The sequence below is a fragment of the Ruania rhizosphaerae genome (assembly GCF_009805705.1).
In the GTDB taxonomy this organism is placed as follows: domain Bacteria; phylum Actinomycetota; class Actinomycetes; order Actinomycetales; family Beutenbergiaceae; genus Ruania; species Ruania rhizosphaerae.
Genome location: NZ_VSMB01000021.1, coordinates 1 through 56,691, shown reverse-complemented (window position 1 = coordinate 56,691; position 56,691 = coordinate 1). Strand labels below are relative to the sequence as shown.

Annotated in this window: 54 protein-coding genes and 1 riboswitch (1 of these 55 only partly in view); of the genes, 18 read left to right on the top strand and 36 right to left on the bottom strand. The window is 69.7% G+C overall.

Annotated elements, in window-relative coordinates:
* A protein-coding gene (locus FV560_RS19485; protein WP_159623585.1) for an acetyltransferase crosses the window boundary here: on the top strand, positions 1-31 show its final stretch. It extends 428 nt beyond the left edge of the window; 31 of the gene's 459 nt are visible here — the last part of the coding sequence; its start codon lies off the left edge, out of view; it ends in the stop codon at positions 29-31.
* 8 nt (positions 32-39) lie between these two features.
* Here the strand turns inward: FV560_RS19485 and FV560_RS19480 are convergent, their stop codons facing one another.
* Together FV560_RS19480 and cimA are read right to left on the bottom strand one after the other, a co-directional pair.
* The gene (locus tag FV560_RS19480) at positions 40-1,089 is read right to left on the bottom strand and encodes a lipoate-protein ligase LplAB (protein ID WP_159623583.1); all 1,050 of its coding nucleotides are present in this window, start codon (positions 1,087-1,089) and stop codon (positions 40-42) included.
* A 4-nt stretch (positions 1,090-1,093) separates the two neighbouring features.
* Positions 1,094-2,731: a citramalate synthase gene (cimA, locus tag FV560_RS19475; protein WP_159623581.1), complete on the bottom strand. Its 1,638-nt coding sequence runs from the start codon at positions 2,729-2,731 to the stop codon at positions 1,094-1,096.
* A gap of 175 nt (positions 2,732-2,906) precedes the next feature.
* Between cimA and FV560_RS19470 the strand changes: the two genes are divergently transcribed.
* Positions 2,907-4,583 carry a bifunctional 3'-5' exonuclease/DNA polymerase gene (locus FV560_RS19470; RefSeq protein WP_235020247.1) on the top strand — a complete coding sequence of 559 codons (1,677 nt, stop codon included), beginning with the start codon at positions 2,907-2,909 and terminating at the stop codon, positions 4,581-4,583.
* 1 nt (position 4,584) lies between these two features.
* On the opposite strand, the gene FV560_RS19465 is transcribed toward FV560_RS19470, so the two are convergent.
* From FV560_RS19465 to FV560_RS19430, 8 genes are all read right to left on the bottom strand, one after another.
* Positions 4,585-5,697: a branched-chain amino acid aminotransferase gene (locus FV560_RS19465; RefSeq protein ID WP_159623577.1), complete on the bottom strand. Its 1,113-nt coding sequence runs from the start codon at positions 5,695-5,697 to the stop codon at positions 4,585-4,587.
* Positions 5,698-5,795: 98 nt separating this feature from the next.
* Positions 5,796-6,899 carry a branched-chain amino acid aminotransferase gene (locus FV560_RS19460; protein WP_159623575.1) on the bottom strand — a complete coding sequence of 368 codons (1,104 nt, stop codon included), beginning with the start codon at positions 6,897-6,899 and terminating at the stop codon, positions 5,796-5,798.
* A gap of 95 nt (positions 6,900-6,994) precedes the next feature.
* A complete protein-coding gene (locus FV560_RS19455) occupies positions 6,995-8,035 on the bottom strand; it encodes a 3-isopropylmalate dehydrogenase (protein WP_159623573.1) in 1,041 nt (346 codons plus the stop codon).
* Between the two features lie 44 nt (positions 8,036-8,079).
* Positions 8,080-8,568: an ASCH domain-containing protein gene (locus tag FV560_RS19450; RefSeq protein ID WP_159623571.1), complete on the bottom strand. Its 489-nt coding sequence runs from the start codon at positions 8,566-8,568 to the stop codon at positions 8,080-8,082.
* Positions 8,569-8,592: 24 nt separating this feature from the next.
* Complete coding sequence (locus tag FV560_RS19445; protein ID WP_159623569.1) at positions 8,593-9,255, bottom strand: hypothetical protein; 663 nt, start codon at positions 9,253-9,255, stop codon at positions 8,593-8,595.
* 99 nt (positions 9,256-9,354) lie between these two features.
* Positions 9,355-10,383 carry a ketol-acid reductoisomerase gene (gene ilvC, locus FV560_RS19440; protein WP_159623567.1) on the bottom strand — a complete coding sequence of 343 codons (1,029 nt, stop codon included), beginning with the start codon at positions 10,381-10,383 and terminating at the stop codon, positions 9,355-9,357.
* A gap of 42 nt (positions 10,384-10,425) precedes the next feature.
* Positions 10,426-10,950: an acetolactate synthase small subunit gene (gene ilvN, locus FV560_RS19435; RefSeq protein WP_159623565.1), complete on the bottom strand. Its 525-nt coding sequence runs from the start codon at positions 10,948-10,950 to the stop codon at positions 10,426-10,428.
* A 10-nt stretch (positions 10,951-10,960) separates the two neighbouring features.
* Positions 10,961-12,796, bottom strand: coding sequence for an acetolactate synthase large subunit (locus FV560_RS19430; protein WP_159623552.1), 1,836 nt, complete (start codon positions 12,794-12,796; stop codon positions 10,961-10,963).
* Positions 12,797-13,075: 279 nt separating this feature from the next.
* Between FV560_RS19430 and FV560_RS19425 the strand changes: the two genes are divergently transcribed.
* Positions 13,076-14,095, top strand: a complete 1,020-nt coding sequence (locus FV560_RS19425; protein WP_159623550.1) for an NAD(P)H-dependent flavin oxidoreductase — start codon at positions 13,076-13,078, stop codon at positions 14,093-14,095.
* A 1-nt stretch (position 14,096) separates the two neighbouring features.
* On the opposite strand, the gene FV560_RS19420 is transcribed toward FV560_RS19425, so the two are convergent.
* The 4 genes from FV560_RS19420 to ilvD (FV560_RS19405) all read right to left on the bottom strand — a co-directional run bounded on the left by FV560_RS19420 (position 14,097) and on the right by ilvD (FV560_RS19405) (position 18,846).
* On the bottom strand, positions 14,097-14,777 hold the full coding sequence (locus FV560_RS19420) for a 4a-hydroxytetrahydrobiopterin dehydratase (RefSeq protein ID WP_159623548.1): 681 nt from the start codon (positions 14,775-14,777) through the stop codon (positions 14,097-14,099).
* Between the two features lie 67 nt (positions 14,778-14,844).
* Positions 14,845-15,243, bottom strand: coding sequence for an SdpI family protein (locus FV560_RS19415; RefSeq protein ID WP_159623546.1), 399 nt, complete (start codon positions 15,241-15,243; stop codon positions 14,845-14,847).
* Positions 15,240-16,955 (bottom strand): dihydroxy-acid dehydratase, encoded by a 1,716-nt coding sequence (ilvD, locus tag FV560_RS19410; RefSeq protein WP_159623544.1) that lies wholly within the window; start codon positions 16,953-16,955, stop codon positions 15,240-15,242. The genes FV560_RS19415 and ilvD (FV560_RS19410) overlap by 4 nt, the downstream gene beginning before the upstream one ends.
* Before the next feature lie 28 nt (positions 16,956-16,983).
* Entirely contained in the window at positions 16,984-18,846 is a 1,863-nt protein-coding gene (gene ilvD, locus FV560_RS19405) for a dihydroxy-acid dehydratase (RefSeq protein WP_159623542.1), read from the bottom strand.
* A 184-nt stretch (positions 18,847-19,030) separates the two neighbouring features.
* On the opposite strand from ilvD (FV560_RS19405), the gene FV560_RS19400 reads away from it, so the two are divergent.
* The gene (locus tag FV560_RS19400) at positions 19,031-19,528 is read left to right on the top strand and encodes an aromatic ring-opening dioxygenase LigA (RefSeq protein WP_159623540.1); all 498 of its coding nucleotides are present in this window, start codon (positions 19,031-19,033) and stop codon (positions 19,526-19,528) included.
* A 27-nt stretch (positions 19,529-19,555) separates the two neighbouring features.
* Positions 19,556-20,200, top strand: coding sequence for an alpha/beta hydrolase family protein (locus FV560_RS19395; protein ID WP_159623538.1), 645 nt, complete (start codon positions 19,556-19,558; stop codon positions 20,198-20,200).
* On the opposite strand, the gene FV560_RS19390 is transcribed toward FV560_RS19395, so the two are convergent.
* The 8 genes from FV560_RS19390 to gatC form a co-directional block, all read right to left on the bottom strand.
* Complete coding sequence (locus FV560_RS19390) at positions 20,181-21,011, bottom strand: DUF4097 family beta strand repeat-containing protein (protein ID WP_159623536.1); 831 nt, start codon at positions 21,009-21,011, stop codon at positions 20,181-20,183. The genes FV560_RS19395 and FV560_RS19390 overlap by 20 nt on opposite strands.
* The gene (locus FV560_RS19385) at positions 21,011-21,163 is read right to left on the bottom strand and encodes a hypothetical protein (protein ID WP_159623534.1); all 153 of its coding nucleotides are present in this window, start codon (positions 21,161-21,163) and stop codon (positions 21,011-21,013) included. Before FV560_RS19385 ends, FV560_RS19390 begins: the two co-directional genes overlap by 1 nt.
* Before the next feature lie 11 nt (positions 21,164-21,174).
* Positions 21,175-21,687, bottom strand: a complete 513-nt coding sequence (locus FV560_RS19380) for a hypothetical protein (protein WP_159623532.1) — start codon at positions 21,685-21,687, stop codon at positions 21,175-21,177.
* A gap of 79 nt (positions 21,688-21,766) precedes the next feature.
* Positions 21,767-22,882 carry a glycerate kinase gene (locus tag FV560_RS19375; RefSeq protein ID WP_200837824.1) on the bottom strand — a complete coding sequence of 372 codons (1,116 nt, stop codon included), beginning with the start codon at positions 22,880-22,882 and terminating at the stop codon, positions 21,767-21,769.
* Complete coding sequence (locus FV560_RS19370) at positions 22,879-23,448, bottom strand: GNAT family N-acetyltransferase (RefSeq protein ID WP_159623529.1); 570 nt, start codon at positions 23,446-23,448, stop codon at positions 22,879-22,881. Before FV560_RS19370 ends, FV560_RS19375 begins: the two co-directional genes overlap by 4 nt.
* 25 nt (positions 23,449-23,473) lie before the next feature.
* The gene (gene gatB, locus FV560_RS19365; RefSeq protein WP_159623527.1) at positions 23,474-24,964 is read right to left on the bottom strand and encodes an Asp-tRNA(Asn)/Glu-tRNA(Gln) amidotransferase subunit GatB; all 1,491 of its coding nucleotides are present in this window, start codon (positions 24,962-24,964) and stop codon (positions 23,474-23,476) included.
* Positions 24,961-26,499 (bottom strand): Asp-tRNA(Asn)/Glu-tRNA(Gln) amidotransferase subunit GatA, encoded by a 1,539-nt coding sequence (gene gatA, locus FV560_RS19360; RefSeq protein WP_159623525.1) that lies wholly within the window; start codon positions 26,497-26,499, stop codon positions 24,961-24,963. The genes gatB and gatA overlap by 4 nt, the downstream gene beginning before the upstream one ends.
* Complete coding sequence (gene gatC / locus FV560_RS19355; protein ID WP_159623523.1) at positions 26,496-26,795, bottom strand: Asp-tRNA(Asn)/Glu-tRNA(Gln) amidotransferase subunit GatC; 300 nt, start codon at positions 26,793-26,795, stop codon at positions 26,496-26,498. The genes gatA and gatC overlap by 4 nt, the downstream gene beginning before the upstream one ends.
* A gap of 38 nt (positions 26,796-26,833) precedes the next feature.
* Between gatC and FV560_RS20200 the strand changes: the two genes are divergently transcribed.
* Positions 26,834-27,691, top strand: coding sequence for a DinB family protein (locus FV560_RS20200; RefSeq protein WP_200837822.1), 858 nt, complete (start codon positions 26,834-26,836; stop codon positions 27,689-27,691).
* 4 nt (positions 27,692-27,695) lie between these two features.
* Here the strand turns inward: FV560_RS20200 and FV560_RS19345 are convergent, their stop codons facing one another.
* Positions 27,696-28,580, bottom strand: coding sequence for an AraC family transcriptional regulator (locus FV560_RS19345; RefSeq protein WP_235020246.1), 885 nt, complete (start codon positions 28,578-28,580; stop codon positions 27,696-27,698).
* Positions 28,581-28,674: 94 nt separating this feature from the next.
* Between FV560_RS19345 and FV560_RS19340 the strand changes: the two genes are divergently transcribed.
* From FV560_RS19340 to FV560_RS19315, 6 genes are read left to right on the top strand one after another with little or no spacing between them, the layout of a single operon-like run.
* On the top strand, positions 28,675-32,064 hold the full coding sequence (locus FV560_RS19340) for a DUF5107 domain-containing protein (RefSeq protein WP_159623521.1): 3,390 nt from the start codon (positions 28,675-28,677) through the stop codon (positions 32,062-32,064).
* A complete protein-coding gene (locus FV560_RS19335; protein WP_159623519.1) occupies positions 32,061-33,335 on the top strand; it encodes a cellulase-like family protein in 1,275 nt (424 codons plus the stop codon). The genes FV560_RS19340 and FV560_RS19335 overlap by 4 nt, the downstream gene beginning before the upstream one ends.
* A 57-nt stretch (positions 33,336-33,392) precedes the next feature.
* Complete coding sequence (locus tag FV560_RS19330; RefSeq protein WP_159623517.1) at positions 33,393-34,721, top strand: ABC transporter substrate-binding protein; 1,329 nt, start codon at positions 33,393-33,395, stop codon at positions 34,719-34,721.
* The gene (locus FV560_RS19325) at positions 34,718-35,638 is read left to right on the top strand and encodes a carbohydrate ABC transporter permease (protein ID WP_200837820.1); all 921 of its coding nucleotides are present in this window, start codon (positions 34,718-34,720) and stop codon (positions 35,636-35,638) included. Before FV560_RS19330 ends, FV560_RS19325 begins: the two co-directional genes overlap by 4 nt.
* Positions 35,635-36,453 (top strand): carbohydrate ABC transporter permease, encoded by an 819-nt coding sequence (locus tag FV560_RS19320; RefSeq protein ID WP_159623515.1) that lies wholly within the window; start codon positions 35,635-35,637, stop codon positions 36,451-36,453. Before FV560_RS19325 ends, FV560_RS19320 begins: the two co-directional genes overlap by 4 nt.
* A complete protein-coding gene (locus FV560_RS19315; protein WP_159623513.1) occupies positions 36,450-38,501 on the top strand; it encodes an alpha-galactosidase in 2,052 nt (683 codons plus the stop codon). The genes FV560_RS19320 and FV560_RS19315 overlap by 4 nt, the downstream gene beginning before the upstream one ends.
* On the opposite strand, the gene FV560_RS19310 is transcribed toward FV560_RS19315, so the two are convergent.
* From FV560_RS19310 to FV560_RS19275, 8 genes are read right to left on the bottom strand one after another with little or no spacing between them, the layout of a single operon-like run.
* The gene (locus tag FV560_RS19310) at positions 38,476-39,324 is read right to left on the bottom strand and encodes a 5-oxoprolinase subunit C family protein (protein WP_159623511.1); all 849 of its coding nucleotides are present in this window, start codon (positions 39,322-39,324) and stop codon (positions 38,476-38,478) included. The genes FV560_RS19315 and FV560_RS19310 overlap by 26 nt on opposite strands.
* Positions 39,324-39,926, bottom strand: a complete 603-nt coding sequence (pxpB, locus tag FV560_RS19305) for a 5-oxoprolinase subunit PxpB (protein ID WP_159623509.1) — start codon at positions 39,924-39,926, stop codon at positions 39,324-39,326. Before pxpB ends, FV560_RS19310 begins: the two co-directional genes overlap by 1 nt.
* The gene (locus FV560_RS19300; protein WP_159623496.1) at positions 39,923-40,666 is read right to left on the bottom strand and encodes a LamB/YcsF family protein; all 744 of its coding nucleotides are present in this window, start codon (positions 40,664-40,666) and stop codon (positions 39,923-39,925) included. The genes pxpB and FV560_RS19300 overlap by 4 nt, the downstream gene beginning before the upstream one ends.
* On the bottom strand, positions 40,663-41,580 hold the full coding sequence (locus FV560_RS19295) for a hypothetical protein (protein WP_159623494.1): 918 nt from the start codon (positions 41,578-41,580) through the stop codon (positions 40,663-40,665). The genes FV560_RS19300 and FV560_RS19295 overlap by 4 nt, the downstream gene beginning before the upstream one ends.
* A 28-nt stretch (positions 41,581-41,608) precedes the next feature.
* A complete protein-coding gene (locus FV560_RS19290; protein ID WP_235020245.1) occupies positions 41,609-42,418 on the bottom strand; it encodes an ECF transporter S component in 810 nt (269 codons plus the stop codon).
* Positions 42,415-43,971, bottom strand: a complete 1,557-nt coding sequence (locus FV560_RS19285; RefSeq protein ID WP_159623492.1) for an ABC transporter ATP-binding protein — start codon at positions 43,969-43,971, stop codon at positions 42,415-42,417. The genes FV560_RS19290 and FV560_RS19285 overlap by 4 nt, the downstream gene beginning before the upstream one ends.
* The gene (locus tag FV560_RS19280) at positions 43,968-44,987 is read right to left on the bottom strand and encodes an energy-coupling factor transporter transmembrane component T (RefSeq protein WP_159623490.1); all 1,020 of its coding nucleotides are present in this window, start codon (positions 44,985-44,987) and stop codon (positions 43,968-43,970) included. The genes FV560_RS19285 and FV560_RS19280 overlap by 4 nt, the downstream gene beginning before the upstream one ends.
* A gap of 22 nt (positions 44,988-45,009) precedes the next feature.
* Positions 45,010-45,657: a hypothetical protein gene (locus FV560_RS19275; RefSeq protein WP_159623488.1), complete on the bottom strand. Its 648-nt coding sequence runs from the start codon at positions 45,655-45,657 to the stop codon at positions 45,010-45,012.
* A gap of 87 nt (positions 45,658-45,744) precedes the next feature.
* A riboswitch (adenosylcobalamin-variant (AdoCbl-variant) riboswitch) is annotated at positions 45,745-45,818 on the bottom strand.
* Between the two features lie 147 nt (positions 45,819-45,965).
* Here FV560_RS19275 and FV560_RS19270 point away from each other — a divergent pair.
* Positions 45,966-46,526, top strand: coding sequence for a cob(I)yrinic acid a,c-diamide adenosyltransferase (locus FV560_RS19270; RefSeq protein WP_159623486.1), 561 nt, complete (start codon positions 45,966-45,968; stop codon positions 46,524-46,526).
* A 152-nt stretch (positions 46,527-46,678) separates the two neighbouring features.
* On the opposite strand, the gene FV560_RS19265 is transcribed toward FV560_RS19270, so the two are convergent.
* Both FV560_RS19265 and FV560_RS19260 read right to left on the bottom strand, forming a co-directional pair.
* Positions 46,679-47,686 (bottom strand): sugar phosphate isomerase/epimerase family protein, encoded by a 1,008-nt coding sequence (locus FV560_RS19265; RefSeq protein ID WP_159623484.1) that lies wholly within the window; start codon positions 47,684-47,686, stop codon positions 46,679-46,681.
* A 16-nt stretch (positions 47,687-47,702) separates the two neighbouring features.
* Positions 47,703-48,878, bottom strand: a complete 1,176-nt coding sequence (locus FV560_RS19260; protein ID WP_159623482.1) for a Gfo/Idh/MocA family protein — start codon at positions 48,876-48,878, stop codon at positions 47,703-47,705.
* Positions 48,879-48,986: 108 nt separating this feature from the next.
* On the opposite strand from FV560_RS19260, the gene FV560_RS19255 reads away from it, so the two are divergent.
* The gene (locus FV560_RS19255) at positions 48,987-50,171 is read left to right on the top strand and encodes an ROK family transcriptional regulator (protein WP_235020244.1); all 1,185 of its coding nucleotides are present in this window, start codon (positions 48,987-48,989) and stop codon (positions 50,169-50,171) included.
* A gap of 531 nt (positions 50,172-50,702) precedes the next feature.
* Here the strand turns inward: FV560_RS19255 and FV560_RS19250 are convergent.
* A complete protein-coding gene (locus FV560_RS19250) occupies positions 50,703-51,113 on the bottom strand; it encodes a hypothetical protein (protein ID WP_159623480.1) in 411 nt (136 codons plus the stop codon).
* Positions 51,114-51,130: 17 nt separating this feature from the next.
* Positions 51,131-53,518 (bottom strand): NAD-dependent DNA ligase LigA, encoded by a 2,388-nt coding sequence (ligA, locus tag FV560_RS19245; RefSeq protein WP_476748646.1) that lies wholly within the window; start codon positions 53,516-53,518, stop codon positions 51,131-51,133.
* A gap of 257 nt (positions 53,519-53,775) precedes the next feature.
* Between ligA and FV560_RS19240 the strand changes: the two genes are divergently transcribed.
* From FV560_RS19240 to FV560_RS19230, 3 genes are read left to right on the top strand one after another with little or no spacing between them, the layout of a single operon-like run.
* On the top strand, positions 53,776-54,075 hold the full coding sequence (locus FV560_RS19240; RefSeq protein ID WP_159623478.1) for a hypothetical protein: 300 nt from the start codon (positions 53,776-53,778) through the stop codon (positions 54,073-54,075).
* Complete coding sequence (locus FV560_RS19235; protein WP_159623476.1) at positions 54,072-54,455, top strand: hypothetical protein; 384 nt, start codon at positions 54,072-54,074, stop codon at positions 54,453-54,455. The genes FV560_RS19240 and FV560_RS19235 overlap by 4 nt, the downstream gene beginning before the upstream one ends.
* Before the next feature lie 4 nt (positions 54,456-54,459).
* Positions 54,460-55,725: a multidrug effflux MFS transporter gene (locus FV560_RS19230; RefSeq protein ID WP_159623474.1), complete on the top strand. Its 1,266-nt coding sequence runs from the start codon at positions 54,460-54,462 to the stop codon at positions 55,723-55,725.
* Here FV560_RS19230 and FV560_RS20455 read toward each other — a convergent pair.
* On the bottom strand, positions 55,697-55,948 hold the full coding sequence (locus FV560_RS20455) for a luciferase domain-containing protein (protein WP_476748645.1): 252 nt from the start codon (positions 55,946-55,948) through the stop codon (positions 55,697-55,699). The genes FV560_RS19230 and FV560_RS20455 overlap by 29 nt on opposite strands.
* 555 nt (positions 55,949-56,503) lie before the next feature.
* Between FV560_RS20455 and FV560_RS19220 the strand changes: the two genes are divergently transcribed.
* Positions 56,504-56,691: hypothetical protein (locus FV560_RS19220; protein ID WP_159623472.1), on the top strand; the 188-nt coding region annotated here is incomplete at its 3' end.

The window sequence follows — 56,691 nt, the reverse complement described above, 5'->3', positions numbered from 1 at the left end:
CCCGATCCTCCACCTGGAGCTGACTGGCTAGTCGCCAGATCAGGGAACGCGAGCGATCCAGGCCGGGTCGGAGAACTTGCCCACTGCGAGCTCGCCGGCGCGAGCGATCTCCTCCGAGCGCAAGTCCCCCTCGGTGGTGCGGTACCGGGCCCGGAAGTGGTCCTTCATGGACTCGATGATGGCTTCGCGGGTCATCCCGGTCTGACGACGCATCGGGTCCACCCGCTTGTTCGCGCTGGCGGTCCCTTTGTCGGAGAGCTTCTCCCGCCCGATGCGCAGCACCTGCAGCATCTTGGCTGCGTCGATGTCGTAGGACATCGTCACATGGTGCAGCACCGTGCCGTTCGCGAGTCGCTTCTGGGCGGCTCCCCCAATCTTTCCCTCCGGGGAGGAGATGTCGTTGAGCGGCACGTAGGAGGCATCGATCCCCAGCTCGCGCAGCGCGCCGATCACCCAGTCATCGAGGAAGGCGTAGGACTGCTCGAAGCTCAGGCCCTCCACCAGAGATCCAGGGACGTACAGCGAGTACGTGATCGCATTCCCCGGCTCGACGAACATCGCCCCGCCACCGGAGATCCGGCGGACCACCTGCACGCCCAGTTCCTCAGCGGCAACACTCTCGATCTCGTTGCGCAAGGACTGGAACGAGCCGAGGATCACGCATCGCCCCGACCACTCCCAGATCCGCAGCGTGGGGCCGCGCCGGCCGGCCCCGACCTCCTCCAGCAGCACCTGGTCCAGCGCCAGGTTCATCGTCGGCTCCGACGGACCGGGATGCACGATCTCGAAGGTGTGGTCATGCCAGCCGGTGGCCCGACCGAGGGCACGCCGGACGGCGATCGCCACCGCTTGCGGGGTGAAACCGACCAGATGAGCATCCGCCGTCGCCCGCTCGACCAGTGTGGCCATCCGCTCGACGGTGACGTCCTTGGGCAGGTCTGTCAGCGCCGCGTCGATCTTCTCCAGTGCGTCGTCCGGCTCGAGGAAGAAGTCGCCACTGATGTGCACGCTCGCCAGGCGCTCGTCCACGACCTCCACCTCGGCCGCGACCAGCTTTCCCCCGGGGACCTTGTATTCGCCTCTGCTCACATCTTCACCCTAGTGGCGCCACGTCGGCATGAAGGAGGCCGTAGACCAGACCGTCCACGAGCGCCTCCCACGAGGCCTCGAGCAGGTTCGCCCCGACACCGACGGTGCTCCAGGAGTGCCGGCCGTCGGTGAGTTCGATCAGCACCCGGGTAATCGCGTCGGTGCCGTGTGCGGAGTCCAGCAGGCGCACCTTGTAGTCGATCAGCTCGATGTCCTCGATCTGCGGGTACGCCCTCGCGAGCGCCTGGCGCAGGGCGTGGTCGAGGGCGTTCACCGGACCGTTCCCCTCGCCGGTGGAGACCACCCGCTGGTTCCCGGCGTGGAGCTTCACCGTCGCTTCGGCCACGTCCCGCATCACACCGTCGGGCCCGGCGGAGTGATCCACGATGGCTCGCCAGGATTCGGTGCGGAAGTACACCGGGCGCTCACCGGTGATCTCCTCGCGCAGCAGCAGCTCGAAGGAGGCATCGGCAGCGTCGTAGGTGTACCCGTTCGCCTCGGCATCCTTGACGCGGGTGGTGACCCGCCCGAGCAGGTCCGACTGCCCCGTGAGGTCGAACCCGAGCTCGCGGCCCTTGAGCTCGATGCTGGCACGGCCGGCCATGTCCGAGACCAGCATCCGCATGTCATTGCCGACCTTGCGCGGGTCGATGTGCTGGTAGAGGTCCGGGTCGATGCGGATGGCGCTCGCGTGCAGCCCGGCCTTGTGGGCGAAGGCGCTGGCGCCGATATAAGGCTGGCGCGCAAACGGGGCGATGTTGGTGACCTCGCTGATCGCGTGCGCGATCCGGGTCACCTCCTCCAGCCCGCCGTCGGCCAGGGTGCGCAGGCCGAGCTTGAGGTCGAGGTTGGCGACGACGGCCAGCAAGTCCGCGTTGCCGGTGCGCTCCCCGTAGCCGTTCACCGTTCCCTGCACGTGCCGGGCACCGGCGCTGACGGCGGCCATCGAGTTGGCCACGGCGCAGCCGGAGTCATTGTGGGCGTGCATCCCCAGGATGTGGCGCGAGGGGTCGGTCCCAGCGCGCACCTCGGTGACGATCTCGTGCACCCATTCGGGCAGCATGCCGCCATTGGTGTCGCACAGCGCCACCACCTCGGCCCCGGCCTCGAACGCCACGGTGACGGCCTGCATCGCGTAACCGGGGTCGAAGCGGTAGCCGTCGAAGAAGTGCTCGGCGTCGAGCACCACCCGGCGGCCCTCCCCCACCAGATAGGAGACGGTGTCGGCGATCATGGCGAGGTTCTCCTCGCCGGTGGTGCGCAGCGCGCGCTCGACGTGCCGGATATCGCTCTTGGCCACGAGCGTGATCGTGGGGGCCTCGGAGTCGAGCAGTGCCCGCACCTGGGTATCGCGGTGCGCCGTCGTGCCCGGCTTGCGAGTCGAGCCGAACGCGGCGAGCTCGGCGTTCGTCAGATCCAGGTCCTTGGTCGCGCGCGCGAAGAACTCGGTGTCCTTCGGGATCGCTCCCGGCCAGCCGCCCTCGATGAACGTCACCCCGAGCTCGTCCAGCATCGGTGCGATGGCGAGCTTGTCAGCAACGGTGAGGTTCATCCCCTCCTGCTGAGCGCCGTCGCGCAGCGTGGTGTCGTAGACGTGCACGGCGTCGCCGTGGTCGCCGGTGGGCGTGGTTGGGGTACTCATGGTCATGACTTCCTGCGGGTGGGTCCAGCAACAAAAAGACCCCCCGGGTACGGGAGGTCTGCGCGTTCACCGGGTGTGGCGAACGCGCTAGTCGATAATCAGGGCGCTGGTGGGCGTCATGTGCTCATCATCGCACATCGCACCGGTGTCAGCGCCTCGCCGTAGGCTCGCACCTGTGGAGATCCTGGTGCACCCCGTGGGCGATGGCGCCACCGTGCATCTGGTCGAGCTGGGCACCGAGGCACGCCCGACGGCGCAGCGCACCTGTGCACGCGAAGAGCTGGCGCAGGTGGTGGGTCACCAAGAGCGGCAGGACTCACCTCGGTGGGTCTGGGCCGACACCGCGGCGCTTGCACCGGGACTGATCGCTGCTGGTATCCGCGTGAGCCGCTGCCTGGATCTTCGGCTGTGCCGGGTGGTCCTGCAGCACGCCCTCCCGGACCGGGACTGGCCGGAGCTGGGGTGGCGATCGACGCACCCGGCTGCCCCAGGCGAGGCATCTCCACCCACCCTCTGGGACGACGCGCTCACCGAGGCCCTGGGCCTGGAGGAACTGCTCGCCGAACGCGCTCGCCAACACGACGCGATCACGGACTGCCCGCAGCCGGAGCGGATGCGGCTGCTCTTGGCCGCCGAATCCGCCGGAGCGCTCATCGCAGCCGAGATCGCCGCCGACGGTCTCCCCTGGGACCGGACTGCCCATGAGCAGATCCTCACCCGGATGCTCGGTCCCCGGCCCGCCACCGGGGCCCGCCCGGCCCGGTTGGAGGCGCTCGCCGGCCAGGTACGAACACAACTCGCCGCCCCGGCGCTGAACCCCGACTCCCAACCGGATCTGCTGCGGGCGCTGCGGCGTGCCGGACTCGATGTGTCCACGACTTCCAAGTGGGAGGTCGGCCGGCTCGACCACCCGGTGGTCGAACCACTGCTGGAGTACAAGAAGCTTGCCCGGCTGCTCAGCGCGAACGGCTGGGTGTGGCTCGACCAGTGGATCCGCCCGGGACCGAGCGAGCATCGGCAGCACCGCTTCCGGCCGGACTACGTCCCCGGCGGTGTGGTCACCGGACGCTGGGCCACCAGCGGCGGCGGCGCGCTGCAGCTCCCCAAGTCGCTGCGGCGGGCTGTCCGGGCTGATGCTGGCTGGCGCCTGGTGGTCGCCGACGCCGCGCAGATCGAGCCCCGCGTCCTGGCGGCGATGTCCGGCGACGATGCCCTCGCTGCCGCGGGCCGGGCCGGCGACCTCTACCAAGGCCTGGTCGACCGCGGCACCATGCCCACCCGCGCCGACGCCAAGATCGCCATGCTCGGCGCCCTCTACGGGGCCACCACCGGGGAGGCCGGGCTGCTGATGCCGCGGCTCATGCGCGCCTACCCACGTGCCACCGGAGTCGTCGAGCAGGCGGCACGCACCGGCGAGGCAGGCGGGATCGTGCACACCTGGCTCGGCCGCACCTCTCCCCCGCCCCCGGCGGCCTGGCACGAACGCCAAGCCGCCGCCAGCCAGCCGGACGCAACGGACGCCGTCGAGCGACGTGCGCGCCAGAGCGCGCGGGACTGGGGACGATTCACCCGCAACTTCGTGGTCCAGGGCACGGCTGCGGAGTGGGCGTTGTGCTGGATGGCCGAGATCCGCCGTCGACTGGCTGCCCTGGCGCCCCTCCCCGACCGGGCGCACCTGGTGTTCTTCCTGCACGACGAGGTGATCGTGCATGCACCTGCCGAGGAGGCCGAGGCGGTCGCTGATCAGATCAGGGCGAGCGCCACCGAGGCCGGCCGATTGCTGTTCGGCCGCGCCCCGGTGGCGTTCCCGCTCGATGTGGCGATCGTGGAGAACTACGGCGACGCCGAGTAGCTCAGGCCAGGCGCCGCATCCATCCGTACGGGTCCTCGATGCGCCCGTACTGCAGATCGGTGAGGTGCTGGTACAGCCACTGGGTGACCGGGCCCGCTTCACCGCCGGCCACCGTCAGATCGAAGCCGGTGCTCTTGAGTTCCCCGATCGGAGTCACCACGGCAGCAGTGCCGCAGGCGAAGATCTCGGTGATGCGGCCCGAGGCGATCTGCTCGGTGATCTCGGCCAGGCTGATCTGGCGCTCGTGCACCTGGCGGCCGTCATCGGCCAGCAGCTGCAGGATCGACCGGCGCGTCACGCCTTCCAGGATCGTCCCAGTCAGTGCCGGGGTGTGCACCTCACCGTCGTCGGTGACGATGAAGACGTTCATCCCCCCGAGCTCTTCGAGATAGGTGTTGGTGGCGGCGTCGAGGAAGCAGACCTGAGCGCATCCGTTCTCGATCGCCTGCTGCTGCGGAAGCAGGCTGGCGGCGTAGTTGCCGCCGCACTTGGCCGCACCCGTCCCCCCGGGCCCCGCCCGGTGGTAGCCCTCGGCCACCCAGATCGAGACCGGCTGGAATCCGGAGGTGAAGTACGGACCGGACGGTGAGGCGATCAGGAGATAGTCGACCTGCTGAGAGGGACGCACCCCGAGGAACGGCTCGGACGCGAACATGAACGGCCGCAGATACAGACTCGACCCCACCGAGCCAGGCACCCACTCCAGATCGGTGGACACGAGCGCCTCGATGGACCCGAGGAACTGCGCTGCCGGCAGCTCCGGGAGGGCCAGCCGGTGGGCACTGGCCGCGAACCGGGCCGCATTCGCCTCAGGCCGAAAAGCCCAGACCGAGCCGTCGGCGTGGCGGTAGGCCTTGAGACCCTCGAAGATCTCCTGCGCGTAGTGCAGCACCGCGGCGGCCGGGTCCAGGCTGATCGGCGCGTAGGCCTCCACCCGCTGGTCGTGCCAGCCGGCGTCCGGGGTCCAGACGGCGTGGGCCATGTGGTCGGAGAACACGGCGCCGAACGCGAGGTGCTCCAGCGCCGCGGTGCGCTCAGCCAAGGTGCGCGGATGCGAGGACGGGTGCACCTCGAACATCGACATCGCCGAGTCACTGGTGGTTTCGCTGCTCATGGTGTGGGTTCCTTCGCGTGCCTCACCCTGCTCGGCAGGGTCTGTGTCGTGTAGACGGTACCGCTCACTGGCTGGCGGCGCCGCGTGCTGGCGCAACCTCACGCCAGCCGGTGCAGCCACCGGTCAGTATCGTCGCACCTGCCGTACTGAATGCCGGTGAGCCGCTCGTGCAGGTGTGTGGCGACCGGACCCGGCACGCCGCCTGCGACGGTCACATCGAAACCCTCGCCGGCGAGCCGGCCGATGGGTGTGATCACAGCCGCCGTCCCGCAGGCGAGCACTTCGGTCACCGTCCCGCGGCGCAGTCCGTCGAGCACCTCGGCGAGGCTGATCGTGCGCTCGACGACCTCGCGTCCCTCGTCGGCGAGCAGGTCGAGCACCGAGCGCCGTGTGACCCCGGCGAGGATCGTGCCGGTGAGCGCGGGTGTGTGCACGCTGCCATCGCCCATCACCAGCAGCACGTTCATACTGCCGATCTCCTCCAGGGTGGTGCTGGTGGCGGCATCCAGGAAGCACACCTGGTCGCACCCGTGCTCGCGGGCCCGCTGCTGCGGCTCCAGGCTCGCGGCATAGTTGCCGCCGGTCTTGGCGGCACCGGTGCCACCCGGGCCGGCGCGGTGCTGGTCGCGGGCCACCCAGATCGAGACCGGCGCGAACCCAGCGGTGAAGTAACCACCAGCTGGGGAAGCGATGACCAGATAGTCGACACCGGCGGCCGGTCTCACCCCGAGGAAGGCTTCAGAGGCGAACATGAACGGCCGCAGGTACAGACTCGCACCCGCGGCTGCGGGCACCCAGGCCCGATCCGTGCGCACGAGCGCTTCGAGTGAGGCGAGGAAGTCGGCTTCCGGCAGCTCCGGCAGGGCCAGTCTGCGGGCGCTGGCCGCGAACCGGGCGGCGTTGAGCTCGGGGCGGAAGGCCCAGACCGAGCCGTCGGCGTGGCGGTAGGCCTTGAGGCCCTCGAAGATCTCCTGGCCGTAGTGGAGCACCGCGGCAGCGGGGTCCATCGTCAGCGGGGCGTAGGGCTCCACGCGATGGCCGCTCCACCCGGTCTGCGTCGACCAGTGGGCGCGAGCCATGTGGTCGGTGAAGCGGGTGCCGAAACGCGGTGCAAGGAGTGCCTGCCGGCGTTCCTCGGCCGGGAACGGGGAGAGGTTCGGCTGCACCGGGAAGTGCGGTGCGCCGTCGGGAATCGTACTCATGTGGCCCTTCCACCTGGTCTGGATGTCGGCGGCCCCGGTCGGGGCAGGTGGGAGCGGGCGCTAGGGCTGGCGGAAGTCGCTGGCCGGGCGCTCGCTCAGCCGGCTACTCGTGCGGCGAGTGCGTCGCCGATCTCGCTGGTCGAGCGCGCGCCGCTGCGCTCGGCGATGTCGGCGCTGACGGCCTCCTCGATACGCCGGGCCTGCTCGGTGAGGCCGAGGTGGTCCAGCAGGAGCGCGACCGAGAGGATTGCCGCGGTCGGGTCGGCCTTCTGCTGGCCGGCGATGTCGGGAGCGGAGCCGTGCACCGGCTCGAACATCGAGGGGAAGGTCTTGTCCGGGTTGACGTTGCCGGAGGCGGCCAGGCCGATCCCGCCGGTGATCGCGGCGGCGAGGTCGGTGATGATGTCGCCGAAGAGGTTGTCGGTGACGATCACGTCGAACCGCGAGGGGTCGGTGGTCATGAAGATGGTGGCCGCGTCCACGTGCAAGTAGTCGACCGAGACGTCCGGGAATTCCGGTGCCACCGCGTCGACGGTCCGGCGCCACAGGTGACCGGCGTGAACGAGCACGTTGTGCTTATGCACGAGCGTGAGCTTCTTGCGTGGGCGGGCCTGGGCGCGGGCAAAGGCATCACGCACCACGCGCTCCACACCGTGCGCGGTGTTGACGCTGACCTCGGTGGCGATCTCGTGCGGGGTTCCCACACGCAGCGCGCCGCCGTTGCCCACGTAGGGGCCCTCGGTCCCTTCACGCACGACGACGAAGTCCACCTCGCCAGGGTCCGCCAGCGGGGAGGAGACACCCGGGAAGAGCGTGGAGGGGCGCAGGTTGACGTAGTGGTCCAAGGCGAAGCGCAACTTCAGCAGCAGGCCACGCTCGAGCACACCGGAGGGCACGGTCGGGTCGCCGACAGCGCCGAGCAGGATTGCGTCGTGGGTGCTGATCGCGGCGAGGTCATCCTCGGTGAGGGTCTCACCGGTCGCGTGCCAGCGGGCGGCACCGAGCTCGAAGTCGGTGCGTTCGATGCTCACGTCGGTCCCGGCGAGGACGGCGTCGAGCACCTTGAGGCCCTCGGCGGTCACCTCCGGACCGATTCCGTCGCCACCGACAACTGCGAGCTTGATCGTGCGTGCCATGCTCCGCATGCTAGTCCGACGTATCAAGGACCGGACAATCTGTCTCAGATAGTGGCCGCCACCGTGGCACTCTCCTGAGCGGGAAAGACCAGGACGATCCGTTCCAGCACCACGTCGTCGACGTCCGTGGCGCCCATCAACTGGCGCTGGTGCTCACGCCAGGATGCGGCGTCCGGCTCGCACTCACCACGCGCATGCCGATCGTCCACGTCGCCGAAGGCCACCACACGCACCTCGACCGAGCGGATCAGCGCGACCGGCTGCTCGTGCCCGTCCAGCACGATGGCGAGATCCCCCACCTCAGGCACGGGGACGTCGTCGGGGAAATCCGACCGGAGCGTGCTGACGGCGGTGCGTTCACCCGCGAGCACCTCCTCGGCCATCCGCTGGGCCAAGTAGGGCTCCGGTGCGAACGCGAACGCCGGTGGCGGCAGCGTGCCCAGTCGATGCTGACCCACGAACGGCTCCAGCCACGCCACCCGACCACGCAGCCGGGCACGCTTCCAGAATTGCTCGATCTCGTCGGAGTCCACACCGACATCCTCACATGGCCGCGATCAGAAGCCGCCGGTGAGCCGTAACCCCAGCAGGACCAGGAAGAGACCCCAGGAGACGATCGCCGTCCAGAACAGGGCCGTCGCGCGCAGCACCGTGGTACCGATCATCGGCGGGACGAACCAACGCGCACGGCCGAGCTCCTCGATGCGGCCCGTCAGATAGTCCGGGATCGTCACCACCTGCCACAACGATCGCAGCCGCCGGAAGAACCGGACACCGCCCTTCTCCGCGAGGGCCTTGAGCCGGTTCAGCATCTCGTCCCGCATCTCCAGCAGGTCCACCAGCTGCACGAACTCGCCCGTCAGAGCGTCCGGGTCATCCACAGCGGTGACGTAACGGTGGATCCGGATCCACCACAGCACCATCACCGCAGCGCCCGCCGCAGCCAGCAGCACGAGCACGATCCGTTCCCACCAGCCGTCACCAGTGACGGCGAGCACGAAGATTCCCAGCACCGGCGCCACGGGGACCAACCCGACGGCGTGGGCCGGGAACCGAAGGATCCGTACCGCCCGCCGCACGATCGGGGCGAGTGTGCCCACCGAGGCGCGGGTGCCGCGGGAAATGACCGTCTCGCGAGCCTCGCGTACTGATTCTTCGGCCGTCTGCGGCTCCGGATCCTCCGGCGGAGGCGATCCGGACTGAGCTTCGGCATCGGTCATAGCGCCGATGGTAGCCGCAGAGCGTCTGACACATCTGCGGCAGTCTGACCTACCTCCGTAGGTAGTTCAGACTGCCGCAGCTGTGTCAGTTGGAGTAGGTCAGCGTCCGGCGCTTCCCTCGACATAGTCAGCGTCGGTCTCCTTCATCCAGGAGAACATCTTCCGCAGCTCGCGGCCGGTGGCCTCGATCGGGTGCTGCTCACCCTTGGCTCGCAGTTCCTTGAACTCCGGCGCCCCGGCGTCCTGGTCGGCGATGAACCGCTCCGCGAACGCACCGGACTGGATGTCGGCCAGCACCGCCTTCATGTTCTCCTTCACGTTCGGGTCGATCACCCGCGGACCCGAGACGTAATCGCCGTACTCGGCGGTGTCGGAGATGGACCAGCGCTGCTTGGCCAGGCCTCCCTCGACCATGAGGTCGACGATCAGCTTGAGCTCGTGCAGGACCTCGAAGTACGCGACCTCGGGCTGGTAGCCGGCCTCGGTCAGCGTCTCGAAGCCGTACTGCACCAGCTGCGACGCGCCACCGCAGAGCACACTCTGCTCACCGAACAGGTCGGTCTCGGTCTCCTCGGTGAAGGTGGTCTTGATCCCGCCGGCGCGCAGGCCGCCGATGCCCTTGGCGTAGGAGAGCGCCAGGTCCCAGGCGGTGCCGGAGGGGTCCTGCTCGACGGCGACGATCACCGGGACGCCACGGCCATCGGCGTACTCGCGGCGCACCAGGTGCCCGGGGCCCTTCGGGGCAACCATGATGACGTCCACGGTGTCCTTGGGCTTGATGTAGCCGAAGCGGATGTTGAAGCCGTGGCCGAACACCAGCGTGGCGCCGTCGGCGAGGTTCGGGGCGATGTCGTCGGTGTAGATGTGGCGCTGGACCTGGTCCGGCGCGAGAATCACGACGACGTCCGCCTCCCGGACGGCGTCGGCGACGGGCAGCACGCGCAGCCCCTCGTCCTCGGCCTTCTTCTGCGAGGCCGATCCCTCACGCAGACCGACGCGGACGTCGACACCGGAGTCGCGCAGGTTCAGGGCGTGCGCGTGACCCTGGCTGCCGTAGCCGATGACGGCGACCTTCTTGGCTGCGATCAGGGACAGGTCGGCGTCGTCGTCGTAGAACAGCTCAGCCACAGTTTTCTCCTTCTTGGTTTCTTGGCGAAGTTTCGTTCCCGCTCACGCGGGGCGGTTGATGCGCTCGAGCGCCCGGTCGGTCATGGACTTGGCGCCCCGTCCGATCGCGACGGCGCCGGACTGGACGATCTCACGGATACCGTACGGCTCCAGCGAGGCCAGCAGCGCCTGCAGCTTCTCCTCGCCGCCGGTGGCCTCGATGGTGACGGCCTCCGGGGTCACGTCGACCACGTGCGCCCGGAAGAGCTCGACGACCTGCAGCACCGCGGTGCGGGAGACGTCGTCGGCCTTGACCTTGACCAGCAACAGCTCGCGCTGCACAGAGGCGTGCGGCGCCAGTTCGACGATCTTGAGCACGTTGACCAGCTTGTTGAGCTGCTTGGTGACCTGCTCGAGCGGGTTGGACTCCACGTCGACCACCACGGTGATCCGGGAGATCTCCGGGTGCTCGGTGGGCCCCACGGCCAGGGAGTGGATGTTGAACGCGCGCCGGGCGAAGAGCGCCGAGACGCGGGTGAGCACGCCGGGCTTGTTCTCGACCAGCACCGAGAGTGTGTGTCGGCTCATCATCTCTTCCTCACTCGTCCCGCTCGAAGTCCGGGCTGATACCGCGCGCGTACTGGATGTCGTCGTTGCTGACGCCGGCGGCGACCATCGGCCACACCATCGCGTCACGGCTGACCACGAAATCCACCACCACGGGGCGGTCGTTGATCTCCTCGGCCTGCTTGATCGTGGCGTCGACGTCGGCCACCTTGTCGCAGCGCAGTCCCACGCATCCGTAGGCCTCCGCCAGCTTGACGAAGTCGGGGATGCGCACCGTCTCGTGACCGGTGTTGAGGTCGGTGTTGGAGTAGCGCTCCTCGTAGAACAACGTCTGCCACTGCCGGACCATGCCGAGCGAGGAGTTGTTGATGATGGCAACCTTGATCGGGATGCCTTCCAGCGCACAGGTGGCGAGCTCCTGGTTCGTCATCTGGAAGCATCCGTCACCGTCGATCGCCCACACGGTGGCCTCGGGTCGGGCCACCTTGGCGCCCATCGCCGCCGGCACGGAGTAGCCCATCGTGCCCAGGCCGCCGGAGTTCAGCCAGGTCCGGGGGTTCTGATAGCGGATGAACTGCGCCGCCCACATCTGGTGCTGGCCGACGCCTGCGGCGAAGATCGTCTCCGGTCCGGAGATCTCTCCGAGCCGGGAGATGACGTGCTGCGGGGCGAGCAGACCGTCCTCGGTGGGGGTCCATCCCAGCGGGTAGGTGTCGCGCAGGTTGTCGAGCATGTTCCACCACGCCACCAGGTCCGGCTGGCCGTGCTGGGTCTGCTCGCGCTCCAGCTCCGCCACCAGGTCACCCAGCACCTCCTTCAGGTCACCCACGATCGGCACGTCGGCGAACCGGTTCTTGGAGATCTCGGCAGGGTCGATATCGGCGTGCACCACCGTGGCACCCGGGGCGAAACTGTCCAGCCGGCCGGTCACCCGATCGTCGAAGCGTGCCCCGAGGGCGACCACCAAGTCGGCCTTCTGCAACGCGGCCACCGCAGCCACGGTCCCATGCATGCCGGGCATGCCCAGGTGCTGCGGGTGGGAGTCCGGCAGGGCCCCTCGTGCCATCAGCGTGGTGACCACCGGCGCACCGGAGAGGTTGGTCAGCTCCTGCAGTTCCGGTGAGGCACCGGCCCGGATCGACCCGCCGCCCACGTAGAGCACCGGACGGCGGGCCGTGGCCAGCAGCCGTGCAGCTTCCTTGATCTGCTTGATGTGGGGCTTGGTGATGGGCCGGTAGCCGGGGATGTCGAGGTGCGCCGGCGGCCAGCTGAAGGTGGTCTCGGCCTGCATCGCGCTCTTGGCGATGTCCACCAGCACCGGGCCGGGACGGCCCGTGCTGGCGATGTGGAAGGCCTCCGCAATCCGGGCCGGGATGTCCGCCGGATCGGTGATGAGGAAGGAGTGCTTGGTGATCGGCATCGTGATGCCGACGATGTCCGCCTCCTGGAAGCCGTCCGTGCCGATGAGCGCCTCCGCCACCTGGCCGGTGATGGCAACCATCGGCACCGAGTCCATGTTCGCGTCGGCGATGGCGGTGACGAGGTTCGTCGCGCCCGGGCCGGAGGTGGCCATGCACACCCCGACCTTGCCGGTCGCGGCGGCGTATCCCGCGGCAGCGTGCCCCGCCCCCTGCTCGTGGCGCACGAGGATGTGCCGCATACTCGAGTCGAAGAGCGGGTCGTAGACGGGCAGGATCGCCCCGCCCGGGATGCCGAAGACGGTGTCTACGCCGACGGACTCGAGCGACCGGACGACCGACTTGGCACCGGTCATGGCCTCACCCGCGACCGCCCCGGCGTCGGCCGGCGCGAGAGCCGGCTTCGGGGGCTGCGGTCGCGGCGGCGCGGGATGTGGCACGTTGGCCATCTGATCCTCCTGCGTTCTGCGGGTCCGTCAGGGACTGATGTGGACAAAACAAAACCCCTCGCCCGAGGTGGGATCGAGGGGTGCGCGCTCAGCGGGTGTCGTCGTCGTTCAGACGGCCGCGCGAGCGCGCCCGGTAAGTACGACGACGAGGGAGTCCGTGAACATGTCTTGATCGTAGCCCGCTCGATGGCGTCTCGTCACATCACATCACCAACCATCTCACATCTTGGTATCTGGGTTCACATCGTGACACGGCTTGATGCTCGCTACGCTGATCGTATGTCCGAGGCTCTATGGGACAGTCCCCTGCCGATCGTCGCTGCACCGATGGCGGGTGGCCCGAGTACGCCAGCGCTCGCCGTCGCGGTGGCTTCCGCCGGCGGGTTCCCCTTCCTCGCCGGTGGATACGTGCGTGCCGAGGCCCTCGCCGCGGCGATCGAGCGAGTGCGCGATCTCGGCCGGTTCGGGGTCAACGTCTTCGTGCCCACCACGGCGCCGGCGGATGAGCGCGCCCTCCGTGCCTACAGCGTGCGGATCCAGCCCGAGGCAGACCGGTACGGCCTGCGCCTGAACCCGAGACCCGTCGTGGACGACGATCACTGGTCGGAGAAGCTGGAACTGCTCATCGCTCACCCGGTACCCGTGGTGTCGCTGACCTTCGGCCTGCCGGACCCGGGCGACATCGCTGCACTGCAGCATGTCGGCACTCATGTGCTGGCCAGTGTGACCTCGCCGGAGGAGGCACGGGCCGCTCATCAAGCAGGCGTCGACGGGCTCGTCGTCCAAGGCCCGGATGCCGGCGGGCATAGTGCCACCCACGACCCGACCCGGGTCCCGGAGCCGATCCGGACCGAGGACCTGGTGGCTCGAGTCCGCGCCGCGGTCGAGCTGCCGATGGTCGCTTGCGGCGGTGTGGACGGTCCGGACGCCGTCGCGCGCCTCCTGGCCGCCGGCGCCCAGTCGGTTGCCGCCGGCACCCTGCTGCTGCGCACCGACGAAGCGGGCACCTCGGCTACCCACCGCGACGCGCTCACCGATCCCGCACTCACCGAGACGGTGATGACCCGGTCTTTCACCGGCCGCCCCGCCCGGGCTCTGCGGAACGGGTTCATCGACCGGCACGAGGCACATGCCCCGACGTCGTATCCGGCTGTCCACCACCTGACCCGCGACCTGCGGCGCACCGCGGGTGAGGCCGGCGACACCGATCTGGTGCACCTCTGGGCCGGGACGGGCTATCGCAGTGCACACACGGGACCGGCTGCTGATGTGATCCGGTGGCTGGCCGAGGCCAGCTGACTCACTCGCGCACCCGGCCGAAGGAGGTACACACGCACGCCTCGTTCCCTTCGGGATCGGCAAGCACCCAGAACGCCGGTGCGCGGGAGTCCGAGAGCAGCACACCACCCGCCTCGAGCGCGGCCTGGATCCGTGTTTCGGCGACGTCCTCAGGTACGCAGACATCGATGTGGATGCGGTTGCGTTGCGGGCGCGGCGCATCCATCTGCTGGAACCACACGTCGGGGTGGCGCCCGCCCGGGTCGCGCAACGCATCCGGGCCCTCCGGGTCGCTGCCGTAGCCGAGCGCGGAGTCCTGGTAGCCGAGAACCGCCCGCCAGAACGGCAGCACGGCGTCTCGATCGAGTACGTCGATCGCGATCTCCAGCGCACTGCAGACGCTCGGGTCCGCACTGACGCCTTCGCTACGGGCGAGTTCGCTGATGCGCCGGGCGAGGGTGATGTCCCGCTCGGTCAGCCCGCCGACGTCGTGGGAGGTGGTGGTGACGAGCACGCTCGGATAGCGCACGGTGACGTCCGGGTGATGGTTGAGCTCGTCGGCGATCTGCGAGATCCGTCCCACCAGGCGCGCTCCGGCGGCGAACGATCCCGTCGCGTAACTCGTCTGGAGGGTGGTCTTGACCACCCTCCAATCCTCCAGGCCGTCGTGAGCGGCCACTTGCTCTGCACTCAAGGTCGTCATGTGCTCATCGTGCTCCCGGGCACCGACATCGACAAGGGGGACAGGGAGTTTCACGCACTACCCGGGCTCACGACCGCCTGGTGAGTTCATCCTCGCTGATCGCACGAGCGGCGCGATGCCCGCGGATGCCACCTGTGACAACCGCGCCGAGTGCCAGGAGCATTCCACCGATGAGCACCGCCGCCGGCCACGCGGCCTCAGCAGCACCCAGCCGAGCCCCGGCCATCGTGACCGCTCCGGTCGCCACGAAGATCCACCCACCGAGTGCGGTGAGCGACTCCCCCGCCCGATGCGCAGCCAGCCACGCCTCGTCCGAGGCCATCGTGGCCGCGGTACGGATCCCGGCGATCGGGTTGCGCCGGATCCGCCCCTGAGCGGCACGCCGCGCGACTACCACAAGGAGCAGTCCCGCCGCGACGACCAGCACCCCGGTCGCGGTCAGTGCCAGCACGTCCGCCTCGGTCACCCCAGCACCGCACCCACCGACGCCGACTGCACGAGCTTGGAGTACTTGGCCAGCACACCTCGGGTGTAGCCGTGCGGAACCGGCGTCACTCCGTCGTCCCGGCGCCGGGCGAGCTCGGACTCATCGACCAGCAGATCCAGGGTCTTGCCCGCGACATCCAGGCGGATCGGGTCACCGTCGCGGACGAAGGCGATCGGTCCGCCGTCGACGGCCTCTGGTGCGAGGTGCCCGACGCACAAACCGGTGGTTCCCCCGGAGAACCGGCCGTCGGTCAGCAGCAGCACCGACTTGCCGAGCCCGGCGCCCTTGATGGCGCCGGTGATGGCGAGCATCTCCCGCATCCCGGGCCCGCCCTTGGGGCCCTCGTACCGGATCACGACGACGTCGCCGTCGGTGATGGTGCCGTCTTCGAGGGCGGCCAGCGCGGCCTGCTCTCGTTCAAATACCCGCGCGGTCCCCTCGAAAACGGACTCGTCGAAGCCGGCGGACTTGACCACCGCCCCCTCCGGGGCGAGGGACCCGTGCAGGATCGTGATACCCCCAGTGGGGTGGATCGGGTTGTCCAGCGCCCGCAGGATCTTCCCGTCCGGGTCGGGCGGGGCGATGTCGGCGAGGTTCTCGGCCACGGTGCGACCGGTGACAGTGAGGCAGTCCCCGTGCAGCAGCCCGGCATCCAGCAGCGCCTTCATGATGACCGGCACGCCACCGATGCGGTCGACGTCGTTCATCACGTACCGGCCGAACGGCTTCAGGTCGCCCAGGTGCGGCACCGTGGAGGCGACGCGGTCGAAGTCGGCGAGGGTCAGCTCCACCTCCGCCTCGTTCGCGATCGCAAGCAAGTGCAGGACGGCGTTGGTCGAGCCGCCGAAGGCCATCACCACGGCGATCGCGTTCTCGAACGCCTCCTTGGTCATGATGTCGCGCGCAGTGATCCCCCGACGCAACATCTCCACCACCGCCTCACCGGAGCGGTGGGCGAAGTTGTCCCGGCGACGATCTGCCGACGGCGGTGCGGCCGAGCCAGGCAGCGACATTCCCATCGCCTCAGCCACCGAGGCCATCGTGTTCGCGGTGTACATCCCGCCGCAGGCACCCTCGCCCGGGCAGATGGCACGTTCGATCTGGTCGACGTCCTCGACCGACATCCGCCCCCGCTGGCACGCCCCGACCGCCTCGAAGGCATCGATCAGGGTCACATCCTTCTCGGTGCCGTCGGAGAGTTTGACCCACCCGGGCATGATCGAACCGGCGTAGAGGAAGACGCTCGCCAGATCGAGCCGGGCGGCGGCCATCAACATGCCGGGCAGGGACTTGTCACACCCGGCGAGCAGCACCGAGCCGTCCAAGCGCTCGGCCATCATCACCGTCTCCACGCTGTCGGCGATCACCTCGCGCGAGACGAGGGAGAAGTGCATGCCCTCGTGCCCCATCGAGATCCCGTCCGAGACGGAGATGGTGCCGAACTCCAGCGGATACCCGCCGCCGGCGTGCACCCCCTCCTTGGCACCCTGGGCGAGCCGGTCCAAGGAGAGGTTGCAGGGGGTGATCTCGTTCCAGGAGCTCGCGATGCCGATCTGGGGCTTGACCCAGTCCTCATCCCCCATCCCGACGGCGCGCAGCATCCCGCGGGAGGCGGTGGCCGCCAATCCATCGGTGACTGCACGGGAGCGGGGCTTGATGTCCGGGCCGGGGGCTGTGGTGGGGTCGCTCATCCCCTCACTCTAGAACGCTGTGCCGACGTCAGACGCGACGGATCAGCGACAAGTCACGCACGGCGCCCCGGTCGGCCGAGGTGGCCATCGCGGCGTAGGCGCGCAGCGCCGGGGAGACGTAGCGGTCCCGGTCCACGGGCTGCCACGGGTGCTCGGAGGCCTCCATCTTGGCGCGACGGTCGGCAAGCACCTGGTCGGGCACGTTCAGCCGGATCGAGCGGGAGTCGACGTCGATCTCGATCTCGTCACCGTCTTCGACCAGCCCGATCAGCCCACCGGCTGCGGCCTCCGGGGAGATGTGCCCCACCGAGATCCCGCTGGATCCGCCACTGAACCGGCCGTCGGTGATCAACGCACACACCTTGCCCAGGCCTCGCCCCTTGATGAAGGAGGTGGGGTAGAGCATCTCCTGCATCCCCGGCCCGCCGGCCGGTCCCTCGTAACGCACGACGACGACGTGGCCGGGCTGGACCTGCTTGGTGAGGATCTTCTCGACCGCATCGTCCTGGGACTCACAGACGAGAGCCTTCCCCACGAAGTGGAAGACATCCGGGTCCACGCCGGCGGTCTTGAACACGGCACCGTCCTCGGCGAGGTTGCCGCGTAGGACCGCGAGACCGCCCTCCACCGTGTAGGCATGCGCGAGGTCACGGATGCACCCCTCGGCCGCATCGGTATCCAGCGACTCCCACCGGTTGGTGGTGGAGAACGCCTGCGTGGTGCGCACCCCGCCCGGTGCGGCATGAAAGAGCTCGATCGCCTCGTCCGTGGCGGACCCGCCGCGGATGTCCCAGTCGGCGAGCCACTGCGTCAACGTTGGTGTGTGCACACTGGTCACGTCACGCTCGAGCAGCCCGGCCCGGTTCAGTTCACCCAGCAGCGCAGGGATGCCGCCGGCCCGGTGGACGTCCTCCATGTGATAGTTCGGGTGGTTCGGCGCCACCTTCGACAGGCACGGCACGTTCCTGCTGATCTCTTCGATGTCGCTCAGGCCGAAGTCCACCTCGCCCTCCTGCGCGGCGGCGAGGATGTGCAGCACGGTGTTCGTCGACCCGCCCATCGCCACGTCGAGCGCCATGGCATTGCCGAACGCGGCCTTCGTGGCGATCGCCCGAGGTGCGGCGCTGTCGTCCTCGTCGTCGTAGTAGCGCTTCGCCAGCTCGACGACGGTCCTTCCGGCCTCGAGGAACAGCTCCTTGCGTGCGGCGTGGGTGGCGAGCACCGATCCGTTGCCCGGCAGCGAGAGCCCGAGGGCCTCGGTGAGGCAGTTCATCGAGTTGGCGGTGAACATGCCTGAGCAGGAGCCGCACGTGGGGCAGGCGTTCTCCTCCACCTGGGCGAGCGCCTCGTCGGACACATTGTCGTCGGCGGAGTAGTTGATCGCGTTGATCAGGTTCAGGTTGGTCTTGGCCACACCGTCGGCCACGATCGCCTTGCCGGCTTCCATCGGGCCACCGGAGACGAATACCACCGGGATGTTCAGGCGCAATGCGGCGTTGAGCATGCCGGGGGTGATCTTGTCGCAGTTGGAGATGCACACGAGCGCGTCGGCGCAGTGCGCGTTGACCATGTATTCGACCGAGTCGGCGATCAGGTCGCGGCTCGGCAGGGAGTACAGCATGCCACCGTGGCCCATCGCGATGCCGTCATCGACAGCGATCGTGTTGAACTCCTTGGCCACTCCCCCGGCCTCGGCGACGGCAGAGGCCACCAGGTCACCCATGTCCTTGAGGTGGACGTGCCCGGGCACGAACTGGGTATAGGAGTTCGCGATGGCGATGATCGGTTTACCGAAGTCCTCGGCACCCATCCCGGTGGCGCGCCACAGCGCCCGGGCGCCGGCCATGTTCCGGCCATGGGTGGAAGTGCGCGAACGCAGCGGACGACTCATCGCAGGTCACTCCTTACACGAGCTGGCGGCGCAGAACTACGCCAGCGGTCACAATACGACGGCGTGAGACATCGATGGTGTCGTTGTCCGGAGGCTGGTCGGGACCTTGGGCCCATGCACGATCACTTGTGATGCGGAACGATAGGAGTCACCAGGGAAAAGGGTCGAGTGTCGGGAGGACGCCATGACCACCACCACAGCCCGCAGCGCCGGCTTCATCAAGGTCGTCGGGATCACGACATTCATCCTCGGGCTGGTGTTCGCCGTCGGCGGCATCGCCACGTGGATCACCGTCTCCAGCCAGCTGGCGGACGAGGAGATCACCGTCTCCGACGATGCGCGGTGGTTCGCAGGCGACCCCGTCCGCGGCCCGCTGACCGCCTATGCCGAGGCGGATGTGATCAACACCCACGCGATGGCCGCGACCGAGGGTCGCACGTACGCCGAGCTGGGTGCGGAAATGAGCCAGGTCGAGCCCGAGTCGGAGGAGCACGCTGAGCTGGCCGCCCAGCGCGAGACCGTGATGACCGCCTCGTTCCTGCGAGCCTCGCTCTTCACCTCGGTGGTGGCCTTCGGGGTGGCCGCACTGGTGACCGGCCTGGGCATCGTGCTCGCCCTCACCGGAGTAGCGATCCGGCGCCTGGTGCACCTCACCAACCAGGACACCAGCTCAACCGCATAGCCGATCGCCGATGGCTACCCTGATCGGGTGAGCGAGCCGAACGACACAGTCGACATCGAGACGGCCCACGGGACCGCCCGGGTGCATCATCACCCGGCGCCGGACCCGTGGGCCGGTCTCGTGCTCGGGCACGGCGCAGGTGGCTGTGTCAGTGCACCGGACCTGCAGGCGGCAACCACAGCCGCGCTGTCCGCCGGAGTCAGCGTGATACTCAGCGAGCAGCCCTACCGCGTGGCTGGTCGTCGCGCTCCCGCCCCGGCATCGCAGCTGGACACGGCGTTCACGCAGATCATCGGCGAGGTCCGCCACCGCTGGTGGCCGCAGCTGCCGGTGCTCACCGGTGGCCGTTCCTCCGGTGCCCGGGTTGCCTGCCGGACCGCCGACGACGTAGCAGCGGCCGGGGTGGTCTGCCTCGCCTTCCCGCTGCATCCCCCGGGCAAAGGCGATGACCCGTCGAAATCCCGGCTGCCGGAGCTTGACGCCGTCGGCGTCCCGGTGCTGGTGGTCCAGGGCGAGAGCGATCCGTTCGGGATGCCACCGCAGGCACCGGGCCGGCGTCTGGTTCGCCTGCGCGGGAACCACTCGCTGACAAGTGACATGCCAGGCCTACGGGACGCCGTCGGGGAATGGTTGGCCGAGATCGCGACGAGTCTCAGGCGCGGCGTACGGTGACGTTGCCGCTCACCGAGCGGAGCCTGAGCACGACGCCGTCGGCATCGGAATCGGGCGCATCACCCGGTTCGAGCTCGCTGCGCATCGTGCCCGAGACGGTGGAGCAGTCCAGCATCGCAGCCGATCCGGGTGCGACCCCGACCGAGATGTCCCCGGAGGCCGTCTTGGCGGAGACTTCCCCGCGCCCCACCTGACGAACGATGTGATCGCCCGAGCCGCTCTTGAGCGTGGCCCACTCCCCGAGTGTTCCGATGATGACGTCGCCGGATCCGGACGACGCCTCGATGGCGCGCACCACGTCGACCGACATCGTGCCCGAACCCGTGCGCAGACGCGCCTCGTCTGCCTCGCTGACCGTGATCCCACCGGAGCCTGTCGTCACTCTCACGCTGCCGACAGACCCGACGGCGACGTCACCGGAACCACAGGTGGCCTCGACCGACGAGCCATGCGCGAGCCGGATCGCGCCAGAACCGGTCTTGGTCTGGATGGCTCCCAGGTCACCTGTGGTGCGGACACTGCCCGACCCGGTCTCCAGGACGGCATCTGAGCCGATCGGAACCACGACGGAGACGCCCATCTTCGGGCCGCCGAACGAGGTGAAGAATCCGGTGCGGGCCAGGGGTGCCTCGACTTCCAGCCGGTCACCGACGAACTCCACCCGCACGCGGGCGGCGAGGTCGGGGTTCCCGGAGAAGCTCACACTGGCGGTGTCGGTCTCCTGCGCCGTGACCGTGATGTCGCTGGAGCGCATCCGCACGAGCAGGCGGATCGGGCCATCGACGGGAAAAGTGCGGTCGTGGGAGGTCATCAGAGTCCTTCCGGACGCGGGCGGCGGGGTGGGTTATAGGCGGTGGGCTCGTCTGCACCGCGACGCCGGCCAGAGATGTGCCGGTGCGGGCGATCGAGCGGGCCGCCGATACGGCGGGCGGCGATGGCGTCGTAGACGTCGTCGTGGAACATGGGGGCTCCGTTCAGCGGACCCAGCCGGTCATGCGCCGGCCGGAGGTGGTGGGGCGGGGTTCGGTGGCCGGGCCGGTGAGAGCATGCTGCGCGGCACGCACCAACCAGGAATTGACGCTGACACCGTCGCGGGAGGCAGCGTCGTCAACACGGGACTTGAGGGACTCGGGCAGCCGGAGCGTGATCCGGGTCTGGGACCCGTCGCCCTCGGGAACAGGAGCTTCCGGCGGTTCGGGCGGGGTCGGGGGCGCGAAGGCTTCGGTAGCGTCGGCGAGTTGGGTGGGCTGCTGCTCCACCACGAGCTCGGGGTTCCCGCCCCGGAGCCTGACATCAACGATGGCACCATCGAGACGCAGAGTGACGTCAGCAGCGATGTCGGATGCCAGCTCCATGAGCGTCAGGCGCAGCGCCGGTTCGAGCGTCTGAGCCAGGCGCTCCGACGCTTCCTGCACTTCAGGAGTAGATGTCCGCGCAGCGTTTGCGAGCGCCTGCTGCAGCGAGGAGAGGTAGCCGTTCAGATCCATGACGCCATGGTGACATCATCTTGACGTCATCGTCAAGGATGTGCGACACGGAGGGACGGCGTCAGCGGGGCCGTCGGGGTCAGGCGAGGGCGCGGGCTGCTGCGAGCTCCACCAACTCCCCCGCCCGTGCGATGCATCGGTCCACATCGGGTTCGAGGTCCAGCAACGCGTGGACGGCGTCGATCCCGTGCTCGCGCGCCGTCGCCTCATCCACGGCGCACCGGCCCACGACGGCCACCACGGGGACGCCAGCCGCGCGCGCGGCGGCAGCCACTCCGACCGGGGCCTTCCCGGCCAGAGACTGGGAGTCCATGCTCCCCTCCCCCGTGATCACCAGATCGGCACCTCGCACCTGCTCGGCGAAGCCGACCATCTCCAGTACCGCCTCGATGCCGGAGCGACGCGTGGCACCGAGCAGTGCCATCGCCCCGTACCCCAGGCCACCCGCAGCTCCCGCTCCGGATGTGCCGGCGATCTCACGCGCCTGCGGGATGCCTGCCTCAGCAAGCGCCGCCACCCAGCGCGTCAGCCCGGCCTCCAGCTCGGCAACCTCGGCCGCATCGGCGCCCTTCTGCGGCCCGAACACCGCTGCCGCCCCCTCCGCACCGAGCAGCGGCGAGGTCACATCGGCGGCCAGCACGACACGCAGCCCACTCACACGCGGGTCCAGCCCGCTCAGGTCCACCCGCGCCAGGTCAGCCAGGGCCGCTCCCCCGGACGGGAGAGGGTGGCCGTCGCTGTCCCACAGCCCCACCCCCAGCGCTCTGGCCAGGCCCGCTCCGCCGTCGGTGGTGGCACTGCCACCCAGACCGAGGAGAACCTCCGAGGCCCCGTGATCCAGAGCGTGCCGGATGATCTCGCCCACGCCTTCGGTTCCAGCCCGGCGGGCACTGTCGGCGTCCGGTGGCACCTGGTCCAGGCCCGCCGCCGCGGCCATCTCGACGACGGCGCACCCTCCCTGGCGCGCATAGGTCGCCGTCACCGGGCTTCCCAGGGCGCCGGTGACCGTCACCTCGACGGGCGAGTACCCCGCAGCGATCGCCGCCGCGACGGTTCCCTCACCGCCGTCGGCGATCGGCATCTGCACCACACCGGCACCAGGAACCGCGCGACGGACACCGCGAGCGAGGTGCTCGGCTACAGCTGCCGCGCTCAGCGACCCTTTGAACGAGTCCGGTGCGAGGACGACCCTCACGCCCAGCTCGCCTTGGCAGCCGGGTACTCGTCCTCCAGCATGCCCATCACCAACGAATCGGCGAACCGCTCCCCGTCCCCGAGCACCTCGCGCCGCCGGCCCTCGGGCACGAACCCCAGACTCTGGTAGAGCGCGGCGGCACGGGGGTTGATGCTCAGCACCTCCAGACCGACGCGATGCAGACCCAAGCCGGGATCGGTGCCGAATGCGAAGTCCAGCACCAGCATGATCGCCTCGCGCCCATAACCGCGGCCCCGGTGTCCGGGAAGCGTCAGGGAGCGCAGGTTCGCGCTACGCGCCACCGGATCGACCCGTTCCAGGCTGATCCGGCCCAGGATCGCCTCACCGTCGACCGTGGTGGCCCAGTCGAATCGACCCTCCCGCTCGGCCGCCGTGGCAGCCCACTGCGCCACCTGCTCCCGGGTGAACTCCTGCGTGAGGCCGGCCATCCGCCGCCCCTCGGGATCGCCCAGTCCGTCCCACAGGGCGTCGGAGTCCTCGGCGCGAATCGGACGCAGCGTGATCATCTCGCCGGCCAGTACCGGCGGCACCCAGTTCACGTCCATCGCCTGCTCCTGCCCTGCACCGGAATCAGGAGAGCCGTTCCTGCACGAGTTCCCGCACCCGGCCGGCATCGGCCTGCCCGCGCGTGGCCTTCATCACCGCACCGATGATCACACCCATCGGGCCCAGGTTGCCGGACCGAATCTTCTCCGCGATGTCAGGCTGCTCGGCCAGGGTGGCGTCGATGACCTCCAGCAACGGCCCGTCGTCGGAGACGACCTCCAGTCCGCGTGCAGTGACGACGTCCTCAGGCGCACCTTCACCCGCGAGCACACCTTCGAGGACCTGCCGAGCCAGCTTGTCGTTCACGCGCCCGGAGTCCACCAGCGCCTGGAGCTCGGCCACGTGCTGCGGGGTGACATCAAGGTCCGCCAGCTCGACACCACTGGTCTTGGCAGTGCGGGAGAGCTCACCCATCCACCACTTCCGCGCGGCAGCAGGGGCCGCCCCGGCAGCCACCGTGGCCTCGATGAGGTCGAGTGCTCCGGCGTTGACGACGTCACGCATCTCTTCTTCCGAGTACCCCCACTCGGTGACCAGCCGCCGACGGCGCAGGGCCGGCAGTTCCGGCAGGCTCGCCCGGATCTCCTCGACCCATTCGCGCGGGGGTGCCAGAGGCACCAGGTCCGGCTCGGGGAAGTACCGGTAGTCGTCGGCGTCCGACTTCACGCGGCCCGAGGAGGTGGAGCCGGTGTCCTCGTGGAAGTGGCGTGTCTCCTGCACCACGCTCTGACCGGCGTCGAGGACGGCGGCCTGCCGGGACACCTCGTACCGCACCGCCCGCTCGATGGAGCGGAAGGAGTTGACGTTCTTGGTCTCGGTGCGGGTCCCCAGGGGAGCGTCCGGGGTGGCGCGCAGGGAGAGGTTCACGTCGGCACGGACGTTGCCGCGCTCCATCCTCGCCTCGGACACGCCGAGGGTGCGGAAGATGTCCCGCAGCGCCGAGACATAGGCCCGGGCCACCTCGGGGGCGCGAGCGCCCACGCCGGTGATCGGCTTGGTGACGATCTCCACCAGCGGGATTCCGGCACGGTTGTAGTCCACGAGGGAGTACTCGGCTCCGTGAATGCGCCCGGAGCCACCCACATGGGTGTTCTTCCCGGCGTCCTCCTCCATGTGGGCGCGCTCGATCTCCACCCGGAAGACCTCACCGTCCTCGAGCTCGACGTCCAGATAGCCCTCGAAGGCGATCGGCTCGTCGTACTGGGACGTCTGGAAGTTCTTCGGCACGTCCGGGTAGAAGTAGTTCTTCCGGGCGAACCGGCAGGTCTCGGCGATCTGGCAGTTCAGCGCCAGGCCGATACGGATCGCATACTCCACCGCGGTGCCGTTGACCACGGGCAGTGCGCCGGGAAGGCCCAACGAGACGGGCGTCACGGCGCTGTTCGGCTGGGCACCGAAGTGGGCTGGTGCGTCGTCGAACATCTTCGTGGCGGTCCCGAGCTCGACGTGCACCTCGATACCGAGGACGGGGTCGAAGCGGGCGATCGCGTCGTCATAGTCGACCAGCGTGGTCATCGGGCGGCCTCCGTCGTATCCGTCAGGGTCTCCAGCTCCGGTGCATCGGCGAGCACGCCGGCACCGCCGGCCGCGGCGAGCAGTCGCGTCTCGAGCGCAGCACCCACCCGGTAGAGCCGCTCGTCGGCCCGGGCCGGTGCGAGCACCTGGAAGCCGACCGGCAGACCATCATCGGACAGTCCGCTGGGCAGCGAAAGGCCAGGAATCCCAGCCAGGTTTGCCGGGATCGTGGCGACGTCGTTGAGGTACATCGCCATTGGATCGTCCACCTTCTCCCCGAACCGGAACGCCGTGGTGGGCGCCGTGGGCGAGACGAGCACGTCAGCGGCCTCGAAGGCGGCAGCGAAGTCGCGCTGGATGAGGGTCCGCACCTTCTGCGCACTGCCGTAGTAGGCGTCGTAGTAGCCGGCCGAGAGTGCGTAGGTACCGAGGATGATGCGGCGCTTGACCTCTGGTCCGAAGCCAGCCCCACGCGTGGCGGCCATGACGCGCTCGGCGGTCACCGGGCCTTCGGCCGGCTCCACCCGCAGGCCGAACCGCATCCCGTCGAACTTCGCCAGGTTGCTCGAAGCCTCCGACGGCAGGATCAGGTAGTAGGCAGCCAGTGCGGCCGAGAAACTCGGGCAGGAGACCTCCACCACCTCGGCGCCGGCGGCGCGCAGGTGGTCCAGGCTCGCCTCGAAGCTCGCGCGCACCCCGGGCTGGTAGCCCTCACCACCGAGCTCACGCACCACGCCCACGCGCACCCCGGTCAGGTCGCCGGTGGCACCGGCACGGGCCGCGTCGGCGTAGCTGGGTGCGGGCTCGGGCAGCGAGGTGGAGTCACGCGGGTCGTGCCCGCCGATCACGTCGTGCAGCAACGCGGAGTCGAGCACGGTCCGCGAGCACGGACCGGCCTGGTCGAGACTGGAGGCGAGTGCGATCAGCCCGTAGCGCGAGACCGAGCCATAGGTGGGCTTGACGCCCACGGTGCCGGTGACGGCAGCGGGCTGGCGGATCGAGCCGCCGGTGTCGGTCCCGATCGCCAGGGGCGCCTCGTAGGCGGCCACGGCGGCTGCAGAACCACCACCCGAGCCACCAGGGATGCGATCGAGATCCCACGGGTTGCGGGTGGGACCGTACGCCGAGTGCTCCGTGCTCGAACCCATGGCGAACTCGTCCATGTTCGTCTTGCCCAGGATCGGCATCCCGGCCGCGCGCAGCTTCTCCACCAGGGTGGCGTCGTACGGAGGAATCCACCCGTCGAGGATCTTCGAACCGGCGGTGGTCACCTGGTCCTTGGTGACCACGACGTCCTTGACGGCGATCGGCACACCAGCGAGCTCGTGCAGGTCCTCGCCGGCCGCGCGGCGGGCATCCACATCGGCTGCGGTGGCGAGTGCCTCCTCAGAGTTGATGTGCAGGAACGCATGCACCGGGCCGTCGACGGCGGCGATGCGGTCCAGGTGCGCCTGGGTGGCCTCGACGCTGGTCACCTCACCCGAGCGCAGGCGCTCGGCGAGGTCGGCGGCGGTGAGTCGGGTGAGGTCTGTCACTGCTCCTCCCCCAGGATCTGCGGCACCGCGAACTGGCCGTCCTCGGCCTGCGGCGCCTGAGCGAGGATGTCCTCCAGCGGCAGGGTCTGGCCCACCACGTCGTCACGGAGCACGTTCGTCAGGGGGATCGGGTGGCTGGTGGCGGGCACGTCGTCTCCGGCGACCTCCGAGACGGTCGCCACGGACTGGACGATCACGTCCAGATCGCCGGCCAGTCGGTCGGTCTCCTCGGGCGTGAGGTCGATGCGGGCCAGGGCGGCCAGGCGCGCGACCTCGTCTGCGTTGATGGTGGACATGGCGGCGAGTCTACCGACGCGCCAGTACCGTGGATTCCATGCCGGAGACCAAGGACTGGACGTGGGTCCTGCACCGCCAATGCCCCGACTGCGGGGCCAACGTGGGAGCGCTGAATCTGGAGCAGATCCCTGCCGCACTGCGCGCCCAGCTCGAAGTCTGGCCGGTGGTCCTGCGACGGACCGACGTGGCCGAACGCCCCGCCCCGCAGACCTGGTCCACGCTCGAGTACGCGGCGCACGTGCGGGATGTGATTGAGGTCTTCGATGCCCGGCTGACCGCGATGCAGACCGAGGACGCCCCCACATTCGAGGACTTCGATCCCGACCAGGCGGCGCAGGAGAGCAGCTACCAGGATCTCGATCCCGCTGACGTCGCAGCCGCGGTGATGACCGCCGGCACGGCCCTGGCCGCCCGGGTCGAGAGAACCGACCCTGAGCAGGCCGGGCGCTCGGGACGGCGCGGCGACGGCGCCGAGTTCACGATCACCACTCTCATGCAGTACCTGCTGCACGATCTGGTCCACCACGCGTGGGACGTCACCGACGGGCGGCCGTCCACGGATGAGCTCGGAACCAGCGCCGAGGAACACGAGTCCGCCGAGGTCGCCGAGCCCCCGTTGCAGGCGTTCGCCCACCGGCACCGCCGCGTGCTGGGACTCATCGTCGCGGTCGTGGCGCTCGCACTCGCGGTCGCCTACGTGGTCATCGCTCCACCGCAGTCGGACGCCGGGCCGCTGCAGGCAGGAATCGTGCGCTGGAGCGTTCCAGGCTGCTGGGCGCTGATCGCCGCCGCCGGGGCCTGCTGGGCCTTCGACGTCGCAGAGAAGCTGAGGAATGCCCTCGCCTACGCAGCCCTGGCGTGCTGGATCGTCTACCTCGCTGCCCGGCTGCTGTGACCCTTCAGTGCACCTGTTCGGCCCGCGAGGCCTTGCGGAAGCTCGACGGGCTCACCCCGCTCACGGCCCGGAACTGCCGGGAGAAGTAGAACTCGTCGGCGTAGCCCACCGACCGGGCGATCTCAGCGACGGTCCGGGACGTGGTGACCAGCATCACCCGGGCGCGGGCCATCCGGGTGCGAGTGAGGTAGTCGAGGACGCCGCCACCGGTCGCCTGCCGGAACAGGGCCGCCAGGTGGGAGGTGCTCAGTCCCACGTGCGCAGCGACGTCGGGCACCCGGACCGGCTCCTCGAGGTGCTCCAGGAGGTACTCCCGGGCCCGTTGCACCGGCCCGGCCTCATCTCGCGGCCCCGCGAGCCGGTCAGCTCCGAGTTGGGCGAACACGTACCACGCCGCACCCGCCGCTGCCATCAGAGAAGGAGTGGTCTCGTCCCTTTCGAGCGCCTGGACCACCTGCTCCATCAGATGGACCACGCGCGCGGGATCGTGCAGGTCGACCACGCGTCGTGAGCCGCCCGCCATCGGAGCGAGCAGGTCCGGCAGATCTGAGCCCGTGGCATGGAGCCACCACAACGTCCAGGGATCGCCGGCGTCAGCGCGGTAGAGGTGCCCCGTGCCCGGCGGCAGCACCAGCGCCTGGCCCACCCGCACCGGCACCGTGCCGCCGTCCACATCGCACCAGCCGCGGCCATCGGTGCACACCAGCACCACCGCCTCCCGGGCTCCCTGTGGTCGGGAGCGGCCATGGTTGGCGGCGTGCGGGAAGTAGCCGGCGTCGGTCACCAGCAGCCGGGAGGTCAGACCGGACTGCGTCGCGCTGGTCACCAGTGGGCGCGGCAGCACACGCATCCGCTGCCCGGGGAAGCCGTCCCGCGTGTACGTCACCACCGGTCCAGTGTGCCCTAGAGAATCATCGAATCGTCCAGGAAGTCCACACGATCGGACATTCCTGCTGCGCCTCACCGGCGCTTAGCGTCGAGGCATGCTCACAGAGGAGCCGACACTCACCCTCCCGGCCCGGCCCGCCGGCCAGGCCGATGCCCCCGTCGCTGTCTGGCGCGAACCGCTGCCACTGCGTACCTACCACCCGGCGCCGCCCTCGGATCTGCCCGCCTATCTCGATGCCCGCGTCTATCAGGGCTCCTCGGGGCGGGTGTACCCGCTGCCGTTCCACGACCGCATCGAATCCGAACCCACGACGCACCAGTGGGACGCGATCCACCTGGAGAACGCGTGGATCCGGCTGGTGATCCTGCCCGAGCTGGGCGGCCGGATCCACCTGGCCATCGACCGCCACTCGGGCGCCGAGATCTTCTACAACAACCCGGTCATCAAACCCGCCCTCGTCGGCCTGGCCGGGCCGTGGATCGCCGGCGGCATCGAACTCAACTGGCCCCAGCACCACCGCCCCGCCACCTACCTGCCCACCGACACCCACATCACCCACGAAGACGACGGTTCGGTCACCGTCTGGTGCTCCGACCACGATCCCTTTGACCGGATGAAGGGGATGCACGGGATCCGCCTCCGCCCGGACCGTTCCACCATCGAGCTGAGGGTGCGCCTGTACAACCGCACGCCGCTGACGCAGACCTTCCTGTGGTGGGCCAACGTGGCCGCGCGCACCCACCGGGACTTCCAGTCCTTCTTCCCCGATGACGTGCACATCGTGGCCGATCACGCCAAGCGCGCCATCACCGCCTTCCCCGCCGCGGACCGGCCCTACTACGACATCGACTATCCGAGCCGGGCGCACACCACCTTCACCGCAGCCGACGGCACCCTCGTGTCCGGGGACCGGATCGACTGGCCGGACAACATCCCGGTGCCCACCTCGTACATGGTCACCCACTCCGACCACGACTTCTTCGGCGGCTACGACCACGCCACCGGTCTGGGTTTCGTGCACGTGGCCGACCGTCGCATCGCCGTCGGGAAGAAGCAGTGGACGTGGGGCGAGTCGCGCTTCGGCCGCGCCTGGAACCGCAACCTCGCCGATGACCACTCGGCCTATGTCGAGCTCATGGCCGGAGTGTTCACCGACAACCAGCCCGATTTCGCCTTCCTGGCCCCCGGTGAGACAAAGGTGTTCTCCCAGGTCTGGTATCCGCTGCGGGATATCGGGCCCGTCACCGAGGCCACGGAGGAGGCGGCGCTGCGGGTCCGGTCGGCCGATGGCACCCTCACCGTCGGCGCGATCTCCACCTCGTCTCGGCCGGGGGCAGTCCTGGAGGTGCTGGACGCCTCGGGCACGGTGATCACCGACCGGGTCGCCGATCTCGATCCGGCCACGCCACTGCAGTGGGAGGTGGCCGCCGACGGCGCAGCACCGCTGACCGTGCGCGTGCGCCATGGCGAGCAGGTGCTGGTGAGCCAACCGACGGCGCAGGCTCGCCAGGGTGTGCAGGATGAGCAGGGCGAGAATGCCGAGGTACTGGCAGCGACCGAACCTGCGCCCCCGGCACAGGTGAACACCGTCGAAGAGCTGCTCGATATCGCCGGTCACCTCCAGCAGTACCGCCACGCCAGCCGCTCCCCCGAGCCGTACTGGGCGGAGGCGCTACGGCGGGAGCCGGGTCACGCGGGGGTGAGCACCGCCGTCGGGATCGCGCGCATGCGGCAGGAGCGCCTCGGTGAGGCGGAGACACACCTGCGCACCGCCGTCGGCAGGCTCACGGCCTACCACCCCACCCCCAGCGATGCGACGGCGCTGTATCACCTGGGCCTGGTGCTCGCTCTGGACGAGCGCCCGCAGGAAGCCTACGGCCTGCTGGCTCGCGCCTCCTGGAATCGGCTGTGGCGGGCACCGGCCGGATACGAGATGGCGCGTCTCGACGCCGCCGCCGGGCGGGATGCGACCGCGCTTCACCGGCTGGACGATGTGCTGCGCGTGGAGCCGGAACACCTGCAGGCGCGCACGCTTCGGGCACTGCTGCTGCGCCGCACCGGGCGTGCCGGGGAGGCTGCGGCCGAGCTGGGTGCGCTGGCTGGACTGGACCCGCTGCACTGGTGGTCGCGGGACCTCGCCGGCCAGGAGCTGCACGCCGACGCCCTCACCTGCCTCGACATCGCGAGCGAGTACGCGAGCGTCGGCTGCCTCGCCGAGGCGCTCCGGGTGCTGGAGACGGCCGTCGACCGTGATCGCGCACGCGCTCTGGGACAACCCTCGGTCACCGCCCTGGCGCACCTGCACCGTGCCGATCTGCTGGAGCGGACCGGGGACGAGGTCGCCGCCCAGCGAACCCGTCAGGACGCTGCCGGGGCCGATCGCACCTGGTGCTTCCCGGGACGACTCGAGGACGCCGTCATGCTCACCCGGGCCGTCCAGCGTCACCAGGACGCGGTGGCCCAGGTGCTGCTCGGCCACTGGCTGTACGCCTCCGGACGTCAGCAGGAGGCCCTGACGGCGTGGGAGACCGGGGCCCGGGAGGCGGGGGACGCCGTCGTGCACCGCAACATCGGGCTCGCACTGGTGACGGTGGCCGGCGATCTGGGCGGTGCCCGTGCCGCCTACGACCGAGCACTCGCCCTCGCTCCAGGTCACCCTCGGATCCTGCGGGAGAGCGACCAACTGGACCGGCGACGCGCCGTGCCGGTGGTCGCGCGGTTGCGAGCCATCAGCGACGCCCCGCACGCGGTGGCCGAGCGCGACGATCTCGCCGCCGAACTGGCGCACCTGCTCGTCTGCTCCGGGGATGCGGTCGCAGCGCACCGGGTCCTCAGCGGGCGGCAGTTCCAACCGTGGGAAGGCGGCGAGGGTGAGGTGCTGCGGGTGTGGGAACGCACCTGTACCGCTCTCGCCCGCACCGCCCTGACTGCGGGCAGGCTCGACGAGGCGGCGCAGTGGGTGGCCGCGGCCCTCACGCCGCCGGCCACGCTCGGGGAGGATCGGCACCCGCTCGCCACGACCGCGGGGCTGCAGCTGCTCACGGGCGACGTGGCGGCTGCCGCGGGCAGAACCGAGGATGCTCAGCGGGCCTGGACGATCGCCGCCGCTCAGGTGGGCGACTTCCGCACGATGAGCACCAGCCGCCACAGCGAGGCGACCTACCACAGCGTGCTCGCCCTGCGGCGCCTCGCCCGCACCGACGAGGCCCGTGCGCTCGCGGCGGACCTCCGCGAGTTCACCGACGAGCTGGCCGCCTCCACACCCGTGATCGACTACTTCGCCACCTCGTTGCCCGAGATGCTGCTGTTCCCGCCGGACCTGAGCGAACAGCGCGACGTGCGCGTGCAGTACCTGCGAGCGCAGTTGGACCTGCTCGACGGCGATGTGCGAGCGGCGCGAGCGCGGTTGAGCGAGATCCTGACCACGGTGCCCGACCACCCCGAGGCCCACGACCTGCTCACCACGATCGAGGAGCGAGAATGACCTACTCCCCCGTACCGATCCCGGACCACCTGCCGGACCGGTTGACGCTGACCCTCTGGGACTTCTCCTGGTTCGTGCGCACCGGACCGGGTGAACCGTTCGCCGATCTCGACCGGGCCTTCGCCGAGGCCGTCGAACGCGGCTACAACACCATCCGCATCTGTGCGATGCCGTATCTGCTGTTCGGTTCCGGACTGGACACCACCGCTCTGCGGCTCGGATCGATGGGGGGCGAGTACGCCCAGCGGGTGCGCTGGTACGACGTGGCCGCCGAGACCACCATCGACGCCCGTGAGCACCTGCTGGAGCTGTTCCGGGCGGCGAAACGTCATGACTGCTACGTGATCGTCTCCTCCTGGGAGTACCAGCAGAGCCCGGCGTTCGCTGCCACGCCTCAGTGGTACGAGGCCCTGCATGCAGTGGAACCCGAGGAGCGGGCCGTGGAGCTGGCCCGGGCACAGTCCGCCTTGGTGGACTTCCTCACCGAGCACCACCTGGCGGACCGGATCGCCTTCGTGGAACTACACAACGAGGTTCAGATCGGGCACCTGACCGAGGGCCTCGGGGTCGTCGGAGACGGGGCGGTCCTGGCCTTGCATGACCGGCTGGAACGAGGACTCCGCGTGTTCCACGATCTGCAGCCGCAGGTACCAGTCACGGTGAACTACGCGGGCGTGCCGGTCGGAGAGATGCGTGGAGTACCGCACAATGCCGACGTGCTGGTGGTGCACCCGTACGTGTACGGAGTGCTCGACACCCTGATCGAGACGTACGGCCTGCGCGGGCCCCTCGAGGAGTATGCGCAGCAGGCAGCCCGCCGCGATCTGCTGCGCCCGGGTGCCCCGGACGTGACCGACTGGACGGCGGGCGAGGCCTGGCGGATGCACGCCATGATCGTGAGCAAGCCGGAGATCTACACCCACGACTGGTGCGACCCTCAAGCCTTCGACCGCTGGCTCTACGACCACTACGGCGAGCACCGGATCGCGATGGACTCCCGCTTGACGCTGTGGCTGGAGACCGCCGCCGATCAGGCGGCTGCCCGCGAGATCCCGCTCGTGCTCGGCGAGGGCTGGGTCGGCTACACGCCCAAGGACGGCCGGTTCGAGGAGGGACCGGTCGGCGCACAGATCTGCCGCCGGGCGATGGCCGAGTCCGCCCGCGTCGGCGCCTGGGGCTCGATCGTGTGCTCCAATGCCGCGCCTCAGCACGCGATGTGGGCCGATGTCGGCCTGCAACAGGAGGCGAACGCGATCTTCACCCGAGCCTGATCCACCCATCCACCACCCACACGCGCCGGCACGGCGCACACTCCAGGAGGTTCGACGATGAACACCACCACCCGCACCAGCCCGGTCTCCCGGCGAGGTTTCCTTCTCGGCGCGAGCGCGCTCGGTACCAGCGGTCTGCTGGCCGGTTGCCTCGGTTCCGAAGAAGCACCGGAGGAATCCGGCACCGAGCAGACCGGCACCGATGAGACGTCGAGCGAGCCGTCCGGCCCGGTCACATTGCAGAACTCGCAGTCCGATCCGGCGCCACGGGAGGCGCTGGAGACCCTGATCGGCGACTACCCCGGCGATGCCGAGATCAACACGGTCGCCATCGAGCAGTTCCGCGCTCAGCTGTCCACCTATCTCACCTCCGCCAACCCACCGGACGTCCTCACCTGGTACGCCGGCTCGGTGGCCCGGGACTACGCGGCCGAGGGGCTGTTGCTGGACGTCTCGGACATGTGGGAAGGCGAGGGGGCGTGCGCGAACTTCTCCGATGCCCTGCGCGAGCTGTCCTCCGCCGAGGACGGCAGCCAGATCTTCGTCCCGACGAACTACTACTGGTGGTCGATCTTCTACAAGAAGTCCGCCTTCGAGGAGTGGGGCGTGAGCGCACCGGAGACCTGGGAGGACTTCCTCGCCCTGTGCGAAGACCTCAAGGGCAGGGGCGTGAACCCGCTCGCGAACGGGATCGGCTCCACTCCGTGGATGGCCTCGGGCTGGTTCGACTACCTGAACCTGCGCATCAACGGCGCCCAGTATCACCGGGAGCTGCTCGCCGGGGAGCACGCGTTCACCGACCCCGAGGTGGAAGCGGTCCTGGAGGAGTACACGAAACTGATTCCGTACTTCGACCCGGATATGGCGTCCTACTCCTACCAGGAGGCGGTGACGCCGATGGTGCAGAACGAGTCGGCCATGTATCTGATCGGGGCGTTCGTCACGCAGTTCTTCCCCGAGGATCAGCGCGACGATCTGGACTTCTTCTCGGTGCCGCCGATCAACCCCGATGTCCCCAGTGCCGAGGAGGCGCCCACGGACGGGTATTTCGCTGCCTCCGGCACGGACAACCCGGAAGGCACGAAGGAGCTGCTGGCCTACCTCGCCTCGGCGGAGTCGCAGCAGACGTTCATCGAGATCTCCGGCTCCTCGAACCTGCCCACGCATCCGGATGTGGACACCTCCGGCTTCTCCCCGCTGGTGCAGAAGGGCATCGAGCTGTTGAACAGCACCGAGGAGATCACCCAGTTCTTCAACCGGGATTCCTCCGATGCACTGCAGGCGACGGCGGACGATGCCCTGACCAGGTTCCTTGCCGATCCTTCCGATATCCCGGGCATCCTGGAGGGCTGGCAGGCTGCCGCTGAGCGGGTCTGGGACCAGTGACGGCACCAGCCACAGCCGAACGTCCCACATCGCGCTGGGCCCGGGCGTTTCGCCGGGTGCCATGGGTGGTCTGGGTATTCCTGCTCGTGCCGCTGGCCGTCGAGGCGTTCTGGGTGTTCTGGCCGGCGATGAACTCGTTCTCGCTGTCCTTCACCCGGTGGAACGGCGTCGGTGCGGCCGAGCCGGTGGGGCTGGGCAACTATCAGGACCTGATGTCGGACCCGACATTCCAGACGGCGTTGCGCAACAACGTCATCTGGGTGATCGGGTTCGGCGGTCTGTCGGTGGTGATCGGGCTGGCGCTGGCCGTGCTGCTGAACCGGCCCGGGCGGGGTATCGGGCTGTACCGGGCGGCGATCTACCTGCCGATGGTGTTCTCGCTCGCTGTGACGGGTCTGTTCTGGCGGGTGCTGTACTCCCCCGACGGGCTGGTGAACTTCTCGCTGGACTCCCTCGGGCTCGGCGCGCTGGAGCGGCAGTGGCTGGCCGACCCGGACGTAGCGCTCTACGCCGTGCTGGTGGCGGCGGTATGGCGGCAGGTGGGCTACATCATGGTGCTCTACCTGGCCGGTCTGAAGGGTGTGGACCCGGCGCTGGAGGAAGCTGCGGCGATGGACGGTGCGAACCGGTGGCAGCGGTTCACCCGCATCGTGATGCCGCAGCTGCGCAGCGTCAACGCCGTGGTCTTCGCGGTCACGGTGATCGACTCGCTGCGCACCTTCGACATCGTGTGGGCGATGACCCGCGGCGGCCCGTACAACTCCACCCACCTGCTCAGCACCTACATGTTCGAGCAGGGCTTCACGCTGGTGAACCTCGGTTACGGGTCGGCGATCGCCGTCGTGATCTTCGCCCTCGCGATCGTGTTCATCATCAGCTATCTGGTCCGCTCCATCCGGCAGGAGGATGCCTCATGAGGCAGCGCTCGCCCTGGTTCCACGCGCTGATGATCCCCTTCACGCTGCTGTGGGTGGCGCCCATGGTGTTCGTGCTGATCGTCGCACTGCGCCCGTTCTCCGACATCGTCGCCCGTGGCCTGAGTGCCCTGCCCACCACGCTGAGCTGGGAAGGATTCGAGACGGCGCTGACCACCGGCGGCATCGGTGGGGCGCTGCGCAACTCGGCAATCGTCACCGTGGTGGCGGTGGTGCTCTCACTGTTCCTGGCCTCGCTCGCCGCCTACGCGTTGAGCCGGTTCCGGATCCCGGGCCGCACCGTGATCCTGCTGCTGATGCTGGCCGGCAACCTGCTACCCCCGCAGATCCTGCTCATCCCGGTCGCGAAGATCACTGAGGCGCTGGGTATCTACGACACGCTGTTCGCGCTGATCATCGTGCAAGTGGGCTTCGGCCTGGGCTTCTACACCTTCGTGCTGCACGGTTTCATGCGTGCGCTGCCGAACGAGGTGTTCGAGGCGGCCCGCATTGATGGAGCGGGTCCGGTGCGCATCTACGCGCTCATCGTGTTGCCGTTAGCCCGGCCCTCACTCGCCGCGTTGACAGCCCTGGCCACCACGTGGATCTTCAACGACCTGATCTGGGCGATGACCGTGCTGCGCACCGAGGACAACTTCCCGATCACTGCGGCGCTGCTGAACCTGCAGGGCGGGTTCGTCAGCCAGTGGAACGTCGTGGCCGCCGGCGCGGTGATCGCGGCGATCCCCACCGCGGTCGTGTTCTTCATCTTCCAGAAGCAGTTCGTCTCCGGGCTGCTGGTCGGAGCCAACAAGTGAGGATCCCGACGGCGTCCGGCACCCTGGTCTTCGACGTCACCGAGGCAGGGCCGTACCTGCGCAGCTGGGGACCGGACGGCGGCCCTCCCCCGCCGCTTCCCGCGCACGTTCCGTTTGCCACCCGTGCCGACGCGCAACCCGTCCTGGTCACGGCAGCAGGCACGCGGCACGTGCACCGGGGGGAACTGCTTGTGCGGCGCGCGGACGGTCGTACCGGGGTGCGCCTCGTCCCGGGTGAGACCACGATCAGCGAAGACGGGACGCGAACCCGGCTCTCCGCCGTCTGGCGGGGTGAGGGCCTCGAGGTCACGGTGTACGTGCAGGGTGACACCCGGAACGACGCGGTGGCTCAGTGGGCGCAGGTCCGCAGCACGGGCGAGGAGCCGATGTGGCTCACCCGGGCGTTCGGCGGTGCGTGGGACCTGCCGGTGGGGCCGGGCGCGCGGGTGGGAGCCCTGGCGGGCGAGTGGAGCCGGGAGCTGACGCCGGTGACCGTTGACCTTCCGGCGGGCACCTTCGCGATCGGCAGCCGGCAGGGCGTCACGTCCCACACCTACGCACCGGTGGTCACGGTGGCCCCGCGCGAGGGCGAGGGAGCGTACGCGGTGGCGCTGGCGTGGAGCGGCTCGTGGTCGATGACCGTCGACGCTGCGCCATTCGCCGATCGGGTGCGGGTCGGCGCCGGTACCGATGACGAGACCGGCGTCATCCTGCTGGAGCCGGGGGCCTCGTTCACGACCCCTCGCACCTACGCGATCCGCAGCGAAAACGTGGACGACCTGTCTCGGGCCTGGCACGCGTTTGAGCGCATCGAGCTGCGCCGTGACTCCTCCACACACCACCACCCGGTGGTCTACAACTCCTGGTACGCCACCGAGTTCGACGTCCAGGTCGATCACCAGCTGGCGCTCGCCGAGCGGGCAGCGGCGATCGGGGCCGAGGTGTTCGTGCTCGACGACGGCTGGTTCCACGGTCGGACTTCAGACGCCTCGGGGCTGGGCGACTGGCACGTGGACCGCGCGAAGTTCCCCGACGGGCTGGCCCCGCTGATCGACGGCGTGCGGGGGCACGGGATGCGGTTCGGCATCTGGGTGGAACCGGAGTGCGTGAACTCCGACAGCGACCTGTTCCGCACGCACCCGGACTGGGTGTACCGGGCCGGGGACCGGCCGCTGGTGACCTCCCGGAACCAGTACGTCCTCGACCTGGGCAGGCCCGAGGTGGAGGCGTTCGTGGCCGACATGCTCCGCGACCTGCTCGGCCGCAACGACATCAGCTACCTGAAGTGGGACATGAATCGCCCCGTCAGCGACGGCGGCCGGCCGACCGACCCGCACGGCAGCGAGTGGTCGATCCAGCACACCCGCGCTTACTACCGGCTGCTGGAGCTGGTGCGAGCAGAGTTTCCGTACGTCACGTTCGAGGCGTGTGCCTCCGGTGGTGGGCGCACGGATCTGGAGGTGCTGCGCCGCAGCGATGTGGTGTGGGCCAGTGACGAGACGGGGCCGCGGGACCGGCTGGCCATCCAGCACGGGTTCCTCTCCGCCTACGCGGCGAGTTGGCTGAGCTCGTGGGTGACGGATGAACCGGATCGGCTCGATACCGACGACGGGCCCGTGAGCCTGACGTTCCGGTTCCTGGTGGCCATGTGTGGGGTGCTGGGCGTGGGCGGGGATCTGCTCGCCTGGCCGGAGCAGGACCGGAAGCTGGCAGCCTCGCTCGTGGCGACCTACCGGAAGATCCGGGAGGTGGTCCTTGAGGGTGAGGTGCACCGCCACGGCGACCCGGCGGATCAGCAGTACGCGGTGGAGTACCGCACGCCCGAGCAGCGGGTGGTGATGGTCTTCACGCGTGGTGGGCACCGGGACCCGGTGCGCCTGACTGGCGTCTCCGGTGGTGAGCACCTGGAGACGCTCGGACCGGACGGCACGTTGCAGGACGCCGGGGCGGTGACGGCGGGGCAGGCGGCCGAGGGCCTATGGGCGGCGCATCGAGCAGCGCGTGACGCCGATCTACTGGTCATCACCAACCGCGGTGCCGGAACCTGACCTGCTGCCCGGGCCGCACCTGCGCGGAGGCATCGGCGGCAGCCTCGGTGAGCACCCCGATCACCGGGTAGCCGCCTGTCACCGGATGGTCGGGCCCGAAGATCAGCGGCTTCCCGTCCGGCGGCACCTGAACGCTCCCCCGCACCACACCTTCCGACGCCAGCTCACCGGAGCGTGCCCGTTCCAGTACCGGGCCGTCCAACCGCACCCCCACCCGGTCGCCGGTGTCGGTCACCGTGTACGGCTCGGACAGGAACGTCTCTACCGCCTCGGACGTGAACCAGTCCCGCCGCGGCCCGGGCAGTACGTCGAGGAGGAACGGCGTGTGCGGGCCCGGATGGTCGGCGTCCGCAGTCGGCACCGGGCCGGTGGGTGCACCGACAGCGAGCACATCCCCGGCCTGCACCGGCGGCGGCCCGAGCCCGGAGAGCACGTCGTGACTGGCCGACCCGAGCACACGCGGCACATCGATTCCTCCCCGCACGGCGAGATAGCTGCGCAGCCCCCACGGCGGGGTGCGCAGCATCAGCTCAGCCCCGGCGGGGAGCATCACCACCGCCCCGGGCGGGTGCACCATGCCGTCGGCCCTCAGCGGCGCGGGCGCCCCGGCGAGCGTAACGAGCACCTCCTGCTCAGCGCGCAGATGCAGCTGGCCCAGCATCACCTCCAGGGCGGGTGCGCCGTCGGGATTGCCGAGCCTTCGGTTGGCGGCCACGAGGGCGCCCTGGTCGGCTGCCCCGGAGACCGGCACCCCGGAGGAGGCATGGCCGGCGCGGCCGAGGTCCTCAATCAGCACAAGCCCGGCATCAAGCACCCGCAGCATCAACCCACCTCCCGGAACCGGACCCGGGTACCCGCCTGCAGCAGCGCGGGCGGGTCGGCCTCGGGGTCGAAGAGCACGGCGTCGGTGTGGCCCAGCAACCGCCAGCCACCGGGTGAGGAGCGCGGGTAGACGGCCGCCCTGTCGCCGGCGATCGCGACCGCGCCGGCGGGAACCGACGTGCGCGGGGTGTCCAGGCGAGGCACGTGCAGGGCCGGGTCGAGCCCGGAGAGGTAGGCGAAACCGGGTGCGAACCCGAGGAAGTCGGCGGTGTAGGTGGCACCGGTGTGCCGGGCAATCACCTCGGTGGTGCTGAGACCGGTCATGCGGGCGACGCCGTCAAGGTCCTCCCCGTCATAGTGCACGTCGATCACTACCTCCTCCCCGGTGTCGGCGGCTGAGACCTCCTCTGGGGTGAGGTCAGCGGCCAGGGAACGGACGCCGTCGAGGGCTTCCGGGGCGCAGGTGAGGAGCACCGTGCGCGCGGCAGGCACCACGTCGATCACGCCGGCGACCTGTGCGAGCGCACGGGCGAGGGCATGGACGGCCGTGGGGCCGTCAACCTCGATCAGCAGGGCGCGCTCACCGCTGGGCAGGATCCTCATGTGAACGGCTCCGGGCTCAACCCGGCCGCGTCGAGAACCGCCCGCACCCGGCGGGCGATGGTCACGGCGTCGGGGGTGTCGCCGTGCACGCACAGGGTGCGCACCTTCAGCGCCACCCGGTTCCCGTCCACGCTGGGAAGCTCACCCGTGCGCACGAGTCCGGCCACGCGGTCGGCGATCAGCGCAGGGTCGTGCAGGACAGCGCCGGGCTCCCCGCGGGGGACGAGACCGCCGCCGGGGGTGTAGCCACGGTCGGCGAATCCTTCCGCCACGCAAATCAACCCTGCGGTGCGGGCGAGGTCGAGCAGCACGCTCCCCGGTGCCCCGACGACGGCGAGACCGGCGTCCGCGGCGGCCGTCACCACGGCACGGGCGTGCTCGGAGTCGCGGGCGGCCGCGTGGTACAGGGCTCCGTGCGGCTTCAGGTAGGTCACCTGACCCCCGACGGCGGAGGCCGCCTCGACCAGGTCCCGCACCTGAGCGCGCAGGTGGGTGGTGAGGGTCTGTTCGTCGATGGCGACCGATCGCCGTCCGAAATTCTCCCGGTCCGGATACGCGGGGTGCGCCCCGATCCGCACGCCGCGGGCGACGGCCGCGGCACAAGTGGCGATCATGGTGTCGACGTCGCCGGCATGACCGCCGCAGGCGACGTTGGCGCTGGTGACGATCGCGAGCATGGCGGTGTCGTCGCCGACGTCTTCACCGAGGTCGGCATTGAGATCAAGGGCGTGTGTGCTCATCGCTCCGGCGTCCAGCCGCAGTAGGAGACGAAGTCCGGATCCTGGTCCTGGAGATAGGTCACGAAGTCCCAGCCGTCGACGGCCTCGCTCATCCAGGAGCCGCCCGCCTCCTCGATCCCGGTCTCGACGATCACCGGCGGCACGTCGGGCGAGGCCGCTTCGAGCCCTGGTGCGACGTTGACCTCTCCCGGATCGTCACCGGGGCCGAGCATCGGCAGGCAGGCACCGCCCCAGGAGTCGAACGGATCGGTCTGCACCAGCCAGGGCTCGCCGGTCTCGTCATGGTCGATGCGCACGGTGCGGGTGACCTCGATCGTGGCGCCGTCGGCGCAGGCCGACTGCCATGCCATCTGCGCTTCGTTGACCACCACCCCCACACCGCCGGGTGCCGGGGTGATCTGGTGGACCTGGGTGGAACAGTCACCGGCTGCGGCGAGCGGGAACGGGTACTGGGTGAGCTTCTCGCCGTCGTTGAGCCAGGCGAACCATGTGGTGCTCACCCACTCGTAGGTGCCCTCGCTCACGTCGGCTTCGAACGTCAGCGGAGCCACGACGTCCTCCAGGTCGTCACCGTCGAGGTCGACGTACAGGGCATCCTCGACGGTGGTGACGTAGCGACCCGGCGCTCCGCGCTCCCCGGTGGCCGCACCGTCGACGAGTTCAAGGGTCTCGGGCTCGTACCAGAGGTCCCCAGCCTCCCATTCAGCGTTGGCAAGGTCGACGTTGTGGGGATCGAACGGCTCCGGGCTCGGGCTGGGAGACTCGGTTTCGGAAGGTTCGGAGGGCTCGGGTGAGGGCGCGTCAGAGGTCGGCACCATCGTGGTCGGTTCCGGTGCCGGGTCCTCACCTGTGGAGCAGCCCGTCATCACGATGGCAGCAACCGCCAGCAGCGCTGAAAACCCACGTGTGCGCATTGCTCCCCTCCGGTCGTTCTGGCATCGCTCAGCCTACGTCGTCGACGAACGCGGCCCGGTGTGCCGCCCGCCGCAGCGTCACCAGCACCGCATGGCCCGCCACGGCGATCCCCAGCACCGTGGTGATCGCCCGGGTCAGGTCCCACGGCAACGACGTCACCACGCTGTAGGTGAGGAACCGGCCCAGATTCTCCGGCACTGTTGCCCCGGATACGAAGGAGATCTCGGTGGCCCCGCCGAGCAGGAACGGCCAGAACGAGAGGTTCATCGCCACTCCGAACAGCACCGAGGCGACGGCCCCGTAAAGCGCCAGCATCGCGAGTTCGGTGATGCCGCGAACCCGGACCCGTCCGATGTAGTCCGGCAACAGCCCCGCGCCCAGCCCCACCCACGCCGCACCCAGCATCTGGTAGGGCAGCCACGGCCCCACCCCACCGGTGAGTAGCGCAGAGGCGAACAGGGTGGTGCCACCCAGCAGGAAACCGAACCCCGGCCCGAACACCCGGCCGCCGAGCACCAGCAGCACGAACACGGTCTCCACTCCCCCGGTTCCTGCCGCGATCGGCCGGATCAGCGCCCCCACCGCCGCCAGCAGGCCGAGCATCGCGACCGCGCGAGTGTCCATACCACCGTCGCTGACAGCAACCGCCACCACCAGCAGCGAGGCGGCCAGCACCACGCCGAGCACGATCGGGGCAGCCGTCTCGTCGTCGAGGGCGGCACCGGCGTCCAGGAACAGCGGCCACGCGAAGGCGAGCACACCCAGCACACTCACTGCGGCCAGCGCGAACGCCAGCCTCGGTGAGAGAGGCAGAGCCGCCGCTCGCGGTTCGCTCACGGCTGCTCCTCGGCCAGCACAGCGCTCACTTCGCCCACCGTCAGCCACGGCTGCGGGCTGAGCACCTTCGCCACCTGCGGGGCGAGCAGCGCCGAATCGGCCAGCACGTCCCGCACCGGGCCATCGGCCACCACCGCGCCATCGGCCAGCTGCACCACCCGATCGGCCGCCTGCGCCACGAACTCCACATCGTGACTGGCCACCACCACCGCGCGGCCGGCATCGGCGAGACCCTCCAGCACCACGACGAGGTGCTCCTTGGCGGCATAGTCGAGCCCGCGCGTGGGTTCGTCGAGCAGCAGCACCTGCGGGCTGCGCGCCAGCTGGATCGCCACCGCGAGCGCCAGCCGCTGCCCCTCGGAGAGATCGCGCGGGTTGGCATCATCGTCGATGCCGGGCACGAGTGCGTCCAGCAGCCCGCGGGTGGTCCCGGGCTCGACACCCGCGTCGGCATCGGCCGTGCGGCACTCGGCCGCCACGGTGAGCAGGTAGAGCAGATCCTCGGGCGACTGCGGCACCAGGGCGGCCTGATCTTCCCCCCGCACGCGGCCACCGGCCAGTCGCTGCGCCCCGGCGAGCGCCCACAACAGCGAGGACTTCCCGGCACCGTTGCGCCCCATCACTGCGGTGACCTGCCCGGCGCGGACGTCGAGGTCGATGCCGTCCACCGCGACGAAACCGTCGTAGGTCACCCGCACCCGCTCGGCGGTCAGCACGACCTCCCCGGGTTCACGCGTGGGGAGCACAGGCGAACCGAGGCGCTCGCGCAGGGGTGCGCTGCGCCGTCGTGCTTCCCGCACGGTGAGCGGCACGGGCTGCCAGCCGGCCAGGCGACCCAGCTGCACCACCGGCGGTGCCACGGGGGCGGTGGCGAACACCTCGGCGGGGCGACCGGCGTGGGCGCGGCCGCCGTCGAGGGAGATCACCATGTCCGCGAAACCGACGACGCGCTCGAGCCGGTGCTCGGCCAGCAGCACTGTGACCCCCGCATCATGGACCAACCGGGCCAGGGCGGCGAGCACATCTTCTGCCGCTCCCGGGTCGAGCGCAGACGTCGGCTCATCGAGCACCAGCACACGCGGCTGAGCGGTCAGCACCGCCCCGATCGCAACCCGCTGCTGCTCTCCGCCGGAGAGGGTGTGCAGCGCCCGGTCGCGCAGGTCGGCCAGTCCGAGCAGGTCGGCCACCTCCTCCACGCGGCGCCGCATCAAGGCCGGTGCGACACCGAGCTGCTCCATGGTGAAGGCGAGCTCGTCGGCGACGGTCTCGGTGACGAAGGTGGCCTGCGGGTCCTGCCCGACCACCCCGACGACGTCCGCCAGGTCCCGCGGCTGGTGGGTGCGGGTGTCACGCCCGCCGACCCGCACGTTGCCGCCGACCTGCCCGCCGGTGAGGTGCGGCACCCGGCCGCTGACGGCGCCGAGCAGCGTCGACTTCCCTGATCCTGTGGGCCCGACCACCAGGCACAGCTCCCCCTCTCCGACGGCGGCACTCACCTCGGTCAGCACGGGCTCGCCGCCGTAGGTGACAGTGAGGTTCTCGATCTCGATCATGTGGCCTCCGTCAGGGCGGGAACGGCGAGCGCCGCGGCGGCGACGATGCCGAGCAGCAGCGGCTCGGTGCCGGCAGCATGCCCGGCCAGGGCGACCACAAGTGCGAGCCCGCCGACTCCGGCCACCACCCACGCCCGCACGCCCCACAGCAGCGGCCGGTAGCGGGTGCGCACCACCGCGCGAGAGGCGAGCACCGACGCTCCTGCTCCCACCGCAGCACCCCCGACCAGCAGCGCGAGACCCAGGCCCCGGGGGGCGCTGGCATCCAGCAGGGCGTACGTTCCGGCGACGGCGGCGACCAGTGCGGCCACTACCAGTGCGGTGACGCCGCGGCGGCCCGCCCGGTGACCCGGGTGCACGCGGGCGTACCCGCGGGAATCCATGGACGCAGCAAGGTCGAGCGCCTGGTCGAGCGCCCCGGCGAGCACGGGGACCAACCGGGCCGTGAAGGCCCGCAGCCCGCGCCTGGCCCCGCCGCGCAGCGACTGGGCCCGGCGGACCCGCGCGATCGCGGTGATCAGCTGCGGGGTGACGGACACGGCGATCACCGCGGCGGTGCCGAGGTGATGCAGCGACCCCGGCAGGCACCGCAGCGCCAGGCGCGGGTTCGCGATGGCGTTGACCGCGCCGAACGTGATCACCAGTGTGGCCAGGGACAGCCCGGTCAGTGCTGCGCTGGTGAGTCCGTCGGTGTGCACGGGTCCGAGTAGCGAGAGGTTGGTGAACCATCCGGGCAGGTCGATCTGCGGCCACGACCACAGCACCGGACTGGAGTCCGGGAGCCCGACCACGAGATAGAACCCGACCCGCACCGCCACGATGATCACGCCGAGCGCGATCGCGGCCGGGAACGCCTTCGCCCATGGCGAGTCCGCCCGGCACGCCACGCCCACGAGCAGCACGGCCAGCAGGATCAGCCCCGTCGCCGCCCCGGCAGGCAGGCGCACGACGGCGACCGTCACCCCAGCCGCCCAGGCCCACCAGGCCAGGGGGTGAGTGAGGGTCGCCGTCGTCATGGGTATGCCGGGTCGTGCTCAGTCAGCTGCGGGCGCGACGGCGCGCGACGAGCACGATGGCGAGTACCAGTGCGACTCCGAGCGCCACGGCGAGGAACGGCAGCACCGGGGTGGACGACTCCTCGGCGCCCTCGTCAGCGTCCTCAGCGGACTCGTCGGTGGTCTCCTCCGGCTCGGCCACGGCGAGCACGTCGACGGGTGCGATGCCCGGGCCTTCGGAGCCGTCGGAGTAGCGCCACCCCTCGATGGCGCCGGGCGCGGGCTCGGCCTCGTCGGCGCCGACCTCGTAGCTGGTCCACTCACCCTCGGGCTCGGCGTTCCAGTAGGACCAGTAGTTGCCGTCGAACTCTTCCGGGCAGGGGTCGGGCTGGCCGTCGATCGTGCAGATGAGGCCGGGCTGGGAGTCCTCCGGTGCAAATCCCGCGGATTCGAGCGCCTCACGACCGGTGGTCGGGTCCCCCTCGGCGCAGCCGACCTCGATGTCGCCGCCGACGTCAGTGAAGTCGACCACGACGGTCACGCCAGTCTCGTCTGCGCAGGCGGTGCCGACCGGCGCGGAGGTCACGGCCTCAGCCCCGGCGGAGGGAGCGCCGAATGCGCCGGCGAGGGACGCCGTCGTGAGGGCCGCGGCAGCGACAGCGGCCGGGAGGGAACGGAGGGTCAGGTGCATGGGGTGCCTTTCGCAAGGGACCTTGAGGGCACCGCGGCCTGCGGCCGGGGGCACCACCCGCAGTCCACGACGGGTCGAGCGTCTGCGTCCTGGGCAGGTAATCCGACTCTCACGGTTGCGGGACAGTGCCGGAGTCTCACCGGCTTCCCCTGGGTCCAGGACGGGGTATCAACGATGGAGCCTAGTCTCCCATCACGGTGGCACGTCGGCGCTCCGTAGACTGTCTGTCCTAGACCCCGGAACGATCCCTGGCGCCAGCCACATCGCCGGGGTTAAGCATCTGCCCACGAGCACGTCATCCTGGTCGGATGAGGATCTACACACGCACCGGTGACGACGGCAGCACGGGCCGGCTCTACGGCGGACGGATCGCCAAGACGGACCCGGTGATGGATACCGGTGGTGACGTGGACGAGGTGGTCGCGCTGCTGGGGGTGGCGCGGGCGGCGACCTCAGAACGAGCCTCGGACGATACACAGACCGCCGAGACCCTGCTGCGCCTGCAGCGCGAGTTGTTCGTCCTCGGTGCCGATCTCGCCGCCAACCCGGACCACCGGGACCGGCTCGACCCTGGAGTCTCGCTGGTGACCGACGACATGGTCACCAGCCTGGAGGAGTTGATCGACGAGCTGGTCGCGGCCCGGCCGCTGAAGCCTGTGTTCGTGATCCCAGGGGCCACATCGACCGGTGCCGCGCTCGATCACGCCCGGGCCGTGGCTCGGCGCGCGGAACGGCACGCCCTCGCGGCTCGGGAGGCGGGCGGTCAGGTGAGTGACGCCGTCGGGCGCTACCTGAACCGGCTCTCGGACCTGCTGTTCGTACTCGCCCGGCACGCCGCCGGGGAGACCGAAGAACCCACCACCCGCTGACCGACCACAAGCCCACCGACCACCCGCCCACCGACCACCGACCACCAGCCCACCGGGGGTGAAGTTGACGTCGGTTATGGCCGAATAATCGACGTCAAGTTCACCCCCGGTGCAGGTGGCGTCGGTGCAGGTGGCGTCAGTGCGGTCAGACCTCAGCGCGTCGAGAACGCCGCGTCGAAGGCGGCCTCCGACGGCTCGTACTTGCTCAAGTTGCGCACGAACTCCAGTGCCTCGGGGGCGCCGACGAGGCGGTCCATGCCGGCGTCCTCCCATTCCACCGAGAGCGGGCCGTCGTAGCCGATGTGGTTGAGCGCGCGGAACGCGTCCTCCCACGGCACGTCCCCGTGTCCGGTAGAGATGAAGTCCCACCCGCGGCGCGGGTCCGCCCACGGCAGGTGCGAGGACAACCGGCCGTTGCGGCCGCCCGAGATGCGCACCTTGGTGTCCTTGCAGTGCACGTGGAAGATCTTCTCCGGGAAGTCGAGCAGGAACCCGACCGGGTCGAGCTGCTGCCACACCATGTGACTGGGGTCCCAGTTGATGCCGAAGGACTCCCGGTGCCCGATCGCCTCGAGCGTCTTCACGGTCGTCCAGTAGTCGTAGGCGATCTCGCTGGGGTGCACCTCGAGCGCGAACCGCACGCCCTGCTCGTCGAAGACGTCCAGGATCGGGTTCCACCGGTCGGCGAAGTCCTGATACCCGGCCTCGACGAGCTCGTCCCGCACCGGCGGGAACATCGCGACGTACTTCCAGATCGACGAACCGGTGAACCCGGTGACGGTCTTCACCCCGAGGCGCTTCGCGGCGCGGGCGGTGTTCTTCATCTCCTCGGCGGCGCGCTGGCGGACACCCTCCGGGTCGCCATCGCCCCAGACCGAGTCGGGGAGGATGTCGCGGTGGCGCTCGTCGATCGGGTCATCGCAGACGGCCTGACCCTTGAGGTGGTTGGAGATCGTCCAGACCTTGAGGTTGTTCTTCTCGAGGATGGCGAGCTTCTCGGCCACGTAGTCGTCGTCGGTGGCAGCGCGGTTCGGGTCGAGGTGGTCGCCCCAGCAGGCGATCTCGAGGCCGTCATAGCCCCACTCGCCCGCCCGGCGGCACAGTTCCTCGAACGGCATATCGGCCCACTGGCCGGTGAACAGGGTGATCGGTCGTGCCATGGGTGTGCTCCTCTACTCAGGCGGGGACTTCTGTCCAGGTGCTGTTCTCGGCGGAGGACCGCTCGACGGCGTCGAGCACGCGCTGCACCCGCAGCCCGTCGGCGAAGGACGGCTCGGGCTGGGTGCCCTCGGCGAGCGCGGTCACCAGGTCCACCACCTGGTGAGTGAACCCGTGCTCGTAGCCGAGCCCGTGCCCCGGAGGCCACCAGGCGGCGATGTAGGGGTGCTCGCCCTCGGTGACGAGGATGGTGCGGAACCCGTTGGTGCGGGTGCCTTCGCGGGCATCGAAGTACTGCAGCTCGTTGAGACGCTCCAGGTCGAAAGCGACCGACCCCTGCGTGCCGTTGATCTCGATCCGCAGCGCGTTCTTGCGCCCCCACGCGAACCGGGTCGCCTCGAAGGTGCTGATCGCCCCACCGGAGAGGCGTGCCAGCCAGATCGCGGCGTCGTCCACAGTGACGGGCCCGAGCTCATCTCCCCCGACGCCGGCGATCCCGACCCGCTCGGTCTCGACCGGGCGCTCCTTCACGAACGTCTCAGTCAGCCCGGCCACGCCGGTGATGTGCTCCCCGGTGATGAACTGCACGGCGTCGGCGATATGGGCACCAATGTCGCCCAGGGCCCCGGAGCCGGCAACATCCTTCTGGAGGCGCCATGAGAGCGGGGCCTGCGGATCGGCGAGCCAGTCCTGCAGGTATTGGGCACGGACCTGCCGGATCTCGCCCAGCTCCCCCTCAGCCACGAGCTGCCTCGCGAGCTGAATGGCGGGCACACGCCGGTAGGTGAAGCCGACCATCGCCTTGGCGCCGTTCGGCGCCTTCTCGGCGGCCGCCGCCATCTGCTCGGCCTCGGCCACGGAGTTCGCCAACGGCTTCTCGCACAGCACGTGCTTGCCCGCCTCCAGCGCGGCGATCGCGATCTCGGCGTGCGTGTTCCCCGGGGTGCAGATGTCGACGAGGTCGACGTCGTCGCGTGCGATGGCCGTGCGCCAGTCGGTCTCGGTGTGGGCCCAGCCGAGGTTGGCCGCTGCGGCGGCGAGGTTCTCGGGATTGCGCCCGCAGATGAGTTGCTGCACGGGGTTCAGGGGCAGGTCGAAGAACCGGGGGGCCACGCGCCACCCCTGGGAGTGGGCGGCGCCCATGAAGGCGTAGCCGATCATCGCCACGTTCAGCGGCGGGGACTGGGTGCTCATCGGTGAGATCTCCTCGGGCCGTGCGGTCTCGGACGGTTCGCCTCCACGGTATCGGCACTTTTGACGATAGTCGAGCAAAAGTCCGAGGTGGGCGCTACGGTGAGTGCCGTGCCCACGACGACCGCCACGCTTGCACCCGACGGACGCTCCGCCGTCGGGGCCGGGCAGTTGCTGCAGGTGCTGCGCGACGGGGTACCCCGCACCCGGGCCGACCTGGTGGCCGAGACGGGGCTCGCGCGCTCCACGGTGACGCTGCGCCTGGACGCGCTGCTGCGTACCGGGCTGCTGCGCTCGGAGACGGGTACCTCCACCGGTGGACGGCCACCGATCTTCGTCCGCTTCGATCCCCGGGCCCGCACCGTGCTGGCGATCGACCTCGGGGCGGCCCACCTGGCCGTCGCGGTGACCGACCTCGACGGGACCGTGCTGGCCGAGCATCGGGAGGACCTGGACATCACCCGCGGTCCGGGCCCTGTACTCGACATCGCTACCCGACGCGGCCAGGAGCTGCTGGCAGAGGTTGGCGGCACGAGCCCGCTCGCCGGAGTCGGCATCGGGCTCCCGGGTCCGGTGGAACAGGCCACCGGCCGGCCACGAACTCCGCCGATCATGCCCGGCTGGGACGGTGCGGACATTGTCGGGGTGCTGGGGCAGAACTTCAGGGCGCCGGTACTGGTGGACAATGACGTCGACCTGATGGCGCTCGGTGAGCACATCACCAGCTATCCCACGACGGCGCACCTGATGTTCGTGAAGATCGCCACCGGCGTGGGAGCCGGGATCGTGGCCGATCACCGGCTGGTGCGTGGCGCCGACGGCGCGGCCGGGGACCTGGGGCACGTCGCAGTACCGGGCGGGGCGCCGGTGCAGTGCGCGTGCGGCAACACCGGGTGCCTGGAGGCACTTACCAGCGGGACGGCGATCCTTCGCTCAGTGCGGGCGTTGGGCCACGACGCACGGCGGTTGGAGGAGGTGCAGGCACTGCTCGGCGATCCCGGGGTCGCCGAGGTCGTCCGCCTGGCCGGGCAGAACCTGGGTGCAGTGCTCGCCGGCTGCGTCAACCTCCTCAACCCATCGGTGATCGTGATCGGCGGGCCGCTCGCGCACGAGCCGAGCCCGCTCTTCGAGGGCATCGAGCAGATGGTGCGCGGGCGTTCGCTCCCGCTGGCCACCAGCAAGCTGCAGGTCGTGGCGAGCCGCACCGAGGGCCGGGCCGGGCTGCTGGGCGGGGCGCGCGTGGTGATCGACCGGGTGCTGGATCCTCGGACCGTGGACGCCATGGGATCCGCATAAGGGCCCGCGAGCACTGGGGCTCGCTACCGACCGCCATCTCCGATTGATGACGCATGACACTCCCCCTCGGACACCACGTCCTGCGAAAGCGGCGGCCCGAGCAGGTATAGCCCCACGCCAACCACAAGGCTCGCCCCCAGAAAGGTAGCCATCGCAGCATCTTCCCAAGTACTCAGGGCCACGGGAGAAGCCAGCGCCAGGCCCGCAATCAGAGTCCACACCTTGTTCCGCCCTCTCCACGACACGTAGATCAGGCGTCCGATTGCCATTCCAACTATTCCCGCTCCGGCGATCTCCAGCACTGCCATCGAGCATCTCCATCCGAGACGACGGCCCGCCATGGTGAGGCAGTGAAGCATCGGGAACCGCCGTCCTCACCTGGTACATGTCCACCACTCGGCAAACAATGACAAGCGTCTCGCGACGTGGACGGCTCGTCTCAGGCCGAGCAGGCCGCATCGCCCGCCGCGCAGCGCAACGATCCGGTGAACACGTGCCGGTTGGGTGAAGGCCCCGCCCTGGGTGTCGCGGTCAGTGGGTGGCCTGGCGCACCAGCTGCAGCAGCGCGTGGGCGTAGGCGTCCTCCACGACGGCGGAGGTGAAGGTATGGCGTTCGCCGTCCGGGTCGCGGGTGGTCACCTCGTAGCCCTGCGCGCCACGCGTCAGGGCCTCGAACGTGCCACCGAGCAGGTCTCGGAGCTGATCCTCACGAGGAAGCCAGAGCGCCTCGTCGGCGGCGACGTTGTCGAGCGCCCATTCGGTGGTGCCGTTGAAGTTGAGCACCGTGCCGGTGTCGTAGGTGCGGGGCTCGATCACCATGTGGGAGAGGATGAACACCTCCTCGGACAGCGCCTCGGCCTCGATCCGGAACTGGTCGCCCGGGGCGGGGTCCCAGCGCAGGCCGGCGTCTCGGAGGTCGCGGGCGAGGGTGTCACTGATCATCGTTCCAGTATGGGTGCTCAGCCCGCCCGGTCGGCCACCGCCTCCGGTCCGCCCTCGAGTAGCCGCTCGAACCCGGCCTCGTCGAGGATCGGCAACCCGAGATCCCGCGCCTTGGCCTCCTTCGATCCGGCGCCAGGGCCGACGACCACGTAGTCGGTCTTCTTCGACACCGACCCGGCGGCCTTTCCGCCGGCAGCGATGATGGCCTCCTTCGCGCCGTCCCGGGTGAAGTGCTCCATCGAGCCAGTCACCACGACGGTCAGGCCGGTCAGCGGCCCCTCTTGCCGGGCGGCACCCGGGCCTGGATGGTCGGGGATGGCGAAGCGGACCCCGGCAGCTCGCCACTGGGTCAGGATCTCCCGGTGCCATTTCACGGTGAGCCATTCGGTGACGGCCGCCGCGATGGTGGGCCCGACACCCTCGACCTGCGCGAGCTCGCCTTCACTCGCCGCCTCGATCGCGTCCAAGGATCCGAACCAGTCCGCGAGTGCCCGCGCCGCGACCGGGCCGACGTGGCGGATGTTGAGACTGACGAGCTGGCGCCACAGGTCCTTGGTCTTGGCCTTCTGCAGTTCGGCGACGAGCGTCTCGGCCTGGCTGGAAGGCACGACCTGCTCGACCTGTCGGATACCTGCCTTGCGGCGCTCGGCGGCGGTCAACCCGGCGGCCTCCGGCGGATAGTCGCGCACCGTCTTCTGGAACGGTCGCCGGACGGAAGGTTCGCCGTCATCGTCGGCCTTCGGCTCGCCGGTCTCAGCGTCACGGACCACTACTTCGATCGGGACGAGTTCGTCGATGGTGAGGTCGAACAGTCGCGCCTCGGTCACCAGCGGAGGAGTCCGGGGCACGCGAGGCTGGGTCAGCGCCGCCGCCGTCACCTCCCCGAGAGCTTCGATGTCCAGCCCGCCCCGGGAGCCGATGTGCTCGACCCGGCCGCGAACCTGCGCCGGGCAGGACTCCGCGTTCGGGCACCGCAGATCGATATCCCCTTCCTTCATCGGTCGCAACTCAGTGCCGCACTCGGGGCACTCGGCCGGCATCACGAACTCCGTCTCGCTGCCGTCCCGCAGCTCGACGACCGGGCCGAGGATCTCCGGGATCACGTCCCCGGCCTTGCGCAGCACCACGGTGTCCCCGATGAGCACGCCCTTGGCTCGCACGACGTCCTGGTTGTGCAACGTTGCCTGCCGGACCACGCTGCCGGCCACCAGCACCGGTTCCATCACGCCGTACGGTGTGGCACGACCGGTGCGCCCGACCCCGACGGCGATGTCGAGGAGCTTGGTGTGTACCTCCTCCGGCGGGTACTTGTAGGCGATCGCCCACCGCGGGGCGCGACTCGTGGCACCGAGCTCGTCGTGCAGGGCGAGCTCGTCCACCTTCACCACCACGCCGTCGATCTCGTGCTCGACATCGTGCCGGTGCTCGCCGTGATACTCGACGAACGCGGCGACCTCCTCGATGGTGGTGCACACCTTCGAGTACGGGCTCACCGGGAGTCCCCAGCCGGCGAGGAGATCGTAGATCTCACTCTGCGCGGCCACTGGTGGGCGCGGCCAGGCACCGATCCCGTGCACGTACAACCGCAGCGCCGCCACGCGCGCGTCACCGGCCTCCCGTTCCAGGCCGGCCTTCTTCTCCAGCTGCTGGCGCAGCCCGCCGCTGGCTGCATTGCGTGGGTTCGCGAACGCCGGGAACCGTCGCGCTGCCGCAGCCGCCTCACGCTGCTCATCGAACGTGCCCCGAGTCCCCTCCGAAGCACTCTTTGCCCGCGACTCCCACCGCTCGCGAGCGGCGGCCACGGCTCGCTCCTGGAGTCGTGCCTGCAGGTCGTTCAACTCAGCGAACGACTGCGTCGGGATGAACACCTCCCCGCGCACCTCCACCAGATCGGGATGATCGGTGCCCTCGAGTCGCTCAGGGATACCCGCCACCCGCAGTGCGTTGATGGTCACGTCCTCCCCGGTGCGCCCATCCCCACGGGTGGCGGCACTGGTCAGGCGCCCGCGCTCATACCGCAACGAGATGGCCAGCCCATCGATCTTCAACTCGCACAACCACGCCGGTGCCCGGCCCGCTGCGGCCACAGTCTTCGCCGCCCACTCGGTCAGTTCCTCTACCGAGAACACGTTGTCCAGGCTCAGCATCGGCTCGGCGTGCTCGACTGGGTCGAACAACGCCGACCGGGCCGCTCCCACCACCTGCGTGGGCGAGTCCGGAGTGCGCAGCTGAGGGTGCTGCTGCTCGAGTTCCTCCAGTGCGCGGAACAGCTCGTCGAAGGCTGCGTCCGACATCAGCTGGGCATCACTGTCGTAGTAGGCCTCCCGGGCACGGCGCACCTGAGCGGCGAGCTCGTCCCAGCGGGACCGGACGTCAGGGTCGACGGTGGCGTCGTCGGTGGAGATCGATGCGTCGTTCACACGCCCATTGTCGCCTGAGGCACTGACATCGGCTCCCGGATCGTCCGATGCACGCGCATGTGGTGAGATGAGCACAGTACGCCCACCCACGGCCTACGGAACGGAACGTCATCTCCATGAGCGCACCTCCGCCGTCGGGGGCTAACTCCTACGGGTGGCAAACACAAGACCCGTACGGACAGTCTCCCGACCCAAAGACCGGAAGCACCACGCCGCATCGCGCCAACCCCAACGTTGGCGGGGTGGTCCTCCTGCTCGTGCTCAGCTCGATCGGGTACCTCGTCTGGCACGTGATCCAGTGGGCTGAGCCGTTCGTGGAAGCGATGGACGCCTGCGCCCGCTCCGGTCAGGCCGAGCTGGTCTGCCTCACCGGGACCGACGCGCGACGCTGGTTCTACCTGCCACTTGCCGCCGTGGTCGCAGCCTGGTCGCTCGCCGCCGGTGCGCGAGTGGAAGGCAAGCAGGGCCGCACCCGGGGCTTCCTGTACGCGATTGCCGGCTTCGCGATCCTGGGTCTGAGCGCCTGGCAGAGTGCCTCGTGAGTGATCCGTTCGGAGGCCGGTACCACGATCAGGGCATCGGCGGCATGGATCGACGCTACGTCTCCGGCGGACTCGTGGCGATCGGGCACCTGCTCGGCTGGTCCGCGGTGCTGGTCCCGTTGCTGCTCTGCGGCCTGGTGGCTGCGGCGTTTGTCAGTGTCAACTACGGCTGGGTCATGCCGGACGAGGCGCCATCGCTGCCCATCAGCGTGCTGGTGTGCGCCGCGATGTTCCTTGGCGGTGCGATCACGGCGGCGATCGGGCGGTCCCGGGTGCGCAAGCTGCGACCCTGGGTCGGAATCGTCTGGTATCTCGTGGGGGCTGGAATGCTGGTCGGTGGTTCGGCCTGGCTGATCGGGGCCCACGCCATCCCCGTGTGATGTGATGGGAGGCGTGACGAGCCGAAGACCCACCGACGATTCCCGGCCCGACTCTCCTCAACGCGTGGGGCTGCTGTTCACGGTGGTGCTCGCCGGACTGGCGATGATCGGCCCGTTCACGATCGACACGGTCTTCCCGGCGTTCGAGCAGATGGGCGGCCAGTTCCGCGCCGATACCGCCGCCATGCAGCAAGTGACGAGCTTGTACCTGCTGTCGTTCGCCGTCATGAGCATCTTCCACGGTCCGATCTCGGACGCGATGGGCCGCAAGCCGGTGATGATCATAGGGCTGCTCGGGTTCACGGCCGCCACGATCCTGTGCGCCCTGGCGCCGACACTGCCGGTGATGCTGGTGGGGCGATTGCTGCAGGGAGGATTCGCCGGGGCCGCCACGATCGTCAGCCGGGTGGTGATCCGGGACCTGTTCTCCGGGTCGGCGGCACAGCGGTTGATGTCGAACGTGATGATGATCTTCTCCGTCGCACCGGCGATCGCGCCTGTCGTGGGCGGGTGGCTGCTGAGCGTCGGGCCGTGGCAGTCGATCTTCTGGGCCATCGCGTGCTACGGGGTGGTCATGGCCGTCACCGTGGGCGTGGTGCTTCCCGAAACCCTCCCGACGGCGGAGCGTCGCCCCCTCAATGCGGCCTCCGTGGTGCGTGCGGTCATCCGGGTGGGCTCCCGGGGTGCCGTGGTGCGGCTGGCGCTGCTGACCGCCTGCACGTTCGGTGCCCAGTTCACCTACATCGCGGCCGCACCGATCATCGTGGTGGACCTGCTGGGCCTGGGTGAGCGCGACTTCTGGGTGCTGTTCGTGCCGCTGATCGGCGGGATCATGGCGGGTGCGTTCATCTCCGGGCGGACTGCGGACCGGGTGCCGCGCCGGCGGCTGATCGACGTGGCCATGGCATTCGCGCTGGTAGCGATCGCTGTGAACGTGCTCATCGTGGCGTGGCAACCGTCACTGCCGTGGGTGATGCTCGCTCCCCCGCTTGCCGCGACTGCCGTGGGCACGATGTTCCCGGTGCTGAACCTGGAGATCCTCGACCAGGCCCCCGATGATCGCGGGGCCGCTGCCTCGCTCGGTGCGTTCGGGACGTTGTTCGGCAATGCCGTACTTGCCGGGGTCATCATTCCGGTGGTCTCGGGTTCGTTGTTGCACCTGGCGCTCACGAGCCTCGCTTATGCCGTGCTGGCGATGCTGTTGTGGCGGTGGCATCGGTCGCGGCCATCTGACCCCGCCGCTACGCCCGTCCCGCACGAGCGAAACTGAGACTCTCCTCGATCACGGAGATCACCGCCTCCAACTCGGCCGTATTCCGCGGGCCGTAGACCATGAACTCGGTGTCGTAGTCAGCGTACTGGTGCGGCTCGGCCCAGCCCAGACGTGCGAGTTCCGCGCCGCGGTCGGCCGGCAGCACGAGATGGATGCTGGTGCAGATGTGCCGGCTCCAGGCGCCTGCCCGGCGCAAGAGAGGTTTCCGGAGAGCGCTCATCAGACATGTCGCGGATGAAGACGGCGCGGGACGATGGCGGTGAGACCTGACTGATGCCTTCCACCACACCGTCGAGCTGGAAGACTCTGGCGACGAGCTCGCCCCACAGGGCTGCTGGCGCACGCTGATCCAGTTGCCGGTGCGGCCCTCGGTTGGACGTCGTCGGACGCGCTCCAGGCCTCGGCTCGTTCAGCATCCCTGAACCGTAGCGACTCTCGAATCTCAGAGCGCGTTAGGACGACTGACCCATCGCGTCCACGCACATCGGCTGGCTCCTAGTTGTCGAACTGGGCACCGCTGCGGACATCAATCCGTGGGTGACCACCACTTGCGTGTCCCGCTCGGCGGTTCGGCCCGCCCACGGACTCACAGGTTCTATGTCGGTGGTGGGTGGGAGGGTGAAGTCATGGCCTCGACAGCAGTTCACCACTCGTTCTCGGTTCCGGCCGGGAACGGGGTGGTGACAGGGGTGCGCGTGAACCGGATACTGGCGTGGGTGTGGCCCCTGACCTGGGCTAACGGGGCGATGTCGGTGGTCGGTGGGAGGGTGTTTTCATGACCTCGACAGCAGCTCGCGACTCGTTCTCGGTTCCGGCCGGGCGGGGGTTGTTGGCTGCGGTGCGGGCCAATGGGGTGGCAGCTCGGGCGGTGGAGGTCGAACGGGCCGAACTGGTGGTGGCGTGGGTGCGTCAGGCCGCGATCGACCCCGATGACCCGGCGGCCGGGAACGGCGTGTTCGACCC

Coding starts and splice junctions, on each gene's coding strand:
- cimA (WP_159623581.1), bottom strand. CDS start 2,731: ATGAGTACCCCAACCACGCCCACCGGCGACCACGGCGACGCCGTGCAC.
- FV560_RS19465 (WP_159623577.1), bottom strand. CDS start 5,697: ATGAGCAGCGAAACCACCAGTGACTCGGCGATGTCGATGTTCGAGGTG.
- FV560_RS19460 (WP_159623575.1), bottom strand. CDS start 6,899: ATGAGTACGATTCCCGACGGCGCACCGCACTTCCCGGTGCAGCCGAAC.
- FV560_RS19455 (WP_159623573.1), bottom strand. CDS start 8,035: ATGGCACGCACGATCAAGCTCGCAGTTGTCGGTGGCGACGGAATCGGT.
- FV560_RS19445 (WP_159623569.1), bottom strand. CDS start 9,255: ATGACCGATGCCGAAGCTCAGTCCGGATCGCCTCCGCCGGAGGATCCG.
- ilvN (WP_159623565.1), bottom strand. CDS start 10,950: ATGAGCCGACACACACTCTCGGTGCTGGTCGAGAACAAGCCCGGCGTG.
- FV560_RS19430 (WP_159623552.1), bottom strand. CDS start 12,796: ATGGCCAACGTGCCACATCCCGCGCCGCCGCGACCGCAGCCCCCGAAG.
- FV560_RS19425 (WP_159623550.1), top strand. CDS start 13,076: ATGTCCGAGGCTCTATGGGACAGTCCCCTGCCGATCGTCGCTGCACCG.
- FV560_RS19420 (WP_159623548.1), bottom strand. CDS start 14,777: ATGACGACCTTGAGTGCAGAGCAAGTGGCCGCTCACGACGGCCTGGAG.
- ilvD (WP_159623544.1), bottom strand. CDS start 16,955: ATGAGCGACCCCACCACAGCCCCCGGCCCGGACATCAAGCCCCGCTCC.
- ilvD (WP_159623542.1), bottom strand. CDS start 18,846: ATGAGTCGTCCGCTGCGTTCGCGCACTTCCACCCATGGCCGGAACATG.
- FV560_RS19400 (WP_159623540.1), top strand. CDS start 19,031: ATGACCACCACCACAGCCCGCAGCGCCGGCTTCATCAAGGTCGTCGGG.
- FV560_RS19390 (WP_159623536.1), bottom strand. CDS start 21,011: ATGACCTCCCACGACCGCACTTTTCCCGTCGATGGCCCGATCCGCCTG.
- FV560_RS19385 (WP_159623534.1), bottom strand. CDS start 21,163: ATGTTCCACGACGACGTCTACGACGCCATCGCCGCCCGCCGTATCGGC.
- FV560_RS19380 (WP_159623532.1), bottom strand. CDS start 21,687: ATGGATCTGAACGGCTACCTCTCCTCGCTGCAGCAGGCGCTCGCAAAC.
- FV560_RS19370 (WP_159623529.1), bottom strand. CDS start 23,448: ATGGACGTGAACTGGGTGCCGCCGGTACTGGCCGGCGAGATGATCACG.
- gatB (WP_159623527.1), bottom strand. CDS start 24,964: ATGACCACGCTGGTCGACTATGACGACGCGATCGCCCGCTTCGACCCC.
- gatC (WP_159623523.1), bottom strand. CDS start 26,795: ATGTCCACCATCAACGCAGACGAGGTCGCGCGCCTGGCCGCCCTGGCC.
- FV560_RS20200 (WP_200837822.1), top strand. CDS start 26,834: ATGCCGGAGACCAAGGACTGGACGTGGGTCCTGCACCGCCAATGCCCC.
- FV560_RS19340 (WP_159623521.1), top strand. CDS start 28,675: ATGCTCACAGAGGAGCCGACACTCACCCTCCCGGCCCGGCCCGCCGGC.
- FV560_RS19335 (WP_159623519.1), top strand. CDS start 32,061: ATGACCTACTCCCCCGTACCGATCCCGGACCACCTGCCGGACCGGTTG.
- FV560_RS19330 (WP_159623517.1), top strand. CDS start 33,393: ATGAACACCACCACCCGCACCAGCCCGGTCTCCCGGCGAGGTTTCCTT.
- FV560_RS19320 (WP_159623515.1), top strand. CDS start 35,635: ATGAGGCAGCGCTCGCCCTGGTTCCACGCGCTGATGATCCCCTTCACG.
- FV560_RS19310 (WP_159623511.1), bottom strand. CDS start 39,324: ATGCTGCGGGTGCTTGATGCCGGGCTTGTGCTGATTGAGGACCTCGGC.
- pxpB (WP_159623509.1), bottom strand. CDS start 39,926: ATGAGGATCCTGCCCAGCGGTGAGCGCGCCCTGCTGATCGAGGTTGAC.
- FV560_RS19300 (WP_159623496.1), bottom strand. CDS start 40,666: ATGAGCACACACGCCCTTGATCTCAATGCCGACCTCGGTGAAGACGTC.
- FV560_RS19295 (WP_159623494.1), bottom strand. CDS start 41,580: ATGCGCACACGTGGGTTTTCAGCGCTGCTGGCGGTTGCTGCCATCGTG.
- FV560_RS19285 (WP_159623492.1), bottom strand. CDS start 43,971: ATGATCGAGATCGAGAACCTCACTGTCACCTACGGCGGCGAGCCCGTG.
- FV560_RS19280 (WP_159623490.1), bottom strand. CDS start 44,987: ATGACGACGGCGACCCTCACTCACCCCCTGGCCTGGTGGGCCTGGGCG.
- FV560_RS19275 (WP_159623488.1), bottom strand. CDS start 45,657: ATGCACCTGACCCTCCGTTCCCTCCCGGCCGCTGTCGCTGCCGCGGCC.
- FV560_RS19270 (WP_159623486.1), top strand. CDS start 45,966: ATGAGGATCTACACACGCACCGGTGACGACGGCAGCACGGGCCGGCTC.
- FV560_RS19265 (WP_159623484.1), bottom strand. CDS start 47,686: ATGGCACGACCGATCACCCTGTTCACCGGCCAGTGGGCCGATATGCCG.
- FV560_RS19260 (WP_159623482.1), bottom strand. CDS start 48,878: ATGAGCACCCAGTCCCCGCCGCTGAACGTGGCGATGATCGGCTACGCC.
- FV560_RS19250 (WP_159623480.1), bottom strand. CDS start 51,113: ATGATCAGTGACACCCTCGCCCGCGACCTCCGAGACGCCGGCCTGCGC.
- FV560_RS19230 (WP_159623474.1), top strand. CDS start 54,460: ATGGGAGGCGTGACGAGCCGAAGACCCACCGACGATTCCCGGCCCGAC.
- FV560_RS20455 (WP_476748645.1), bottom strand. CDS start 55,948: ATGAGCGCTCTCCGGAAACCTCTCTTGCGCCGGGCAGGCGCCTGGAGC.